This window comes from Kitasatospora sp. NPDC050463 (assembly GCF_040655255.1).
In the GTDB taxonomy this organism is placed as follows: domain Bacteria; phylum Actinomycetota; class Actinomycetes; order Streptomycetales; family Streptomycetaceae; genus Kitasatospora.
The window spans coordinates 113791-171461 of sequence record NZ_JBFAJO010000008.1 but is presented as its reverse complement, the minus strand read 5'-3'; the positions used below and the strand labels follow the sequence as shown (position 1 = coordinate 171461).

General features: G+C 75.0%; 24 protein-coding genes and 2 pseudogenes (2 of these 26 only partly in view). 18 read left to right on the top strand and 8 right to left on the bottom strand.

The genetic code is table 11. The features are described 5' to 3' along the window. Both AB0J08_RS07800 and AB0J08_RS07795 read right to left on the bottom strand, forming a co-directional pair. Positions 1–377: the 5' portion of an NAD(P)H-binding protein gene (locus tag AB0J08_RS07800; protein ID WP_360628582.1), read on the bottom strand. Its footprint begins 262 nt before the window's first position; only the first 377 of its 639 coding nucleotides appear in the window; its start codon is at positions 375–377; its stop codon lies beyond the left edge, outside the window. Positions 378–460: 83 nt separating this feature from the next. Further along, entirely contained in the window at positions 461–1390 is a 930-nt protein-coding gene (locus tag AB0J08_RS07795) for an EamA family transporter (RefSeq protein ID WP_360628579.1), read from the bottom strand. Between the two features lie 98 nt (positions 1391–1488). Here AB0J08_RS07795 and AB0J08_RS07790 point away from each other — a divergent pair, with 98 nt between their 5' ends. After that, on the top strand, positions 1489–1986 hold the full coding sequence (locus tag AB0J08_RS07790) for a MarR family transcriptional regulator (protein ID WP_360628576.1): 498 nt from the start codon (positions 1489–1491) through the stop codon (positions 1984–1986). Between the two features lie 33 nt (positions 1987–2019). Here AB0J08_RS07790 and AB0J08_RS07785 read toward each other — a convergent pair whose 3' ends face one another. Beyond that, positions 2020–3033, bottom strand: a complete 1014-nt coding sequence (locus AB0J08_RS07785) for a methyltransferase domain-containing protein (RefSeq protein ID WP_360628573.1) — start codon at positions 3031–3033, stop codon at positions 2020–2022. Between the two features lie 29 nt (positions 3034–3062). On the opposite strand from AB0J08_RS07785, the gene AB0J08_RS07780 reads away from it, so the two are divergent. Both AB0J08_RS07780 and AB0J08_RS07775 read left to right on the top strand, forming a co-directional pair. After that, a complete protein-coding gene (locus AB0J08_RS07780) occupies positions 3063–4559 on the top strand; it encodes a PLP-dependent aminotransferase family protein (RefSeq protein ID WP_360628570.1) in 1497 nt (498 codons plus the stop codon). A 219-nt stretch (positions 4560–4778) separates the two neighbouring features. Further along, positions 4779–5948, top strand: coding sequence for a glycoside hydrolase family 3 N-terminal domain-containing protein (locus tag AB0J08_RS07775; RefSeq protein WP_360628567.1), 1170 nt, complete (start codon positions 4779–4781; stop codon positions 5946–5948). A gap of 361 nt (positions 5949–6309) precedes the next feature. Here the strand turns inward: AB0J08_RS07775 and AB0J08_RS07770 are convergent, their stop codons facing one another. After that, a complete protein-coding gene (locus AB0J08_RS07770; RefSeq protein WP_360628564.1) occupies positions 6310–6801 on the bottom strand; it encodes a GNAT family N-acetyltransferase in 492 nt (163 codons plus the stop codon). Positions 6802–6827: 26 nt separating this feature from the next. Between AB0J08_RS07770 and AB0J08_RS07765 the strand changes: the two genes are divergently transcribed. The 4 genes from AB0J08_RS07765 to AB0J08_RS07750 all read left to right on the top strand — a co-directional run bounded on the left by AB0J08_RS07765 (position 6828) and on the right by AB0J08_RS07750 (position 8518). Next, a complete protein-coding gene (locus AB0J08_RS07765; RefSeq protein ID WP_360628561.1) occupies positions 6828–7052 on the top strand; it encodes a CGNR zinc finger domain-containing protein in 225 nt (74 codons plus the stop codon). Positions 7053–7260: 208 nt separating this feature from the next. After that, positions 7261–7716, top strand: a complete 456-nt coding sequence (locus tag AB0J08_RS07760) for a hypothetical protein (RefSeq protein ID WP_360628558.1) — start codon at positions 7261–7263, stop codon at positions 7714–7716. 224 nt (positions 7717–7940) lie between these two features. Next, the gene (locus AB0J08_RS07755; RefSeq protein ID WP_360628555.1) at positions 7941–8315 is read left to right on the top strand and encodes a metalloregulator ArsR/SmtB family transcription factor; all 375 of its coding nucleotides are present in this window, start codon (positions 7941–7943) and stop codon (positions 8313–8315) included. Between the two features lie 71 nt (positions 8316–8386). After that, positions 8387–8518, top strand: a complete 132-nt coding sequence (locus tag AB0J08_RS07750) for a DUF6126 family protein (RefSeq protein ID WP_360628552.1) — start codon at positions 8387–8389, stop codon at positions 8516–8518. Here AB0J08_RS07750 and AB0J08_RS07745 read toward each other — a convergent pair. After that, a complete protein-coding gene (locus tag AB0J08_RS07745; RefSeq protein ID WP_360628549.1) occupies positions 8496–11069 on the bottom strand; it encodes a cytochrome P450 in 2574 nt (857 codons plus the stop codon). The genes AB0J08_RS07750 and AB0J08_RS07745 overlap by 23 nt on opposite strands. 651 nt (positions 11070–11720) lie before the next feature. Here AB0J08_RS07745 and AB0J08_RS07740 point away from each other — a divergent pair. Continuing rightward, positions 11721–12143: a hypothetical protein gene (locus AB0J08_RS07740; RefSeq protein ID WP_360628546.1), complete on the top strand. Its 423-nt coding sequence runs from the start codon at positions 11721–11723 to the stop codon at positions 12141–12143. Between the two features lie 72 nt (positions 12144–12215). On the opposite strand, the gene AB0J08_RS07735 is transcribed toward AB0J08_RS07740, so the two are convergent. Both AB0J08_RS07735 and AB0J08_RS07730 read right to left on the bottom strand, forming a co-directional pair. After that, positions 12216–12635 (bottom strand): hypothetical protein, encoded by a 420-nt coding sequence (locus tag AB0J08_RS07735; RefSeq protein ID WP_360628543.1) that lies wholly within the window; start codon positions 12633–12635, stop codon positions 12216–12218. Between the two features lie 880 nt (positions 12636–13515). Next, positions 13516–13785, bottom strand: a pseudogene (locus AB0J08_RS07730) (hypothetical protein); the annotation flags it as partial. Positions 13786–14299: 514 nt separating this feature from the next. Between AB0J08_RS07730 and AB0J08_RS07725 the strand changes: the two are divergent. The 4 genes and pseudogenes from AB0J08_RS07725 to AB0J08_RS07710 all read left to right on the top strand — a co-directional run. Further along, positions 14300–16588, top strand: a complete 2289-nt coding sequence (locus tag AB0J08_RS07725) for an RICIN domain-containing protein (protein WP_360628540.1) — start codon at positions 14300–14302, stop codon at positions 16586–16588. Between the two features lie 102 nt (positions 16589–16690). Next, complete coding sequence (locus AB0J08_RS07720; protein WP_360628537.1) at positions 16691–17386, top strand: hypothetical protein; 696 nt, start codon at positions 16691–16693, stop codon at positions 17384–17386. Positions 17387–17538: 152 nt separating this feature from the next. Beyond that, the gene (galE, locus tag AB0J08_RS07715; RefSeq protein ID WP_360628534.1) at positions 17539–18555 is read left to right on the top strand and encodes a UDP-glucose 4-epimerase GalE; all 1017 of its coding nucleotides are present in this window, start codon (positions 17539–17541) and stop codon (positions 18553–18555) included. 258 nt (positions 18556–18813) lie between these two features. Continuing rightward, positions 18814–19248 (top strand): annotated as a pseudogene (locus AB0J08_RS07710) (endonuclease/exonuclease/phosphatase family protein); the annotation flags it as partial. A gap of 326 nt (positions 19249–19574) precedes the next feature. On the opposite strand, the gene AB0J08_RS07705 reads toward AB0J08_RS07710, so the two are convergent. Beyond that, positions 19575–19790 carry a hypothetical protein gene (locus AB0J08_RS07705; protein WP_360628531.1) on the bottom strand — a complete coding sequence of 72 codons (216 nt, stop codon included), beginning with the start codon at positions 19788–19790 and terminating at the stop codon, positions 19575–19577. Between the two features lie 701 nt (positions 19791–20491). On the opposite strand from AB0J08_RS07705, the gene AB0J08_RS07700 reads away from it, so the two are divergent. From AB0J08_RS07700 to AB0J08_RS07675, 6 genes are all read left to right on the top strand, one after another. Then, complete coding sequence (locus AB0J08_RS07700) at positions 20492–21712, top strand: LuxR C-terminal-related transcriptional regulator (RefSeq protein ID WP_360628528.1); 1221 nt, start codon at positions 20492–20494, stop codon at positions 21710–21712. A gap of 245 nt (positions 21713–21957) precedes the next feature. Further along, positions 21958–22590 (top strand): NAD(P)H-dependent oxidoreductase, encoded by a 633-nt coding sequence (locus tag AB0J08_RS07695; RefSeq protein ID WP_360628525.1) that lies wholly within the window; start codon positions 21958–21960, stop codon positions 22588–22590. A gap of 192 nt (positions 22591–22782) precedes the next feature. Then, positions 22783–23976 (top strand): cytochrome P450, encoded by a 1194-nt coding sequence (locus AB0J08_RS07690; RefSeq protein WP_360628522.1) that lies wholly within the window; start codon positions 22783–22785, stop codon positions 23974–23976. A gap of 32 nt (positions 23977–24008) precedes the next feature. Beyond that, a complete protein-coding gene (locus AB0J08_RS07685) occupies positions 24009–41093 on the top strand; it encodes a type I polyketide synthase (RefSeq protein ID WP_360628519.1) in 17085 nt (5694 codons plus the stop codon). A 116-nt stretch (positions 41094–41209) separates the two neighbouring features. Next, a complete protein-coding gene (locus tag AB0J08_RS07680) occupies positions 41210–57274 on the top strand; it encodes a type I polyketide synthase (protein ID WP_360628516.1) in 16065 nt (5354 codons plus the stop codon). Between the two features lie 46 nt (positions 57275–57320). Further along, positions 57321–57671, top strand: partial view of a type I polyketide synthase gene (locus AB0J08_RS07675; protein ID WP_360628513.1) — the start only. 15648 nt of this gene lie beyond the right edge of the window; 351 of the gene's 15999 nt are visible here — the first part of the coding sequence; the start codon lies at positions 57321–57323; its stop codon lies beyond the right edge, outside the window.

Here is a 57671-nt window from a genome sequence, read left to right as displayed (position 1 = left end):
GCCGGGAAGTCGGGGTCGTCGATGACGGTGGCGCCGTTGCCGCCGGGCAGGATGAGGCTGCCCGCGCCGCCGACGACGAGCAGCCGCACGTCCGTTCCGGCCAGGCCGGCCAGCAGGCCCTTGGTGGCCACCGCCAGTTCGGACTCGCTGCCGAGGGGCGGGCGGGTGGCACTGATCACGACGGACTGGCCGGCGGCGAGGCGGGCGACGTCCTCGGGGTTGCGGGCGTCGCCGGTGGCGATCACGGCGGCGGCCGGGAGCCTGTGCGGCCGGGACGGGTCGCGCAGGACGGCGGTGACCTCGTGGCCACGGGCGAGGGCCTCGGTCACGACCCGGCTGCCGACGTTGCCGGTCGCGCCGAAGACGGTGATGCGCATGGAACTCTCCAGTTTCTCGGATGGTGCTGACGACATGTGGCTTCTGCGGTGCGGGGGTACGGGGGTGCGAGGGGGCGGAGCGGTCAGGTCCGTACGGCGGACTGCTCGGCCGCGGCCACGGCCTCGGGCCCGGTGACCGGCGCCGGGGGTGTCGCGGGGCGGGGCCGCTGGGTCTGGGCGGCGACCAGCGAGCCGAGCACGATCACCGCGCCGAGCCCCTGGACGGGTGAGAGGTCCTGTCCGAGGACGAGCCAGCCGAGGGCGGTGGCCACCACCGGGCTGAGCAGTCCGAGGAAGGTGACGGAGGTCGGCGGCAGCGCACGGATGCCCCGGAACCAGAGCGCGTACGCCACGGCCGCGCCGATCAGGCCGAGGTAGCCGTAGCCGAGCAGGTTGTCGCCGGTGAGGTGGGAGGGCGGCGCGCCCTCCACGATCAGGGCGACGGGCACCAGCAGCAGACCGCCCGCGGTGAGCTGCCACCCGGTGGTGGCGAGCAGCGGGGCCGGCGAGGTCCAGCGCTTGGAGAGGACGACGCCGGTGGCCATCACGACCGCGCCGCCGAGCGCGGCCGCGACCCCGACGGCGTCGAGCTGGGCGTTGGCGCGCAGGACGAGCAGGCTGACGCCGACGATCCCGGCGATGCCGGAGAGGAGGGTGCGCAGCGAGAGCCGGTCGCCGAGCAACCCGGCCGAGAGCCCGGCGGCTATCAGCGGCTGGACAGCGCCGACGGTGGCCGCGACCCCGCCCGGCAGGCGGTAGGCGGCGATGAAGAGCAGGGCGAAGAACGCGCCGATGTTGAGCGCGCCCAGCACCAGTGAGCGCCACCACCAACTGCCCTTGGGCAGCCGGCGGGTGACGGCGATGAGCAGCAGTCCGGCGGGCAGGGCGCGGATCACCCCGGCGAGCAGCGGGCGGCCGGGCGGGAGCAGTTCGGTGGTGACGAGGTAGGTCGAGCCCCAGATGGCGGGGGCCAGGGCGGTCAGCAGCACGATTCCGAGTCGATTCCTTAGCACTAAGCCAATGTATCTCAGTACTAAGGCATCTAGAAAGGGTCGACGACACTCGGCCGTGTGATGTACCTCACTGCTAAGGCATCGCATAGGCTGGAGAGGTGGCAGATCACGTGGACCGGCTGGTGAAGCAGTGGGGCGCGGAGCGTCCCGACCTCGACGTTTCCCCGATGGAGGTGATCGGTCGGCTCAAACGGCTCACCCGCCTGGTGGAGGCCGAGCTCAAGCGGAACTTCGCCGCGCACGACCTGGACGCCCCGTCCTTCGACGTCCTCGCCACCCTGCGCCGCAGCGGTCCGCCCTACCGCCTCACTCCCACCGGGCTGATGCAGTCCGCGATGGTCACCTCCGGCGCCATCAGCCAGCGGCTCGACCGGCTGGAGGCCCGCGGCCTGGTCACCCGCACGGCCAGCGACTCCGACGGCCGCAGCCGGGAGGTCGCCCTCACCCCCGAGGGCTACGCCCTGGTCGACCGTGCGCTCCCCGACCACCTGGTGACCGAGCGCCGACTGCTGGCCGGCCTCGACGAGCCGCAGACGGAGGCCCTGGTCGACGCGCTGCGCACGCTCCTCGCCGCCCTCGGGGACAGTGCGGAGTAGCCCTGTCCGGCCCGTGGCGCCCGGGCCGTCCGGTCACGGGTTGACGCCCACCGCCTTGAAGAAGGTGTAGTGGAAGGTTCCGCCCTCCTCTCCCGCGCGGCGCAGGTCGGCGATGCCCCGGTCGAACGCGGCCGCCGTGGTGAGCCCGGCTGCGAGTGCGTCGGCGCGCACGGACTCGACCATCGCGATGAAGGTCCGCCGGGTGAACCCCTCGACCAACGCCGGGCGGCTGCCGTCCACGGAGACGGTGAGCGGGCGGACGGCGACGTCCCGGAAGCCCGCGCCCGCCAGCAGGGGGTGCAGGCGCCGGCCGAGCAGGGCGTCGCCGCCCGCGGCGGCCTGTAGGTGGACCAGCTGGCCCACGGTCGCCCGGCCGGCGGCGCTGTCCGGGTGGAAGAGGGTCGAACCGTGGTCCCCTTCGATCACCGTGATCGTGCCGCCCGGGCGCAGCACCCGCCGCAGCGCGGTCAGTGCGGCCGACGGGTCCGCCAGGTGCTCCAGTACGAAGCAGACGAAGAGATGGTCGAAGGAGGCGTCGGCGAAGGGCAGTTCGTGCAGGTCCCCGTGGTGCCACGTCACCCGCGCGTCGGGCGCCTGCGCGGCCACCCGGGCGCGGGCCTGGTCGAGCGAGTCGGCCGAGAGGTCGGCGGCCGTCAGCTCCGCCCCGGGGCTGGAGGCCAGCAGGTGGACGGTCTGCGCGCCGACGCCGCAGCCCGCCTCCAGGACCCGGCTGCCCGCCGGATAGGCCGTCCCGGCGTGCAGCAGCTCCGCGAGGGTGTCCGCCTGGTTGCCCAGCCGCCGGGCCTCGGCCGGCGAGTAGCCGTGCACGTAGCCGTGGTCGGAGGCGTTGTCGTCGTGCGCGTTGTCGGTGGCGTCGTGCGCACTCCCGGTGGTGGGGTACGCGCTCCCGGTGGTGCGGTGCGAGCTCCCGGCGGCGTGCGGGGGCCGGGTGCTCGCCGGTGCGGTGGTGGGCACTGCCGTCTCCGTGGCTTCGGCGGACTCGCCGGTGGCGGGAGCTTCCGTGGTCTTCGAGCTCGTCGTGGTCATGGCCCCAGCCTGGCCCGCACAATGGACCGGTGAACAGGTCCAAAGAGACGTCAACTCAGAGGTCCGTAACCGCCGGTGCGGACTTCCTGCAGCTCGCCGCCACTGACGCCCCGCCCGGCCGCCTCGCCCACTGGCTGGCCGACCGCCTGCGGGAGGCCGTCGCGGACGGTCGCCTCCCGGCGGGCAGCCGGCTGCCCGCCACCCGGGTACTGGCCGAGGAGTTGCGGATCTCCCGAGGGGTCGTCACCGAGGCCTACCGGCGCCTCATCGAGGAGGGCCGGCTCGCCGGGCGGGGGCGCGGCGGCACGGTGGTGCTCGACACACCCGTCCCGTCGCCGCCGTCCGGACCGTCCGCACCGCCCGTGCCGCCGGCCTCGGAACCCGCCCTGTTCGAGGCCGCCCCCGTGCCCGCCTCCTTCGACGCGCTGCGCGCCGCCCCCGCCCGGATCGACCTCTCGCCCGGCGTCCCCGACCTCGGCGCCTTCCCCCGCGCCGCCTGGCTCCGCGCCGAGCGCGCCGTCCTCGACGGGCTCGCCGCCCACGAGTTCGGCTACGGCGACCCCCGAGGCAACGCCGCGCTACGCCAGGCCGTCGCCCGGTGGTTGGCCCGCAACCGGGGCATCCGCGCCGACCCCGACGAGGTGCTGATCGTCGCCGGCGCCGCCCAGGCCCTCGCGCTGCTCGGCCAGGTGTTCGGCCGGGCAGACCTCACCGAGGTCGCCGTCGAGGACCCGGGTTCGCTCGGCACCCGGCAGCACCTCGGCCACTGGCTCCGCGCCACGCCGCCCGTCCCGGTCGACGCCGAGGGCATCCGGGTGGACGCCCTGCGCGCCACCGGTGCCCCGGCGGTGCTGCTCACCCCCGCTCACCAGTTCCCGTCCGGTGTGGTGCTGGGCGGCCGGCGCCGCCGCGAACTGCTGCACTGGGCCGGCGAGGGCGGGCTGGTGATCGAGGACGACTACGACGCCGAGCACCGCTACGACCGGCCGCCCGTACCGGCCCTGCGTGCCGTCCTCCCCGAGCAGGTCTGCTACATGGGCAGCGTCTCCAAGCTGCTGGCCCCCGCACTGCGGACGGGCTGGCTGCTCGTCCCACCCCGCTACCGCGAGGACGTCCTCGCGGCCAAGCGCTTCGCCGACCTCGGCAACGCCGTGCTGCCACAGCTCGTGCTGGCCCGGCTGATGGACTCCGGCGAGTTGGAGCGGCACCTGCGCCTGCTGCGCCCACGCCACCGGCGCCGCCGGGACGCGATGATCGCCGCGATCGGCGCGCACCTCCCGGGGGCCGTCGTGCACGGCGCGGCTGCCGGACTGCACCTGATGGTCACCTTCCCGGCCGGCCTCGGCTGCACCGACGCCGAACTCGCCACCGCGGCGCTCGCGCACGGCGTCAAGGTGCAGCCGCTCTCCTGGCACGCCCAGCAACCCCACCCGCCCGGGCTCGTCCTGGGCTACGCGGCCGGCACACCGGGCGAGATCGCGGACGGCGTCGCCGTCCTGGGCCGGCTGCTGCGGCCGTCGGGGTGAGCGGCTGGGCGGCCGGTCTCGTCCAGGGCCTCGTCCCCGTGGTCGGTCCGGTGGCGATGCGGCCTGGGCCGACCGGGGATCGACCGCGGACCGGGCGAGGACCTGCGCGTCGCGCCGGGTCGGGGTAGCGTGGCGCATCGGACGCGGCCGTCACCCGGTCGCGCCCGTCCGTCACCCGTCCGACGCCCGCCCGCTCGCACCCCGTTCTCGGGAGGCCCGATGCCGTCGCTCCGGCGGAGCGCCCACCTGGTACTTCCGGCGCTGCTGCTGACCGCGTCGGCCCTCGCGCCGGCCTGCTCGGCGCAGACCTCCCACCGGCCGCCGTCCGTGACGGAGAGGACGATGCCCATGGTCACCGTCCCCGACCCGCTCGACGGCCTGGACTCCCGGGTGCTCGCCGGCCGGCGGATCGTGTACTCCTACCCGGGCCCGGTCCCGTCACCCGCCGTGCTCCGGGCGATCCGCGAGGGCCGGGCGGCCGGCGTGATCCTGTTCGCCGAGAACGCTCCCGACCAGGCCCAGCTCCATGCGGCGGTCGCCCAGTTGCGGCAGGCGGCCGCCGAGGCGCCGGACCCTCGCCCGTTGCTGCTGATGACCGACCAGGAGGGCGGCCTGGTGCGCCGCCTGCCCGGCCCACCCGAACTCTCCGCCCGCCGCACCGGACTGGCGGCCGATCCGATCGCCGAGGCCGCCCGGTCGGGTGCCGACGCCGGCCGCACCCTCGCGGACGCCGGCCTGAACGTCAACCTCGCCCCCGTCCTCGACGTCTACGACGCCCCGGACAACTTCATCGACCATCACGAGCGTTCCTACGGCCAGGAGCCGGCGTTCGTGGCCCGGTTGGGCAGCGCCTTCCTCACCGCCCAGCAAGGCCTCGGCGTCGCCGCCACCGCGAAGCACTTCCCCGGCCTCGGCTCCGCCGCAGGCGGGCTGAACACGGACGAACGCGCCGTCACCCTCCCCGTCCCGCTCGCCGAGCTCCGTGCCCGCGGCGAGGAGCCCTACCGGGCCGCCATCGCCGCCGGTGTCCGCCTGGTCATGGCCTCCTGGGCCGTCTACCCCGCCCTCGACCCGGACCGCCCCGCCGGCTTCTCCCCGGCCGTGGTCCAGGGCGAACTCCGCGACCGGCTCGGCTTCCGGGGCGTCACCGTCACCGACGCCCTGGAAGCCGGCGCTCTCACCCCCTACGGCGATGCCGGCGCCCGGGCCGTGGCCGCCGCCGGGGCGGGCATGGACCTGCTGCTCTGCTCCGGCCGCGACGCCGAGCAGGGCGAGGCCGCCGCCGCGGCCCTCGCGACCGCGCTCGACACCGGCGGTCTCGACCGCGCGGCCTTCGTCGGCGCCGTCCACCGGATCGACGACCTCCGCGCCACGCTGAGCGGGAGTTGAGAGCCGGCGCGCGGGTCCGTGGCGACCACACCGGCGCCGAAGACCCGGCGCTCGTCGAGGCGGAATCCAGCCGTTCCCGGCCACGGGCAACCCCGGCAGTGGTACCAACGGGGCGGCGGAGAGCAGCAGTCAGAGCGGAGTGGGGCTCAGATTCAGCTCCCGGTGCGGAGGACGACGCCCAGCGACCCGATGCGCTGTACGAAGAAGCAGGTGGCGGCCTGGGTGAAGGTGGCGGTGCCGAGCACCTCCCACCGGTACCGCCTTGCGGCCGGGACCGGCGCCCCGGGAACGGCGGTGGCCGGACGGACCGGTGCCCGGGGCACCCCGGGTGCTCCGGTACTCCGGGTCGACGGTGGGCCCGTCACGGGCGCAGGTACAGTGCCGGATCGGGGTGGTCGACGAAGCCGAGTTCGCGGTAGAGCGGCTCGCCCTCGGGGGAGGCGTAGAGGTCCACCCGGGCCACCTCGCGCTCGCGGAACCAGTCGAGCAGGCCCCGCATGATCGCGCGGCTGTGGCCGCGCCGCCGGTACTCGGGGGCGGTGACCACACCGATGACCAACCCGACCCGGCCGTTGCGCAGATGGGGCCCGGGCAGCCGCTGCTCGACGGAGCCGATGCCGCAGGCGGCGAGGCCGTCCTCGCCGTCCACGACCAGGACCCGCAGGGTGTCCGAGGCCAGTCGGTCCGTCAGGGCCGCGGTGAGCGCGGTCCGCCACCCGTCGTTGGCGGCCGCCGGCTGGAAGTACTCCCCGCCGAGGGTCTCGAACAGGAGGGCCCGGAGACGGACCAGCTCCGTGATGTCGTGCTCCAATGCCTGTCGTACGTCGGGACGGTGTCGCGTGTGATGACTCATGCCGACCAGAGTGATGTCATGGTCTTATGCACCTCAACCCTTACGGCGAGGACGCCGTGAAGCTGGCCGCCGCTCTCGCCAACCACCGCCCGGAGAGCACCGGGGCCGAGTGCACCACGATCTTCGCCGACACCACCCGCACCGGGCGTCAGCGCTCCTGTTCCCAGCGCTGCGCCAACCGTGACGCGGTCCGTCGGCACCGCGCGACCCAGGCCGCCGGCCGCCCCCGGCGAGCGGGTGTCCGGCAGTAAGCAGCGGACAGCAGGAAGTTGGCGGGCACCACCTCGGGCGTCGGGCCGAGGCAGAGATCGCGCCATCGAAGATCGATTTCTGGTCTGTTCATCTTTTCCGGGGCAGATCGTCGCCCAGGCGTTCGAATCACCTGTCAGGGTAGAGGCATGCCACATGTGAAATGTCACATGTGAGGTACGACGATGTCTTGACGAAACGGAGAGTCCGATGAACCGATTCGCTCTGCTCGCTGCGGGGGTCGCCGGCGCGGCGACGCTGCTGGCCGTCCCGGCCCAGGCCGGTGCCGCCACCACGACCACCACCACGACCACCACCACCTGCGGCGCCTCCGGGCTGCAGGCGGGCCTGATGACCAAGGTCTGCGCCGAGGTCACCGGTGACAGCGTGCAGCTGTACGGGCAGGTCAGCCTGGCCGGTCCGCCGAGCCCGGGCGGTCCGGCCCCGGAGACCAAGGAGCTGCTGACCGGGCTCTCGGGCCAGGTCGTGGGCGGCGCTTCGCTCGGCTCGTCGAACGGGCGCACCCTGTTCACCGCCAGCACCGTGCAGGTCCGTGGCGTCGGTGGCACGGTGCCCTGCGGGTCCACCGTCCACGGCAGCTTCAGCGTGGCGTACTACCCGTGGAACCCGGCTCCGGTGACCGTGGACGTCGTCGTCGCCTGTTAGTCGCCGCGTTCTGGAGCGGTCGGGCCCGGGGGTGGTACGAACCCCCGGGCCCGACCCGTGTCCGGAGCCCGGTGGTGGTGTCCGGGACGATGACGACTTGAAGAATTCTTCATCTGCCATGATGATGCTTCCCGGCCCCGGCGGCCGACGGGACCACCCGCACCGTGCCGGGCGAGCACGGCCGCGCGGGGCGGCACCACCGAGCACCAGGGAGCGATCGGACGATGGCGGTCCCGCTGTACCAGGCCAAGGCGGAGTTCTTCCGCACCCTCGGGCACCCCGTCCGGATCCGGGTGCTGGAACTGCTCCAGGACGGGCCGCGACCGGTGCGCGAGCTGCTGGCCGCGATCGAGATCGAGCCGTCCAACCTCTCCCAGCAGCTCGCGGTGCTGCGTCGCACCCGGCTGGTCACGGCCACCCGCGAGGGCAACACCGTGGTGTACGCGCTGAGCACGCCGGACGTCGCCGAACTGCTGCGCGCCGCCCGGCGCATCCTCACCGACCTGATCACCGACCAGGGCGCGCTGCTCACGGAGCTGCGGGGGCCGGGCGCCCCCGACGGCCCCGGCCCCCGCGCCGAGCGGGTGAAGGGCGGATGAGCGCCGGCCGGCCGGCCGCCGCCCGGCAGTCCGATCACCCACCCGCCCCCCGACCGAAGGAGCACCCGGCCATGGCCAGCGGCACCAGCGACGAGAAGAGCAGGCGCAAGGCCATGCTGATCCGCGCGGGCATCTACATCTTCGCCACGCACCTGTTCGCCGGGTTCGTGCTCCTACTGTTCACCCTCGGCGACCGTCACTGAGGTAGCGGTGGCTGGTGCTGGTCCACGCGTAGACGCCGTCGACCAGCTCCCGGGTGCCGTCCAGGTACCAGCCGCCGGACGGGTGGCGACGCAGCAGGTGGCGGCGGAGCGCCGCGCTCTCCTCCCGCAGGCGCGCGACCCGGGCACGGACCGACAGCACCGCCTGGCGGCGGGTGCAGCCGCGCACGCGCTGGAGGGTCAGCACGGTGTTGAAGGCGGCGGCCGGCTGGCGCTCCTCCCGCTCCAGCGAGTACAGGTCGTTGATCAGCGTCGCGGTGTCGGCCGTGTGCGCGCGCAGGCGGTGGAGTTCGGGCTCGGCGTGCAGCCGGGCGGGCGCGTCGGCGTCGTGGACCCGTTCCAGTATGTTCATGAACGGGTAGAGGCAACTGGCATGGCGGCGCAGCCGCATCGCCGCGGCCAGGTCCGGGGAGGTGCCCCGGGACCGGTGGGCCGACTCGGCGAGGAAGGTGTCCAGGCAGGCCCGCCACTCGGCGGCGCTCCGCGCGCGCCAGGCCGGCGACATGCCGTCCTGCTGGCGCAGCCACAACTCCCGCCAGGTGTGGAGGAGTCGGTCGTCGTCGGGGGCGGCTGCGGGGTCGGCGCCGGTGAGGACGGCGAGCAGCGGGTCGACGACGGCGCGGGCCCGCTCCGGGTGGCGGCCGGGCGGCCCGTCGAAGCGGTCGTCGAGGATGGTGAACCAGCCCAGGACGTCGACGAGCAGGTCGAGTTCGGCGCCGCGGGCCCGGGGGTAGGCGTGGCCGATCAGCTCGGGGAGCGCGTAGGCCTGGTAACGCGGCAGGTCGGACGGGGTGAGCAGGCCGTGGCCGACCACCCAGGCGGCGTGCCGGGCGGTGGCCGCGCGCAGTTCGCCCGGCCGGCGCAGGCCGGTGGGGCCGGGCGGCCGGGCGGACGGGTCGGTGGGGGGAGCCGGCCGGGGGAGGGTCGTGATCCGGACACCCGGGAGCCGGGTGGTGGCACTGCCCGAGGTCGCCGCGCCGGCGCGCCGGCCCGGCCGTTCGAATCGCGCCTGGCGGCCCGGACGGTCCTGGCGGTCGGCGGGCCGCTCGGCCGGGTGGCGCGGTGGGCCGTCGCCGCGCGGGGCGAGGCGGACACGCAGGCCCTGGGCCTGGACGGTGGTCCAGACCACCTCGCGAGCCCGGGTCCCCGTCACCGCCGTCGGCCGCCAGCGGCGCAGGATCGCGGCGGCGGCCACGATCAGCTCCGCCCAGGCGAACGCCTCGCCGATGCACTTGTGCTTGCCCGCGCCGAACGGCAGGAACGCCTGCCGCCCGAGGGTCGCCGCCGCGCCGCCCTCGCGCCAGCGGCCCGGGTGGAATCGCAGCGGCTCCGGGTGGAGCAGCGGGTCGCGGTGCAGCGCGGTGAGGCTGTACAGCAGCTCGGTGCCGGCCGGGATGCGGTACCGGCCGAGTTCGACCGGTACGCGCGCCGTCCGCATCAGGAAGGCGTTCGGCGCGTGCAGCCGGACCACCTCCTGGGTGACGCTGCGGGTGTACGTGAGCCGGGCGAGTGCCTCGGGGGTGGGGACGGTGCCCGCCGGGAGGTGCTCGTCCAGCTCCGCCAGGACGCGGGCCTCCACCCGCGGGTGGCGCAGCAGCTCGTCGATCAGCCAGGTGAGCGTGGTGGAGACGGTCTCGGTGCCCGCGCCGAACATGGTGATCGCTTCGGAGCGCACGTCCGCCTCGGTGAGCGGCCGGCCGGTGGCGGGGTCGACGGCGGCGCGCAGCAGCGTGGGCAGGGTGCGGTCCGGGGCGCCGGAGGCCCGGCCGCCGCCTGCGGAACCGCCGAACGGACAGCCGCCCTCGGGTGAACCCCCGGACCGGGCACCGCCGTTGACGGCCTGGTCGACGACCTGGTTCAGCACCCGGACGGCGGCGTCGAAGCGCCGGTTGACCGGCAGCGGAAGCCGGGCGAGCGCCGGGTGCGGGTACAGCGACTGGACGATCTGGCCCTTCACCATGTCGGGCAGCGCCCGGTGGAAGGCGAGCGTGGCGTCCTCGCTCAGCCGGGCGTCGAACAGCGTGCGGGTGACGATCTCCAGCGCGAGGTGGTTCATCTCCTTGGCGACGTCCAGGACTTGGCCCGCCCGCCAGCTGCCGGCCCGCACCTCCGCGACCTGGTGCATCACCGCGAGGTACTCGCCCGTGCGCTCCGGGCCGAAGGCGGGCTGGATGATCCGGCGGCGGTCGCGGTGCGCCTGCCCCTCGGACATCAGCAGGCCGTCGCCGAACGCCGTCTTCAGGGTGTCCTGGACGGCGCCGCGCGGGCAGTCGTGCGCGAGCGCGACCAGCAGGGTGTGCACCAGGCCGGCGTCGGTGACGACGCAGACGGTGCGCGGCCCGAGCCGGATCCGCACCACGCCGCCGTGCCGGGAGAGCGAGCCGAGGAAGCCGAGCGGGTCCCGCAGCAGCGCGGGGGCGTGGCCGAGGCCGGGCAGGGCGCCGGGCGCGAGCGGGGGAGGGCCCGAGGGGGTTCTCCGTGGGGTGTTTCTGGAGGGAACGGTGGTTCTACGCGTCTCGGTCGTCAGGACCATGACATCACCTCTCACCGATGGACCGGCGCGGCGGCACCGCCGGAGTCGTCGCCGCGACCGGGGGGACCGAGGGCTCCGCCGGCGCGGACCCCCGCGCGCACCACTGCGAGAAGGCACACGCCATGGGAAACGCGCCGGTCCGGTGGGGCGTTGCGCCGTACCCCGGCGGATCACTCCATCGGTGGAGCGCACGGGGGACCGGCGTGAGCCTTCGCGGGCGCGGGCGCGCGGAACCGGACCGATCCGGCCGTCCGGGCCCGCGAGGGGTGGTACCCCGCCTTGCCTCCCGGACAAGGTCTTTCGGCCCTCGGCCGGAAGGGTCCGGCCGGTCCAGCATGGTCCGGACCCGAGGAGGACCCTGATGACCCGTCCGCGCCACCGCCCGGCCTCCGACGTGCGGGTGGAGATACGCGGCGAACCGCCCCGCGCGGACGCACCTGCCGGCCGTTCGTCTGCCACGCCGACCCCGTCGATGCGCGCGGCCGGTTGCCCCACCGCCGTTACGACGGTCGCTACGGCTTGATCACGCCGGTAGCGGAGGCCCGTGGAGGGGCAGGTATGGAACAGCGCCGCACCGCACCGCACGAGTGACGAGCAGACGAGCACCCGACCGACCGGCACACCCCCTAGCGCAAGACGGGAACTGGGACCATGGACTGTGAAGAAGTCATGCTGACCGTCCGGATCTCCGCGGCCGAGCGGGCCCTGCTGCGCGAACTGGCGCGCGGCCACGGCAGTGACGTGTCGGAGGTCGCGGTGGACGGCCTGCTGGACGTCATCCCCGCCCTGGACGGCGACGCGGGCGTGCTGGGCCTGCTCCGCGTCCTCGCCCGGCCCGCGCCCTGCGCCGTCACCCTCTGGCTGCCCGTGCCGGTCGCGGACCTCCTCCCACTGGTCGGTGAGCGGGTCACCCGTGCCGCCGGGCTGCGGGTCGCCCCCGCCAGCATCGCGCTCGCCGCCGGGCTGCGCCTCTGGCTGGCGGGCGACCCGGACCGGTTGGCGGCCTCCCTCGCCACCATGCACGCGCAGGGCGCCCGGCGGTACGGCGCCGGGAGCCTGGACGTCGCGGCCTGAGCGGCCCCAGGCCCCGGGCCCCGGGTGCGGGGAGGCCCTCGGTACGAGCCGGCCCCCGGTACGGGCCGGTCCTCAGTACGGGCCGGTCAGTTCGGCCAGCTGCGGGAACCGGGCGATCGCCGCGGTGACGGTCGGCGGGGCCGACCGGCGGGGGCGCAGGGTGGCGAGGGCCACGGCGGGCGCGGTCAGTCGGGCGGCGGGTGCGGCGAGGGAGAAGACGTCGAAGTAGGCCGCCGAGACGGCGGGGTCGGTGAGGGCCGCGCGCAGCAGCCGCTCGGTGTACCAGCGGGCGAACCGGGTGGCGGGCCGACGGGCGGGCGGTCCGTTCGACCGGACACCCGGGTAGCCGCGGTCCTGGTCCTCGGCCATGCTCCAGGGGGCGTCGACGGCCCGGGCGATCCGCTGCTGGACGGCGGCGCTGACGTGCGAGTGGAGGCCCTCGGCGTCGAGGGCGGTCCGGATGGCGACGGCGCACTGGGCGGCGACCGCCATGCCGTGCCCGTACACCGGGTTGAGGGCGGCCAGCGCGTCGCCGGTGGCGGCGAAGCCCGCCGGGGTGCCGTTCCCGTAGCAGCGGCGGCGGTTCAGGGTGCCATGGCAGGTGCGGATCGGACCGATGGGACGGGCGGTGCGGGCGAGGTCGTGGACGACCGGGTGGGGGAGGCCCTTCAGGAAGGTGTGGAACTCGGCGTCGGCGCGGGACGGTTCGCCCGCCCGGGTGCCGGACAGGGTGATGATCCAGCGGTCGTTCTCGATGGGGACGACGGTGGCGCCCCGTCCGGGCGTGCGTCGGCCCCGGGGCGGGCACGATACTCACCACCGGGAAGCCCTGGTTGCCGCACGGCGCGTCGAACAGGCGGGCGGCGTAGGTGAGTCCGGCGTCCACGGTGACCTCGCGCGGACCTGCGGAGCCCAGCGCGCGAAGCCAGCGCGGGGCCTGGGAACGGCGGCCGGTCGCGTCCACCACCAGGTCGGCCGGGAGGCTCTCGCGCGAGCCGTCCGGGTTCTCGACCAGCGCCCCGCGGACCTGGGCCGCGTCGCCGGTCAGACCGAGGACGGAGGTGCCCTCGCGGATCGTGACGGCGGTGCGGCCGCGCAGCCGCAGCCGGACGGTGTGGTCGAGCAGGTGCCGGCTGCAGGCGATCAGGTAGGCGGAGGACTCGAAGGCCTGGAGCCAGCCCGGGCTCAGGCGCATCAGCAGACCGGAGGGGATCGACCGGCGGTGCGCTCCGGCGGCGAGCAACGCGTCGACGGTGCCCGGGAGGAGGGCGTCCAGGGCGTCGGCGCCCCCGCCGAGCAGGATGTGGCTGAAGTCGCCCTGTGGCAGCAGCCCCCGGCGTGGAAGCGGGCCGTCGGGGAGGGGGTCCTGTTCGACGACGGTGACGTGGCGGGCGTGCGGGGCGAGGGCCGCGGCGGCCAGGAGCCCCGCCAGGCCGCCGCCGAGCACGACGGCGGTGCTCACCGCGCCCTGGCGGCGCGGTCGGGGGCTCGGTCGTGGGTCGGGTGCGGCCGCACCGGGCCCGGCGGTAGGCGGACGGGGCCGCCGTGCTGGGACGGGGAGCGGTGGGTGGTCGGCGGGTCGCGCGGGGAACGCCACCGGGTGGCTCACGAGCGGGCACGCGCCGGGCGGCCGGGTGATCATCGAGGTGCCTCCGTGCGGTGGCGGGCGGTGGTGACCGTCCGGGGACGAGCGCGTGGGTGGAGCGGATCGGCCCGCGACGGAACAACCGGACCGGGGGCGCCGCCTCCGAGTTGCCCATTCTGCTCAGCGGGCGCGAATGTTCAAAGGGCAACCATCGTTCTTTCCCTCGCACGGGTGACCACGGGGCCCGGACGGTCACCGGCCAGGGCAGCGGCCGGACCGGTGCGACCGTCGGACCGGTCCGGTCCGGGTCTTTCGTGTACCGGCGACCGATCGGCCGGGCTGGTCCGACTGCCGCTCCGCGTCGGTCCGTTCCGCGCGTCGGACGGTCGGTCCGGCGGCGGTGCCGAGCCGTTCACCGGTCGTCCGAGGCGGTGTCGCAGATGTGCGCGAATTTCGAAAGGAGGTTTCTGTTATCCCGTCCGGTCGGGTCCGCTCTCCCAGGTGTCGGAAGGTCCGGCCGCCGCGTCGTGCGGCGGGCGGGCCGTCGTACCGAGGAGAGGAGACGAACGCGATGGGACACCGGAGCAGCGAGCACCGGAGTACGGACCGCCGGCGCCGGCGCGGCGGGTCAGGACGCCGGACGGCGCTCCTGGCCGCGGCGGTGGTGGCCGGGCTGGTCGCGGGCGCGCTGGGGATCCAGACCGCGCTCGAACCGGCAGCGGACCGCACCGCGGCGGCGGCGGTGGGCAGTTCGGCCGACCGGGCGGAGGCGGGCACGGCCGGACTGGTCACCGAGGACGGCGGGCCGGGGGAGACCGGTACCGCCGAGGGGGCGACCAGGGCGCCCGCCCCGCAGCAGGAGAAGAAGGCCGCGCCGCTGCGCGAGATACCCAAGGACCAGCCGGAGCGCGGCCTGGTCTACGCCGGTCTGACCCTGCCGGCCGGCGACCGCTGCGCCGGCTCGCTGGAGGTGCCCGGCGGGGAGCTGTGCAGCCACGGCCCGGACGCGCCGCCCAAGGACGTGGACATCCGCAAGGACGTCCCGCCGGTGGCCGCCGCGGCCGCCCAGGCGCCGGTGCTCACCCCGGCGCCGGACGCCCAGCCACCCTCCGTCGCCGATCTGTTGAAGGGTGCGGCGCCGGTCCTGGACGCGGGGCAGAAGGCCCTCCTGGGTGACGCCGGAGCCGCCGCCGGCGCGCCGGCCCCCCAGCCGGCCGCGGCGGCCGGTGGCCCCGCAGTCGTCTGCGAGGGGGACGGCACTGCCGGCAACCGGGTCCAGGTGGTGTACGTCCACGCCCCCGGCAACGACCGGTTCGCCCAGTACCTGGCGTCGTTCAAGAAGTGGGCCGCGGACGTCGACGTCATCTACAACGCCAGTGCCCAGGAGACCGGCGGCGTGCGGCACGTCCGCTTCGTCACCGAACCCGACTGCACCGCCTCGGTGTTGAACGTGCAGGTCTCGGACTCCGAGATCCAGGACTTCAACGCGAGCAACCGCGCCCTGGCCGCGCAGGGGTTCAACCGCAAGGACCGCAAGTACATGATGTTCACCGATGCCAAGGTCTACTGCGGCATCGGCACCTTCGCGGGCGACGAGCGGCCCGGACAGGACAACCAGAGCAACTTCGGCCCCTCGTACGGCCGGACCGACTCCGGTTGCTGGGGCGGTCACACGGCGGCCCACGAACTCGGCCACAACCTGGGCGCGGTGAGCAACAGCGCGCCCAACTCGAGCAAGGGTGGCCACTGCGTCGACGAGTGGGACCTGATGTGCTACTCGGACACCCCGTACTACCCGGCGATGAAGACGGTCTGTCCGGACAACGCCAGTGACGCCCGGCTCGACTGCCGCCACGACGACTACTACAACACCGCTCCCGCGGCCGGAAGTTACCTGGCCACGCACTGGAACGTCGCCAACAACCGCTTCCTGATCGCGGGCGGCGGCACCGGCCCGAACCCCAACCCGAGCCCCACGGCCACCGCGACGGCCTCGCCGACCCGCACCGCCACGCCGAGCCCGACCGCTACGCCGAGCCCGACCGCCACGCCGACCGGGACGCCGACGCCGACCGGGAGCCCGACGGCGACCACGACCCCGTCGCCCACCGGCTCGCCGACCCGGACCGCCTCGCCCACGCCCTCCCCGACCGCCACCCCCACCGCCGGAACCACCGGTCCTGATGTGACGGCCAGTCAGATCACCCAGAACTCGGCCATGTTGAGCTGGCCGGCCGTCCAGTCGGCGGCCGGATACGACGTGCTGCTGAACGGCCAGACCATCGGCACCGTCCGCTCCACCGTCGTCGGCCTCGTCCGGCTGGCGCCCGCCACGTCGTACAGCGTCGCCGTCGCCGTCCGGGACGGCGCGGGCGCCGTCTCCAAGCCCGGCCGCGCCGCGACCATCCGCACCCTCGCCGACGGTGGCCAGCCGCAGCCCGGCAGCCGCTACACGCTGGTGAACGGGCTGACCGGCCAGGCCGCCGACCTCTGGGGCAGCTCGCTGAACGACGGCACGGTGGCCATCGCCTACCAGCGCACCGGCTACGCCAACCAGAAGTGGAGCTTCGAGGACGCCGGTTCGGGTGCCGTGCGGATCAAGTCCGCCCGCTCGGACAAGTGCCTCCAGCTCGGCGGTGACCCGGTGGCCGGCCAGTACCTCGCGCAGCAGCCCTGCTCCGGCGCGGCCGCGCAGAAGTGGCGGCTCACCCCGTCCGGCGGCGGGTACACCCTGAGCGCCGACGGTTCGACCCTGGTCCTGGGTGTCAGCAACCGCTGGTACTACGGTGGCTGGCTGCTCGAACTGCAGAAGCCCAACGGCCAGGCCTACCAGTCCTGGACCCTGCAGAAGACCAGCTGACGGCGGTCGCTCCCGCCTGATCCGTTCGTGCCACCCGTCCGGGTGCGGCCGTCGCCCAGCTGCGGCGGCCGCACCCGGCCACCCCCCCGAGGAAGCCCCACCATGCGCACCCGATCGTTCGCCGCCGCCCTCGCCATCGCCGGGGCGGTCGTCCTCGTACCCGCCGTGGTGCCCGCCGCCGCCCACGGCGACACCGTCCACCTGGAGGTCACCGGCCAGGACAACGGGCACATCACCACCGTCGCCACCTGGGAGAACGACCACGACCCCGTCACCGAGGAGTTCGCCGGGACGCTCGCCGCGACCTCCGCCGACGGTCGCTCGGCCGGCCCCTGGCGCCTGGTCGCCGTCCCCGGCCACCCGGGGTCGTACACCACCCGGGAGACGCTGCCGGCCGGCCACTGGCGGATCACCGTCGACTGCGCGTTCCCCTCCCTCGGGCACGGCGAGCGCGAACTCGACGTCGAGGCGGCGGCCATCTCCGACCCGCCCCTGCCCACGCCCACCGGCGCGCCGACGGCCGGGCCGACGGCGGAGCCCACCGCCGGGCCGACGGCCGGGCCCACCGCGGGGCCCACCGGCACCTCCGGGCCCGTACCCGCGGCGACGTCCGCGTCGTCCGGGCCGACGTCCCCGGCCGTGTCCGGCTCCGCCGGACCGGTCGTCAGCTCGGCGGGGAGCACCGCCGAGGACACCGGCTCGTCGACGGCCACCTGGGCGGCCGTCGCCACCGCCGTCGTCGCCGTCGTCCTGGTCGCCGCCGGCTTCGGGCTCCGCCGCCGGGCCCGTCGCCGCTGACCCGCCGTCGCCGGCCCGCCGCCGCCGACCCGCCGCCGCCGACCCGCCGGCCGGTGGATCCGCGGCTCGGTGGAACCACGGCTTCCGCATCGCCGTCCCCACTGTTGCCGGACGCCACCGGGGCGTGCGACGAGGAAAGGGAGCGTTCGCGTATGAAGAAGGTCCTGATCACCGGTGGTGCGGGATACATCGGCAGCACCGTCGCCTCCGCGCTGCTCGACCAGGGCATCACGCCCGTCGTCCTGGACGACCTCTCCAAGGGCCGGCCGGAGTTCGTCGAGGGCCGCGTCTTCTACCGGGGGGACATCGCCGACGCCGCCCTGCTGGACCGCATCTTCGCCGAACACCCCGACATCGGCGCCACCCTGCACTGCGCGGCGCGGATCGTGGTGCCCGAGTCGGTCGCCAGGCCGCTGTTCTACTACCGGGAGAACGTCGCCAAGACCGTCGAGCTGCTGGAGGGCCTCCAGCGCAACGGCTGTACCCGGGTCGTCTTCAGCAGTTCCGGCTCCATCTACGCGCCCACCCCGGACGCCCGGGTCGACGAGAGCTGCCCGGTCGCCGCGAACAGCCCCTACGCGCGGACCAAGCAGCTGATGGAACAGGTCCTCCAGGACTGGACCAGGGGCGACGGCGCCGAGGCCGTCCGCGTCATCGCACTGCGCTACTTCAACCCGGTCGGCGCCGACCCCGAGCTGCGCACCGGGCTGCAGGACCTCAACCCCACCCACGCGCTCGGCAAGCTGATCGAGGCCCATGCCGCCGGCGTGCCGTTCACCGTCACCGGTGTGGACTGGGCGACCCGGGACGGCTCCGGCATCCGGGACTACATCCACGTGCAGGACGTCGCCGAGGCCCATGTCGCGGCGCTCACCCGGTTCGACGAGGTCGTCGAGCCCGCGGCCGACGACCGCTTCCGGGTGATCAACATCGGCACCGGCGAGGGCACCACCGTCCGCGAGCTGATCGCGGCCTTCGAGGCGGCCGTCGGTGCCGAACTCGACGTCCGGGAGGCGGACCCCCGCCCCGGCGACGTGATCGGCTGCTACGCCGCCGTCGACACCGCCCGCGAACTGCTCGGCTGGACGGCACGGCGCACGATCGAGGAAGCCGTCGCCGACGCCCTCGCCTGGCGCGCCAAGTGGACGGCCCACCTCGCCGCGGCCTGATCCCGCTTCAAGAACTCCCGCCCACGGGCCCGCGCGTCTCCCCGCGCGGGCCCGTCGTGCGGACCGGGCCCACCGCGCCGACCGGGCGCGCGGGCCCGTCGTGCTGCTGCGGTCACCGGGCCGCCGGGCCCCCACGCGCCCGGCGGCCGGCCCGGCCGGAACCGGAGAGCGGCCCGCCACGTCTTCCCGCGGAGCCGACGGGCGGTCACGTACCGCGCTGTACTCCCGGTTGCCGCTCGCGCCGCTCGGCGACTCGGCCCCCCGGCAGCGGCCCGGGCCCAGGTGGCGGCCGAGGTGTCGGTCGGCGGCCGGGCGGTTCGGCTGACGGCCGTGCACACCTACTACCCGCTGGGTGACGCCCGGCGCTGGTCCGCGGACTTCGAGGGTCTGCGGGCGGCGGCCGAGGGCAACACCCGCAATGCCGTCCTCCTGGGCGACTTCAACGCGACCCTCGATCACGCGCCGATGCGCGACCTGCTCGCGACCGGTCTGACGGGCACGCACGCGGAGGTGGGCCGGGGCGGTTCACCCACCTGGCCGGACGACAACGCGGACTTCCCCCACCTGCCGCCGGTGATCCAGATCGACCACGTCCTTCATGGGGAAGCCTTGACCGCGGTCGCGGTGTCCGAGCGCCGGGTTCCGGGTACGGATCACGGTGCGGTGGTGGCCGAACTCGCCGTGACGGGCTGAGCCGTTCGGCCGCTGCGGGCTGCCCCGCGCCGGCCGTCGACCCGGCTCCGACTGGCCGGCCGCCCGTCGGGTACCTCGTGGGACGCGGTGTCACGGTGGTCACTTCGATCACCGAAATGATCACGATCATCACCCGATCGTGTTCGGCATGACGTAGAGTCTGAGTCGGCATGGACAGGCCAGGAGAGGGTGCGTCCGAGTGCGTCCTACCGGCGGGGGCCGGGGGGCGAGGGCCCGCAGGGCGGGCACGGTCGGGCCCGTCCTGGGTGTCGCACAGCGGGTGAGGCTGCGGGCCGAGGGGGGTGAGATGCGTCGTGCGGGTCGAGTCACGCGTCGCGGTGGGTCGCGACACGTCTGAACGGGTGCGGCGGCGAGACGGACTGTTCCACGATGTGGCCAGTCCTTTCCAACGCCTCGTTGTTCTGGGCATGCTCGTGGGAGACCGCCGGCGAGGTGTCGTCCTCGCCGGTCACCGTGGTCGGGGTCGCCGTCTCGGCCCCGGTCGCTCCGCGGCGTTCCAGGACGCCCACGGGGAAAGCCACTTACGGATCGGATGGTGCTTGCTGCCCGACTTCTCGCGGGTGACCGGCGACGGCTCGGTCGTCGTGTCCTCGTTCCCCCGTCTCCCCCCGCGGATCTCGTCCGACGGTCGGGAAACTGTTCAGAGCCCTGTCGACGCCGTGGTCGCACCCGTCACATCGTGACCGGGTCGGGCTCTTCCGGCTCGTCGGCCGTGTACCGCCGCGTACTCGGCGGCCGGCGCTCCTTCTCGCAGTGGTCAATCTCGCGTCAGCGCCCCGGGTGGCACCGGCAGGTCCTCTCCGGAGCCGAACACCGGCTCCAGAGAGGGAGGTCGCCGACCGACGGCCCGACATGTCGGTTTTCCGGAACCGGTTCGTCCGTCCTCCGGGCGGCGCGCCGGTCGTCGGCTGCCGGAGTCGGAAGGCGGTGGACCCCCATGATCCGCCGGCGGGCACCGGACCGCCGCCTGTCCCTGACCGACCAGGCACAACCGGCACGATCGTGTTGCAGGCCCCCACATTCCCATGTCGAATCGAGTGGCACCCCACGATGCCCGTCGAGCAACCGGGCAGTTCAGGGCGTCACCGATTCCGAGTCGGAGGATACAGTGTCAATTCGGACTTCCACGACGCCCGGTCCTTCCCTGCAGTTATCCGACGAGGTCGTCCAGTTGGCGGCGCGTTCCGCACAGTCGTGGCTCGACGGCCGGCTCGCCAGGAGCATGGAGCTTGCCGCCGCCGCCACGAGTCGGGCGCGGGTCGGAGCGCCGGGCGTATGCACACTGAAGGCGAGAATCTGGCACGCGACGCTGCTGACCCGCGTCCGCGGTCTGGGGGCGGCCACCAACATGCTCGCCGACGACACGTCACCTGTCCACGGTTCGAACCAAGTTGAAAAGCGAGCTGCCCTTCTGCTGTGCGAGGCGGAGCTCGACCTGGCCAAGGGCGACCTCGACGGGGCGGTCGCTTCGGCGGAGGCCGGTCTCCGACTGGCCCAGCAGGCCGGCAACCGGGCGCTGACCCCGAGCGGGTTCCTCGTGATGGCGGTCAGTACGACCAGGCGGCTGGACCTCACCACGGCCCTCCAGTACGCGAACCGGCTGCGGGACCACGCGCTGCTCGGACACGCGAACCTGATGGCCGGGCAGTGCGCCTGGGCCGTCGCGCAGGTGCTGGAGGCCCGGGACGGGACGGAGAGCATCGCCCACCTCCTGAAGGGCCTGGTGCACGACGGTGCGCTGGCGCGGGAGTTGCTGGTGTCGCAGCCGGCGGCGGCCGCCTGGCTGGTCCGGGCCGCCCAGCGGCTGGGGGACGACGAGATCGCCGTCCGGACGGTCACCCAGGTCAATGAACTCGCCGTGCGCAACCCCAGTTTCCGCACCGTCCAGGCGGCCTCCGCGCACGCCATCGGGCTGTTCGAGCGGAACGCGACGGCCCTGGAGCGGGCGTCCGGCCTGCACCTGGACCGGTGGGCGCAGGCCTCCGCACTGGAGGACGCGAGCGCGGTGCGGTTCGCCCGCCGCTCCGAGCAGGACCGGGCCGTCGAACTGCTGAAGCGGGCGGCGGACGACTACCTGGCCGTCGGTGCGTCCCGGGACGTGCTGCGGGTGCGGAGCAAGCTGAGGGAGCTCGAAGGCAACAGCGGGCAGTTCTCGCGGCGCCCGAGCCGGACCAGGATGAAGGTCAGTCAGCTGACCGACACCGAGTACGCGGTGGCCGAGCTGGTGAGTCAGGGCCTCACCAACGGCAGGGTCGGCCGACAGCTCTTCATGTCGCCGCACACCGTGGCCTTCCATCTCAAGAAGATCTTCCGCAAGCTCGACGTCGCCTCCCGGGTCGAGCTGGCCGGTACCTGGAACCGGCTCGTGGAGGAGCGGACGACCGAATTGGGCGCCGAGTCCGCATTCGTGACCGAGACTCCGGCGGGGCGGCTGGCCGTGTGAGGCCCGTGCGCCGGAGCGGACGGTTCGTGGACGTTCGTGGAACCTGTCCTTCCGGTAGGACTTCCGCGATGCATCGCCCGGACCGTCGGCGCCGGCGCGCGGGCCCGCCGTGCGGTCCCCCGCGGCCGGTGGCCATCCGCGCTACCAGACTGAGGGATGCCCTTCCGGGGCGCTTCTCCTTAGACTCGAAGAGAGTTGGAAAAGCAGTTCTCGGTGAATCGCTCAGGACAATCCAGGGGCCTTTTGTGTCTTCTCTTCTCCACATTGATTCGAGCATCCGCGCAACCGGCTCCACGACGAGGCAGTTGTCGTCGTATTTCGCCACCCAGTGGCGCCAGAACCACCCCGGCGACGGCTACACCTACCGGGACCTCGCCGCCCAGCCGGTCCCGCACATCACCCACGCGGTGCGCGAATCCCTCCTGGACCCCAGCCGCGACCACGGGCTGACGCCGGAGGAGAAGGCGCTCACCGAGGCGGTGGTGGCCGAGGTCCGCGAGGCGAGCACCATCGTGATCGGCGCGCCGATGTACAACTACGCCATCCCGTCGACGATCAAGTCGTGGATCGACCTCCTGGTCAGCCCGGCCCACATGGTGCCCCCGGGCGCCGAGTCGGGCCCGCTGAGCGGCAAGACGGTCATCGTGGTCACCGCCCGCGGCGGCTCGTACGCGCCGGGGACCCCGCGGGAGGGCTGGGACCACCAGGAGCCGTACCTGCGCGCCGTACTGAGCTCGATCGGTCTCGCGGACGACCTGAAGTTCGTGCACGCCGAGCTGACCCTCGCGGCGATCGTGCCGGCCATGGCGGCGCTCAAGCCGCTGGGCGAGCAGTCCCTGGCGAACGCCAACGAGACGCTCAAGAAGCTGGCTCTCTGATTCCACTGCTGCCATTCGTGGCCGGCGGGCAGGTCGCGGCGGGCTCTTGCCGAATTCGCCCGGGCGATTCGCCGGCTCCGCACACCTGCGCGGGGCCGGTGAATCACCTCGGAACCGGCTCCGCACCGAAGTGGCGGGGCCGCCGTTCTCGCGCGCAGGGACATTTTCGACCCGAAACGGAGAAGGTGCGTCATGAGCGAGGCGATCTCTTATGAGGAAGCCTGGTCGCGGGCTGACAAGTTCGACCCGCCGGCGATTTTCGACGAGCTGCGGAAGGAGCGCCCGCTGGCGCGGATGGTGTATCCCGACGGGCACGTCGGGTGGATCGCCACCAGCCACGAGCTCGCCCGGCAGGTCCTGAGCGATCCGAAATTCAGCCACAACCTGGAGATCGGGCACTTCCCGGTCACCAAGTACGGTGGCCCGGTACCGCAGTTCCCGGCCATGCCGGGGATGTTCATCCACATGGACCCGCCGGAGCAGACCCGGTTCCGCCGCCTGCTGACGCGTGAGTTCACCGGCCGCCGGATCAACCAGCTGACGCCGCAGGTCGAGGCCGTGGCCGCGGAGCAGATCAAGGTCATGCGCGAGCACGGCAACTCCGCCGACCTGCTGGAGACCTTCGCCAACCCGCTGGTCCTGCGGGTGCTGTCGGACCTGATCGGCCTGCCCTACAGCGAGCGGGACCGCTACGCCGAGGCGCCGGCGGTCATGAACAACCCGTTCGGCGACGCGCAGGAGTCGATGGCGGCGTTCGCCCAGGTGGGCGCCTTCATCCACGAGACCATCGCGCGCAAGAAGGCGGAGCCCGGGGACGACATCCTGAGCCGGCTCATCGCCTCCGGGGAGCTGACGGACGAGGAACTGGGCAACATCACCGCCCTGCTGCTGTTCGCCGGTTACGAGACCACCGAGGGCGCGCTGACGGTCGGTGTGTTCGCGCTGCTGCACCACACCGAGCAGTTGGCCGCCCTGCGGGCCGACCCCTCGAAGATCGACGACGCGGTGGAGGAGATCCTCCGCTACATCACCGTCAACCAGTACGAGATCTTCCGGACCGCCCTGGAGGACCTCGAACTCGGCGGCCACGCCGTGAAGAAGGGCGAGACGGTCACCGTCTCGCTGCCGGCCGCCAACCGGGACCCGGCGAAGTTCGGCTGCCCCGCCGAACTCGACCTCGGCCGGGACACCTCGGGCCACGTGGCGTTCGGCTACGGCGTCCACCAGTGCATCGGGCAGAACCTGGCCCGCCTGCAGCTGCGGGTCGGCCTGCGCGCCCTGCTGGAGGCCTTCCCCGACCTGCGCCTGGCGGTGCCGGCGGACGACGTCCCGCTGCGGACCCACGGGTCCGTCTTCGCCGTGAAGTCTCTGCCCGTTTCCTGGTAACTCCCTGCTCTCCGGAAGGAGTTCGCGGTAAGGTGCGCCCCGATCTGATCACCCCGCTCCCGGTCATCCTCCGGGAGAACGCGGTCCGTCTCACGGACAAGATCGCTTTCGAGGACGACCGGCACGCGGTCACCTACGGAGAGCTGGAAGCACGGACGCGGAGGCTGGCCGGTCACCTGGCGGGCCTCGGCGTCCGGCGCGGGGACCGGGTGGCCCTCTGCCTCGGCAACTCCGTCGCCATGGTGGAGGGCTATCTGGCCGTCGTACGGGCGGGCGGGATCGGTGTGCCGGTCAACCCGCGGGCCACGGCGGCCGAGACGGAGTACCTGCTGACCGACAGTGGCGCGGTCCTCGCCCTGACCGACACCGGTAACGCAGAAACGTTCCTGCGGCTACTGCCGACCCCGGCCCCCGGCCCCCGCGTCCTGGTGACCGGCCCGGCGACGGCCCCGGCGGGCACCCTCTCGTTCGACGAACTCGCCGTCACCGAGCCCACCGTCGAGGCCCCCGACGACCTCGGCCTGGACGAGGTGGCCTGGATGTTCTACACCTCGGGCACCACCGGCCGGCCCAAGGGCGTGCTGTCCACCCAGCGCAACTGCCTCTGGTCCGTAGCCTCCTGCTACGTGCCCGTGCCGGGCCTGTCCGAGCACGACCGCGTGCTGTGGCCGCTGCCGCTCTTCCACAGCCTCTCGCACATCGCCTGCGTGCTGTCCGTCCCGGTGGCCGGTGCCACCGCCCGGATCATGGACGGAAGTTCCGCGGACGACATCCTGACCGCACTCCGCGAGGACCGCTCCACCTTCCTGGCCGGCGTCCCCACCACCTACCACCACCTGGTCAGCACCGCCCGGCGGACCGGCCTGTCACTGCCCGACCTGCGGATCGGACTCGTCGGCGGCGCCGTCACCGGCTCCGAGCTGCGCCGGTCCTTCGAGGAGGGCTTCGGGGTACCGCTGGTCGACGCCTACGGAAGCACCGAGACCTGCGGGGCGATCACCATCAACCCCCCGGACGCCGCGCGCGTCGACGGCTCCTGCGGGCTGCCCGTGCCGGGCGTCGGGGTACGGATCGTCGACCCGCGCACCGGCCGGGACGTCGCGGCCGGCGAGGAGGGCGAGGTCTGGGTCAGCGGACCGAACGTCATGGTCGGCTACCACAACAGCCCGGAGGCCACCGCTGCGGCGGTCCAGGACGGCTGGTTCCACACCGGCGATCTGGCCCGGCGCGACGAGGCCGGCTACTTCACCATCTGCGGCCGCCTCAAGGACCTGGTCATCCGCGGCGGCGAGAACATCCACCCCGACGAGGTCGAAGCCGTCCTGCGCACCGTCGAGGGCGTGGCCGACGCCGGAGTGGCAGGGGTGGCGCACGACACCCTCGGCGAGGTGCCCGTCGCCTGGGTCGTCCCGGAGCCGGCCGGCCTCGACACCGCCGCGCTGATCGACCGCTGCCGCGACCGGCTGTCCGCCTACAAGCTGCCGGAACGGGTCTACGAGGTCGCCGGCATCCCCCGCACGGCCTCCGGGAAGATCGTCCGGCGCCTGCTGGCGGAGCAGCCCGCCCGGCTGCGCTACGCCGCCGACGGACACCACGACGCCCTGCTGGCACCGGTCTGGGTACCGGCGCCGACCACGCCCCCGGCCGCCCCCGAGGCCGCCGGCCCCACCACGCCCGGCTGGGCGGTGGTCGGCCCCGCCGGTGCCCTCGTCACCGGCCTGCGGGCCGCCGGCCTGGACGTCCGGCACCACCCCGACCTCGCGTCCCTGGACGCCGCCGTGGCGGCCGGCGAGCCGGCTCCCGGCGTGACGGTGCTCGCCCCGCCCGCCACCGGCGCCGACGGCCCGCTGCCGGCCCTCCGGCCGGTCCCGGCCGGGGCCCGGCTGATCGTCCTCACCCGCGGCGCGGTCGCCGCCACCGCCGGGGACGGCGCGCCGGACCTCGCGGGCGTGCCGCTCTGGGCCGTCGCGCGGTCGGCCCAGGCCGACCGCGACCGCTCCGAGGCCGTGACCGTCCTCGACCTCGAAGCGGGCTCCGACCTCGAAGCCGGTTCGGCTTCTGAAGCGGGCTCGGGCCACGCCGGCGTCCTGCTCGCCGCCGTCGCCTCCGGCGAACCCCAACTCGCGGTGCGGGCCGGGGAGCTGCTGGTGCCCAGGCTGGTCCGGGTCCCGCTCGCCGACCGTCCGCTTGCCGACCGTCCGCTCGGCGCCGGTCCGGCCGGCCTCGGCGCGACCGTGGTGGTCACCGGGGCCGACACGGCGGCCGGCGCCGCACTGGTGAGCCACCTGGCCACCGCGCACCGGGTGGAGCGGCTGCTGCTGGTCGACACCCCGGCGGCGGGCGGCCGCCCCGAGCCGGCCGCCGAGCCGACCGGAACCGACCTCGCCGACGGGGTGGAGTTCACCCGGGTGAGCGCCGACGCATCCGACCCGGCCGCCCTACGGACCGCCCTGCGGACCGCGCTGGCCGGCCTCGGCCGCCCGGTGACCGCCGTCGTGCACGCCGCCGCCGACCCCGCGCTCGCCCTGGCCCTGGACGAGCTCACGGCCGACACCGAGCTGGCCGCCTTCGTCACCGTCACCGGCACGGCCGCCGTGCTGGGCTCGCCCGGAGCCCCGGACACGGCCGTCGCCGAGGCGCTGACCGAGGCGCTGGCGCACACCCGCCGGCTGCGCGGCCGCACCGGCTCGACGCTGGCCTGGAGCACCGGGTCCCCGGCGACCGGCGGCCAGGCCCATCACCTGCGCGACGGGCTCGCCGCGTTCGACCTGCTGATCGAGAGCGGAGCCCCGGCGCTGGTGGCGCTGCGGACCGGTCCGATCGCCCCGGAGAGCCCGGTTCCGGCGGTCCTTCGCGCCCTCGCCGCGACGCCGCCCCCGGCGGCCCGACCCGACGAGGCCGTCACCGCAACGCTGCGCGAGCGCCTGTCCGGCCTGGACGAGCGCGCGCAGCTCGCCCTGCTCGAAGAGCTGGTCCGCACCCAGGCCGCCGCCGTGCTGAGCAGGCCGGGCGCCGGGCCGATCCCGGCCGGCCGGGCCTTCCGCGACCTGGGCCTCACCTCGCTCGCCGTCGTCGAGCTGCGCAACCGCCTGACCGAGCGCACCGGGTTGCGCCTGCCCGCCACCGTCAGCTTCGACCACCCGACGCCGGAGGCGCTGGCGGCCCACCTGCGGGCCCGCACCCTCGGCCTCCGGGAGGCCCCGGAGACGGCCGGTCACGCGGTGCCCGGCGACCCGGACGAGCTGATCGCCGTCGTCGGCATGGCGTGCCGGCTGCCCGGCGGCGTCACCGGCCCGGAGGATCTGTGGGAGCTGGTCCGCGAGGGCCGGGAGGCGCTGTCCGGCTTCCCGGAGGACCGTGGCTGGGACCTGGACGGGCTGTTCTCCGGGGATCCGGAGCAGGCCGGCACCTCCACCGCCGACCGGGGCGGCTTCCTGCACGAGGCCGGGCTGTTCGACGCGGGGTTCTTCGGGATCTCGCCGCGTGAGGCGCTGGCGATGGACCCGCAGCAGCGGCTGCTGCTGGAGGCCTCCTGGGAGGCCATGGAGCGGGCCGGTATCGACCCGGCCGGGCTGAAGGGTGCGGACGTCGGGGTGTTCTCCGGCGTGATGGGCCAGAGCTACGGCGCGGGTGGCGGGGCGCCGGCGGAGCTGGAGGGCTTCGTCGCCACCGGTACGGCGTCGAGCGTGGCGTCGGGCCGGGTGTCGTACGTGTTCGGGTTCGAGGGCCCGGCGGTGACGGTGGACACGGCGTGTTCCTCGTCGCTGGTGGCGATGCACCTGGCGGCGCAGGCGCTGCGGCGCGGGGAGTGCTCGCTGGCGCTGGCCGGAGGTGCGACGGTCATGGCGACGCCGGACACCTTCGTGGAGTTCTCGCGGCAGCGGGCCCTGGCGGCCGACGGCCGGTGCAAGTCGTACGCGGACGCGGCCGACGGCACGGGCTGGGCCGAGGGCGCGGGTGTGGTGGTGCTGGAGCGGCTCTCCGAGGCGCGGCGCAACGGGCATCAGGTCCTGGCCGTGCTGCGCGGCAGCGCGGTGAACCAGGACGGCGCGTCCAACGGACTGACGGCACCGAACGGGCTGTCCCAGCAGCGGGTGATCCGCAAGGCGCTGGCGAACGCGGGTCTGACCACCGCCGATGTGGACGTGGTGGAGGGGCACGGCACCGGGACGGTGCTGGGTGACCCGATCGAGGCGCAGGCGCTGTTGGCCACCTACGGTCAGGACCGGCCCGCGGACCGGCCGTTGCGGCTCGGGTCGTTGAAGTCGAACATCGGTCACACCCAGGCGGCGGCCGGTGTGTCGGGTGTGATCAAGATGGTGCAGGCGCTGCGGCACGGTGTCATGCCGCCCACGCTGCACGTGGACGCGCCGTCCTCGCAGGTGGACTGGTCGGTCGGCGCGGTGGAGCTGCTGACCGAGGTGCGGGAGTGGCCGGAGACCGGCCGCCCCCGCCGGGCCGCGGTCTCCTCCTTCGGTGTCAGCGGCACCAACGCGCACCTGATCCTGGAGCAGGCGCCGGACGAGGAGCCGGTCGCGGTCGAGGCCGCCCCCGAGGGGGTGGTGCCGCTGGTGGTGTCGGCCAGGAGCGCCGCTTCGCTGGCGGGCCAGGCCGGGCGGCTGACGGCCCTCGCGGAGACGGGCGACACGGCGGCGCTAGCCGGTGCGCTGGTCTCCCGTCGGGCACTCATGGACGAGCGCGCGGTGGTGGTGGCGGGTTCGCCGGAGGAGGCGTTGGCGGGGCTGGGTGCGCTGGCGCGCGGCGAGTCCGCTCCCGGGCTGGTGACGGGCAGCGTGTCCGGCATGTCCCGGACGGTGCTGGTCTTCCCGGGCCAGGGTTCGCAGTGGGCCGGTATGGGCCGTGAACTGCTGGACTCCTCGCCGGTGTTCGCCGAGCGGGTCGCGGAGTGTGCGGTCGCCCTGGGCCCGTGGGTGGACTGGTCGCTGGAGGAGGTTCTGCGCGGCGAGGCCCCGGCGGAGCTGCTGGACCGGGTGGACGTGCTGCAGCCGGCGAGCTTCGCGGTGATGGTCGGTCTGGCCGCCGTGTGGGCGTCGGTGGGTGTGGTGCCGGACGCGGTGGTCGGTCATTCGCAGGGTGAGATCGCGGCGGCCTGTGTGGCCGGTGCGTTGTCGCTGGAGGATGCGGCGCGGATCGTGGCGGTGCGCAGCCAGGTGATCGCCGGCAGCCTCGCGGGGCGTGGTGGGATGGCCTCGGTGGCGCTCTCCGAGACCGACGCCGCCGAGCGACTGGAACGTTGGGCGGACCGCGTCGAGGTGGCGGCGGTCAACGGCCCGTCCTCCGTGGTCGTGGCCGGTGACGCGGAGGCCCTCGACGAGGCGCTGGAGGTCCTGGCTGCCGAGGGCGTGCGGGTGCGCCGGGTCGCGGTGGACTACGCCTCCCACACCCGCCATGTCGAGGCGATCGAGGACACCCTCGCCGAGGCCTTCGCCGACATTCGCAGCCGGGCCCCGCAGATCCCGTTCTACTCGACGGTCGTCAGCGGGTGGGTGCGTGACGCCGGGGTGCTGGACGGCGGGTACTGGTACCGCAATCTGCGGGGCCAGGTCCGCTTCGGGCCGGCCATTGCCGCGCTGTTGGGCGAGGGCCACACCGTCTTCATCGAGTCCAGCGCCCACCCGGTGCTCGTCCAGCCGATCAACGAGATCGTCGACGAGGCGCAGGTCGACGCCCTGGTCACCGGCTCGCTGCGCCGCGAGGAGGGCGGGCCGCGCCGGCTGCTGACCTCGATGGCCGAACTCTTCGTCCGCGGCGTGGCCGTGGACTGGACGGGTGTCCTGCCCGCCGGTGCCGCCACCGCCCGCGTCGAGCTGCCGACCTACGCCTTCGACCACCGGCACTACTGGCTCCGGGCGGCCCCGGCCACCGACGCGGCCTCGCTCGGCCAGGCCACCGCCGACCACCCGCTGATCGGCGCGATCGTCGGGGTGCCCGGTTCGGGCGGCTTCATGACCACCTCCCGGTGGTCGCTCGGCGCACACTCCTGGCTTGCCGAGCACGTGGCGGGCGACGCCGTCCTGGTGCCGAACGCGGCCCTGGTCGAGCTGGCCGTCCGGTTCGGCGACGAGGTCGCCACCCCGACCGTCGAGGAACTGACCGTCGAGCGGCCCGTGGTGCTCCCGCTGCGCGGCGGCCGGTCCGTTCAGATGATCGTCGGGGAGGCCGACGACGCTCGGCGGCGCACCGTCGAGGTGTACTCCCGAGCGGACGACGCGCCGCTGGACGCGGAGTGGACGCGCCACGCCCACGGCACGCTGTCGCCCGCCCCGGCGGACGCGCAGGCCACCCGGCCCGCCGACGGCCCCGCGACCGAGGTCTCCCTGGACGACCCGGCCGGCCCCGCCGACCGCTACGGCCTGCACCCGGCGCTGCTGGACGCGGCCGTCCGCACGATCCTCCCGGCGGGCATGCTCGCGGCCGAGTGGCGCGGGGTGACCCTGCTGGCCTCGGGCGCCTCCGAGCTGCAGGTCCGCACCTCCGGGACGCCGGACGACGGGGCCCGCCTGGAGCTGAGCGATCCGGCCGGCGGGCCGGTGCTGATCGCCGAAGCGGTGCTCGCCCGGCCCTTCTCGCCCGAACAGGACGGCATCGCCCGGGAGTCGACCCAGGACGCGCTGTTCCGCCTGGACTGGTCCGAACTGCCCCTGCCCGCCGTGGACCGGGCTGCCGCCACCACCACGGCCACGGTCACGACCGCCGGGGACATCGACGCCCTGGCCGCGTCGGACGGCCCGGCCCCGGACGTCCTGCGGTACGCGGTGGAGCACCCGGCCGGCGACCCCCGGGCGGCCGTGGCCGCCGCGCTGGCCGTCCTCCAGGCCTGGCTCTCCGCACCCGCCCTGGCGCAGTCCCGGCTGGTCGTGGCCGTCTCCGGGGACGGGGTCGACCTCGCCACCGCCGCCGTGTCCGGCCTGCTTCGCTCGGCCCAGTCCGAGCACCCGGACCGCATCGTGCTGGTCGAACTCGACGACACCGCAGAGGCGTTGCTACCGGCCGTGCTGGCCGCCGGCGAACCGCGGGTCCGGGTGCGGGCCGGCGTGGCCGAGGTGCCCCGACTGGTGCGCGCCACCGCCCCGGAGCGCTCCGCCGGGGCGGCCGACCGTACCGGGGCGCCCGGCCGGGCCCGGGAGCGCGACCCCGCCGGTACCGTCCTGGTCACCGGCGGGACGGGGACGCTCGGCGCCCTGGTCGCCCGGCAGTTGGTCACCGCGCACGCCGTCCGGCACCTGCTCCTCGTCAGCCGCCGTGGCCCCGCCGCCGAGGGTGCGGAGGCGCTGCGCGAGGAGCTCACCGCGCTCGGCGCCACCGTCACCGTCGCCGCTTGCGACACGGCCGACCGCGCCCAGGTCGCGGCCCTCCTCGCGGCGGTGCCGGCCGAACACCCGCTGACCGCCGTCGTCCACACCGCCGGCGTCCTGGACGACGGCGTGGTCACGGCGCTCACCCCGGAGCGGGTCGACACCGTGCTGCGGCCGAAGCTGGACGCCGCCCTCCACCTGCACGAGCTGACCCGCGAGTCGGACCTCGCGGCCTTCGTGCTGTTCTCCTCCGCCGCCGGCGTCCTGGGCAACCCCGGGCAGGGCAACTACGCGGCGGCCAACGCCTGCCTGGACGCGCTGGCCCAGCACCGCCGCCAGCTCGGCCTGCCCGCCGTCTCGCTCGCCTGGGGCTACTGGAGCCAGGCCAGCGGCATGACCCGCCACCTCGGCACCGCGGACCTGCACCGCACCCGGCGACTGGGGATGGTCGGCCTGTCCGACGCCGAGGGCATGGCGCTGCTGGACGCCGCGCTGCGCGCCGACGCCGGGACGCCGGCGGCCCTGGTGGCCGCGAGGTTCGACCTGCCCGCCCTGCGCGCGGCGGCCCGCAGCGGCCCCGTCGCGCCACTGCTGCGCGGCCTGGCACCCGCCGGGCGGCGGACCGCCCGGGCCGCCACCGGCACGGACACCGCCTCGCTGCGCGAGCGCCTCGACCGCCTGGGCGCGGCCGAGCAGAGCGAGGAGCTGGTGGCCCTGGTGCGCCGGCACGCCGCCCAGGTGCTCGGCCACGCCGCCCCCGACGCCGTCCGAGCCGACCGCGCCTTCAAGGAGGCCGGCTTCGACTCGCTGACCGCCGTGGAGCTGCGGAACCGGCTGGCGGCCGCGAGCGGTCTCGCGCTCTCCTCGACCATCGTCTTCGACTACCCGAAGCCGGTGGCCCTCGCCGAGCACCTGCGCGCCAGGCTCTTCGGCACCACCGCCCCGGACGGTGCGGCCGCCGCCCCGCACTCCGCGCCCGCCGACCCCGACGAGCCGATCGCGATCGTGGCGATGTCCTGCCGCCTCCCGGGCGGGGTGCAGAGCCCCGAGGACCTCTGGCGGCTGGTGGCCGACGGCGTCGACGCCGTCACCGAGTTCCCCGAGGACCGCGGCTGGGACATCGAGCGGCACTACGACGCCGACCCGGACAGCGCGGGCAAGACCTACGTGCGCCACGCCGCCTTCCTCGACGACGCCGCCGGGTTCGACGCCGCCTTCTTCGGCATCTCCCCGAACGAGGCGCTGGCGATGGACCCGCAGCAGCGGCTGCTGCTGGAGACCTCCTGGGAGGCCTTCGAGCGCGCCGCGATCGACCCCACCGGGCTGAGCGGGCAGGACATCGGCGTCTTCGTCGGCGTCAACAGCCACGACTACACCGTGCGGATGCACCAGGCGGCCGGGGTCGAGGGCTTCCGCCTCACCGGTGGCTCCGGCAGCGTCCTCTCGGGCCGCGTCGCCTACCAGTTCGGCTTCGAGGGACCGGCCGTCACGGTCGACACCGCCTGCTCCTCCTCGCTGGTCGCCCTGCACCTGGCCGCCCAGGCGCTGCGCCGCGGCGAGTGCACCATGGCGCTGGCCGGCGGCGTGATGGTGATGGGCAACCTGGAGACCTTCGTCGAGTTCTCCCGGCAGCGCGGGCTGGCCCCGGACGGCCGCTGCAAGGCCTTCGCGGACGGCGCCGACGGCACCGGCTGGGCCGAGGGCGTGGGCGTGCTGCTCGTCGAGCGGCTCTCCGAGGCGCGCCGGCGGGGGCACCAGGTCCTGGCGGTGATCAGCGGCAGCGCGGTGAACCAGGACGGCGCCTCGAACGGCCTGACCGCGCCGAACGGGCTGTCGCAGCAGCGGGTGATCCGCAAGGCGCTGGCGAACGCCGGCCTGTCGCCGGTCGAGGTGGACGCGGTGGAGGCGCACGGCACGGGCACCGTGCTGGGCGACCCGATCGAGGCGCAGGCGCTGTTGGCCACCTACGGTCAGGACCGGCCCGCCGACCGGCCGCTCTGGCTCGGCTCGGTCAAGTCGAACATCGGCCACACCCAGGCCGCGGCCGGGGTGGCCGGTGTGATCAAGATGGTGATGGCCATCCGGAACGGCGTCCTGCCCCGGACCCTGCACGTGGACCGGCCCTCGACCCATGTGGACTGGTCGGTGGGCGCCGTCGAGTTGCTGACGCAGGCCCGGGAGTGGCCGGAGACCGGCCGCCCGCGCCGCGCGGGAGTGTCCTCCTTCGGCATCGGCGGCACCAACGCGCACGTCCTGGTGCAGGAGGCGCCCGCCGAGGCAGCGGTCGCGGCGGAGGCCGCGCCGCCGGACGAGGCCGACGCCGGCACGGCGCTGCCCGTGCCCGTGCCCGTACCGGTGCCCGTGTCGGCCCGGACGGCGGCCGCCCTGCGCGGCCAGGCCGGGCGGCTCGCCCGCTTCGTCGACGACCGGGCCGACCTCCCGCTCGCCGGGACGGCCCACGCGCTCGCCACCACCCGCGCCCGGCTCGACCACCGCGCCGTGGTGCTGGCGGGCGACCGCCGGCAGCTGTCCGACGCCCTGCGCGCCCTCGAACACGGCGCGCCCGGCGCCGGGACCGTCGTCGGCAACGCCGCCGACGCGCACGGCAAGCTGGCCTTCCTCTTCACCGGCCAGGGCAGCCAGTGGGCCGGCATGGGCCGCCGGCTCGCCGAGGCGTTCCCCGTCTTCCGGGACGCCTTCGCCGCCGCCTGCGCCGCCGTCGAGCGGCACCTGGACGGCCACCTGGCTCGACCGCTGCACGAGGTCGTCTTCGCCGACCCCGGCACGGCCGACGGTGCGCTGCTCGACGAGACGATGTACACCCAGGCCGGTCTCTTCGCGCTGGAGACGGCGCTGTTCCGGCTCTTCACCTCGTGGGGCGTGCGGCCGGACCTCCTGGCCGGCCACTCGATCGGTGAGATCACCGCCGCCCACGCCGCCGGCATCCTGGACCTCGCCTCGGCGGGTGAACTGGTCGCCGCCCGTGGGCGGTTGATGCAGGCCCTGCCCACCGGCGGCGCGATGGTCGCCGTCCAGGCCACCGAGGCCGAGGTCGCGCCGCTGCTGGCCGGCGCGGCGGGCGTGGTCGGCATCGCGGCGGTCAACGGCCCCGACGCGCTGGTGCTCTCCGGCGCCGAGGACGCGGTGCTCGCCGTCGCCGCCGAGCTGGCCCGCGGCGGCCACAAGACCCGGCGGCTCGCCGTCAGCCACGCCTTCCACTCGCCCCTGATGGCGCCCATGCTGGCGGAGTTCGAGGCCGTCGCGGCCCGGCTGCGGTACCGGCCGGGCACCGTCCCCGTCGTCTCCACCCTCACCGGTGAGCTCGCCGAGGACGACCACGTCGGCACCCCCGCGTACTGGGTCGACCAGGTGCGCGGCGCCGTCCGGTTCGGCGACGCGGTCGGGGCGCTGCGCGACCAGGGCGCCGTGACCTTCCTCGAACTGGGGCCGGGCGGAGTGCTGACCGCCATGGCACTCGGCACGCTCGGCGCGCAGGCGCGGGGCTGCCTCGCCACCCTGCGCACCGACACCCCCGAGGACACCGCCGTCCTCGCCGCACTCGCCGAACTGCACGTGCGCGGCGTGGACGTGGACTGGCCCGCCGTCCTCGGCCGCCGGGTCGCAGAGGTCGGGACGGCCACGGCGGTCGGGACGGTCACGGCGGTCGGGGCCGAACTGCCCACCTACGCCTTCCAGCACGAGCGGTACTGGGTCGAGAGCGGCGCCGCCGTGGACGCCGAGGCGCTCGGCGCCCGCAGCACCGGCCACCCGCTGCTCGGCACGGTCGTCGAGGTACCCGGGGACGGCGGCGGCAGCGGCGTCGTGCTCACCGGGCGGCTCACCCGGCGCAGCCGCGGCCTGCTGGTCGACCCGGCCGGCGCCGGTGACACCGCGGTGCCGGCGGCCGTCCTGCTGGACCTGCTCGTCCGGGTCGGCAGCGAGGCCGCCAGCGGAGCCGTCCGGCGGATCACCGTCGAGACGCCGTTGACCCTGCCCGCGCACGGGCACCTCCAGGTGCGGGTGTCGGTGGAGGCCCCGGGCCCGGACGGCCTGCGCCGCGCCGGTGTGCACTCCCGGCCGGCCGGCCGGGAGCAGGACCCGTGGACCTGCCACGCCCGCGCCCTGCTGGCGCCCGGCCTGCCGCAGCCCGCCTTCGACCTGCGCAGCTGGCCCTCCGCCGACGACGCAGACGACGCCGAGGACACCGCCGGGCCCGCCGCCAAGGTGGCCGGCGTCCGCCGGCTCTGGCAGCGGGACGGCCGGCTCCTCGCCGACATCGAGCTGCCCGCCGAACGGGCCGACGAGGCCGGGGCGTTCACGCTCCACCCGGCGCTCATCGACACCGCACTGAAGGTGCTGGCCGCCCACACCGGCGGTGACGCCGCCGGTGACCGCGAGCCGACCGCCTGCGCCGACCTCGCGGTGTACGCGGAGGGCGCCGCCGCGCTGCGGCTGCGGATCACCCCGGCCGATGGTGGGGGCCACCTGGTGGAGCTGGCCGACGCGGCGGGCGAACCGGTCGCCGCCTTCGGGCCGTTGACGCTGGGGGGCACCGCCGCTCCCGCCGAGGCGCCAGGGTCCGACCCAGCCCCGGCCGGCGCCCCGCTGGCCCGGCGCGTGGTGCGGCGCGGTACGGCGGCCGGCGGCTCGATGGCCGAGCGTCTCGCCGGCCTCGCCACCGCGGAACAGCACCGCCTGCTGAGGGACCTGGTGCGGGAGAGCGCCGCCGTCGTCCTCGGCCATCAGGGCGCCGAGTCCTTCGACGGTGACCAGCCCTTCCGCGAGCTCGGCTTCGACTCCCTCAGCGCCGTCAAGCTGCGCAACCGGCTGCACGACTTCACCGGTCTGTCGCTGCCCACCAGTCTGGTCTTCGACTATCCGACCCCGTCGGTGCTGGCCGGCCACCTGCGCGCCGAACTGCTCGGTGAGCGGCCGACGGGCGCCCCGGCGCCCACCGCGGCCGCGACGGATCCGGACGAGCCGATCGCCATCATCGCCATGAGCACCCGGCTGCCCGGCGGGGTGAACAGCCCCGAGGAGCTCTGGACGCTGGTCGCGGAGGGGCGCGACGGGCTCTCGGCCTTCCCCGGCGACCGGGACTGGGACGTCGACAAGCTGTACCACCCGGACCCGGCGCACCCCGGCACCAGCTACACCCGGGTCGGCGGATTCCTGCACGACGCGGCCCAGTTCGACGCCGGACTCTTCGGCATCTCGCCGCGTGAGGCGCTCGCGATGGACCCGCAGCAGCGGCTGCTGCTGGAGACGTCCTGGGAGGCGCTGGAGCGGGCCGGTATCGACCCGCTCTCCACCCGGGGCCGCGACATCGGCGTCTTCACCGGCATCGTCCACCACGACTACGTGACCCGGCTGCGGCAGGTGCCCGACGACGTGCAGGGCTACGTCATGACCGGTACGTCGTCCAGCGTGGCCTCGGGCCGGGTGTCCTACGTGTTCGGGTTCGAGGGCCCGGCGGTGACGGTGGACACGGCGTGCTCGTCCTCGCTGGTGGCGATGCACCTGGCCGCCCAGGCGCTGCGGCGTGGGGAGTGCTCGATGGCGCTGGCCGGCGGCGCGACCGTGATGTCCAGCCCGGACGCGTTCCTGGAGTTCTCGCGGCAGCGCGGCCTCTCCGCCGACGGCCGCTGCAAGGCCTACTCCGCGACGGCCGACGGCACGGGCTGGGCGGAGGGCGTGGGCGTGGTGGTGCTGGAGCGTCTGTCCGAGGCGCGGCGCAACGGGCACCGCGTGCTGGCCGTGCTGCGCGGCAGCGCGGTGAACCAGGACGGCGCGTCCAACGGCCTGACCGCGCCGAACGGCCCGTCGCAGCAGCGGGTGATCCGCCGGGCGCTGGAGAACGCGGGCCTCACCGCGGCCGAGGTGGACGTCGTAGAGGGCCACGGCACCGGCACCTCGCTGGGCGACCCGATCGAGGTCCAGGCACTGCTGGCCACCTACGGTCAGGACCGGCCCGCCGACCGGCCGTTGCGGCTCGGGTCGCTGAAGTCCAACATCGGCCACACCCAGGCGGCGGCGGGCGTCTCCGGCGTGATCAAGATGGTGGAGGCGATGCGGCACGGCGTGATGCCCGCGACGCTCCATGTGACCGAGCCGACGCCGCAGGTGGACTGGGCGGCGGGGGCGGTGGAACTGCTGACCGAGGCCCGGGAGTGGCCGCGCGACGGCCACCCTCGCCGTGCCGCGGTCTCCTCCTTCGGCGCGAGCGGGACGAACGCCCACGTGATCCTGGAGGAGGGGCCAGAGGAGGATCCGGTCGCTGTCGAGGCCGCGCCCGACGCCGTGGTGCCGCTGGTGGTGTCGGCCAAGAGCGCCGCTTCGCTGGCCGGCCAGGCCGGGCGGCTGGTCTCCTTCGTCGAGGCGTCGGAGGCGGCCCTCGCCGCTGTGGCGGGGGCGCTGGTCTCGCGGCGGGCGGTGCTCGCCGAGCGTGCGGTGGTGGTGGCCGGTTCGCGGTCCGAGGCGTTGGCGGGGTTGGGTGCGCTGGCGCGGGGCGAGTCCCTTCCGGGGCTGGTGACGGGCAGTGTGTCGAGTCCTGGCCGGACGGTGCTGGTGTTCCCGGGTCAGGGTTCGCAGTGGGTCGGCATGGGCCGTGAACTGCTGGACTCCTCACCGGTGTTCGCCGAGCGGGTCGCGGAGTGCGGCCGAGCCCTGAGCCCGTGGGTGGACTGGTCGCTGGAGGACGTCCTGCGCGGTCAGGCGCCGGCGGAGCTGCTGGAGCGGGTGGACGTGCTCCAGCCGGCGAGCTTCGCCGTGATGGTCGGTCTGGCCGCCGTCTGGGCCTCGGCGGGCCTGGTTCCGGACGCCGTGCTGGGCCATTCGCAGGGTGAGATCGCGGCGGCCTGTGTGGCCGGTGCGTTGTCGCTGGAGGACGCGGCGCGGATCGTGGCGGTGCGCAGCCAGGTGATCGCCGGCAGCCTCGCGGGGCGTGGCGGGATGGCGTCGGTCGCGCTCTCCGAGGCCGAGGCCCTGACGAGGCTGGAGCGTTGGGCGGACCGCGTCGAGGTGGCGGCCGTCAACAGCCCGACCTCGGTGGTCGTCGCCGGTGACGCGGAGGCCCTGACCGAGGCCCTGGACGTCCTCGCGGCGGACGGGGTGCGGGTACGCCGGGTCGCGGTGGACTACGCCTCCCACACCCGCCATGTCGAGGCGATCGAGGAGACGCTGGGCAAGGCCTTCGCCGACATCCGCAGCCAGGCCCCGCAGATCCCCTTCTACTCCACCGTCACGAGCGGGTGGGTCGACGAGGCCGGCGTGCTGGACGGCGGGTACTGGTACCGCAACCTGCGGGGCCAGGTCCGCTTCGGGCCGGCCGTCGCGACGCTGCTGGGCGAGGGCCACACCGTCTTCGTCGAGTCCAGCGCCCACCCGGTCCTGGTCCAGCCGATCAACGAGATCTTCGACACCGCCGCGGACGACAGCGTCCGGCTGCGCTCCGTCGTCGGCGGTACGCTGCGCCGCGAGGAGGGCGGCCTGCGCCGGCTGCTGGCCTCGATGGCCGAACTCCACGTCCGGGGCGTGGCCGTGGACTGGACCGGCGTGCTGCCCGCCGATGCCGGCGCAGCCCAGGTGGACCTGCCGACCTACGCCTTCGACCGCCGGCACTTCTGGCTGCAGGAGGGCGAGACGCCCGACGACCTCGCCTCGGCGGCCGACGGCGCGGACTCCGACTTCTGGGCCGCCGTCGAGCAGACGGACGCCGACTCGCTCGCCCACCTGCTCGACCTGGCCTCGGCCGACCAGCGCGACGCGCTGCGGTCGGTCGTACCGGTCCTCGCGGACTGGCGCGGTCGGCGGCGCCGCCGGTCGAGCGCGGAGAAGCTGCGCTACAACGTCACCTGGCGGCCGCTGGAACGCGAAGCCGCCGGTGTACCGGGCGGCCGGTGGCTGGTGGTCGTCCCCGCCGGGCGCCCGGCGGACGCACCCGCCGACGACCTGACGGCGGCGCTGGCCGGGCAGGGGCTCGACCTCGTCACGCTGGAGGTCGAGGCCGCCGGAGCCACCCGCGCCCGCCTCGCGGAGCGCCTGACCACCGTGCTGGCCGAGCACGACGTGACCGGCGTGCTCTCCCTGCTCGCGCTCGACCCCGGGACCGCCGCGCCGGACGTGAGCGCCACCGTGGCGACCCTCGCGCTGATCCAGGCCCTCGGCGACGCCGGGGCCGGCCGGCCGCTCTGGTGCCTCACCCGGGGCGCGGTCAACATCGGCATCCAGGACACCCTCACCGCACCGGCCCAGGCCGCGCTGTGGGGCCTGGGCCGGGCCGCCGCCCTGGAGTTCCCCGACCGGTGGGGCGGCCTGATCGACCTGCCCGCGGCGAACGACGCCCGGACGGCCCAGTACCTGCTCGGGGCGCTGAACGGCGCCGCCGGAGACGACCAGCTCGCCGTCCGCCGCTCGGGCGTCTACAGCCGCCGGCTGGTCCGCAAGCCCGCGCCGGAGCCCGCCGCCGGCGGCGGCTGGCAGCCGAGCGGCACCGTGCTGGTGACCGGAGGCGCCGAAGGGCTCGGCCGGCACGCCGCGCTCTGGCTGGCGCGCTCCGGCGCCCGCCGGCTGATCGTCACCACCGGGCCCCGGACCCCCGAGGACGTGCTGGCCGGACTGCGGGAGGAACTCGCCGCGCTGGGCACGGACACCGCCGTGGTGTCCTGCGCCGACGCCGACCGGGACGAACTCGCCCGGCTGGTCGCCGAAACGCCCGCGGAACAGCCGCTCACCGCCGTGCTGCACGCGGCCGACCTGCCCTGGACCGGCACCGTCACCGACACCGGCGCGGCGGACCTCGCCGAGGTGTTCGCCGCCAAGGTGGACACGGCCTTCTGGCTCGACGAACTGCTCACGGACACCCCGCTCGACGCGTTCGTCGTCTTCTCCTCGATCGCCGGCGTCTGGGGCGGCGGCGGGCAGGGCCTCTCCGGCGCGGCCAACACCGCGCTCGACGCCCTGGTCGAGTGGCGCCGGGGGCGCGGCCTGCGGGCCACCTCGATCGCCTGGGGCGCCCTCGACCAGGTCGGCGCGGGCATGGACGAGGCGACTCTCACCCAGCTTCGCCGCCGGGGTGTGCTGCCGATGGCCCCGCAGGTCGCGATGACCGCTTTCGAGCAGGCGGTGGAGGCCCAGGAGAAGTTCGTCACGGTGGCCGACATGGACTGGGAGGCCTTCATCCCGGCGTTCACCTCCGTCCGGGCCAGCCCCCTGTTCGCCGACCTCCCCGAGGCCGACGCCGCCCTGCGGGCCTCCCAGCCGGACGCCGGGAACAGCGACACCACGTCCTCGCTGGTGGACTCGCTGCGGGCGGTGGCGGAGGCCGAGCAGAGCCGGATCCTGCTGAAGCTCGTCTGCGGCCACGCCGCGACCGTCCTGGGTCACAGCGGTGCCGAGAGCATCGGCCCGCTGCAGGCCTTCCAGGAGGTCGGCTTCGACTCGCTGGCCGCCGTCAACCTCCGCAACAGCCTCCATGTGGCCACCGGGCTACGGCTGCCCGCGACCCTGATCTTCGACTACCCCACCCCGGACGCCCTCGTCGGCTACCTGCGCTCCGAACTCCTGCGGGACACCGGCGACGACCTCGACGGGCGGGAGGACGACCTGCGGCGCGCGCTCGCGGACGTCCCGTTCGCCCGCTTCAAGGAGGCGGGCCTCCTGGACACCCTGCTCGCCCTCGTCGAGACCGAGGACGCCGCCGCACCCGACGCGGCGGCCGAACCGGCCGCGGACGACGACGACCTGATCGACGCCATGGACGTTGCCGACCTCGTGCAGCGCGCCCTGGGCAGGACGAACTGACCCGGACGACCGGATGACCCGGACGACCCGGATGACTCGGACAACTCGGACGACCCTGATGACCCGGTACGACCAGCTGACCACTGACAGCGGACTGACACGGAGGACGTAGGAACATGACGACGCCGGACGAGCAGATCGTCAACGCACTTCGTGCCTCGCTGAAGGAGAACGCGCGGCTTCAGCAGGAGAACCAGAAGCTCCTCGAAGCCCCCGCCGAGCCCATCGCCATCGTGTCGATGGCCTGCCGCTACGCGGGCGGGATCCGTACTCCCGAGGACCTCTGGCGGGTCGTCACCGACGGCACCGACGTGTACACCGCCTTCCCCGAGGACCGCGGCTGGGACCTCGAAGGCCTCTACCACCCGGACCCGGACAACCCCGGCACCACCTACGTGCGCGAGGGCGCCTTCCTGCACGACGCGGGCCAGTTCGACGCCGGCTTCTTCGGCATCTCGCCGCGCGAGGCGCTCGCCATGGACCCGCAGCAGCGGCAGCTGCTGGAGGTGTCCTGGGAGGCGCTGGAGCGGGCCGGCATCGCCCCGCACTCCGTCCGGGGCACCGACATCGGCGTGTTCGCCGGCATCGTGCACCAGGACTACGCCCCGGACCTCAGCGGCTACGAGGGCTTCCTCAGCCTGGAGCGGGCCCTGGGCACGGCCGGCGGCGTCGCCTCCGGCCGGGTCGCCTACTCCCTCGGGCTGGAGGGCCCGGCGGTCACCGTCGACACCATGTGCTCCTCGTCGCTGGTCGCCATCCACCTGGCCGCCCAGGCGCTGCGCCGCGGCGAGTGCTCGATGGCGCTGGCCGGCGGCGCGACCGTGATGTCGACCCCGGGCGGGTTCGTGGGCTTCGCCCGCCAGCGCGGCCTGGCCTTCGACGGCCGCTGCAAGTCCTACGCGGCCTGCGCCGACGGCTCCAGCTGGGCCGAGGGCGCCGGCGTCGTCCTGCTGGAGAAGCTCTCCCGGGCGCGGGAGCTGGGCCACCGCGTCCTGGCGGTCATCCGGGGCTCCGCGCTCAACCAGGACGGCGCGTCCAACGGTCTGACCGCACCCAACGGCCCGGCGCAGCAGCGGGTCATCCGCAAGGCCCTGGACAGCGCCAACCTCTCCACGGCCGACATCGACATGGTCGAGGGCCACGGCACCGGGACCGTCCTCGGCGACCCGATCGAGGCGCAGGCGCTGCTCGCCACCTACGGCCAGGACCGTTCCGCCGACCGCCCGCTGCGGCTGGGCTCGGTCAAGTCGGTGATCGGCCACACCCAGGCGGCGTCCGGTGTCGCCGGTGTGATCAACATGGTGCAGGCGCTGCGGCACGGCGTGATGCCGGCCACCCGCCACGTCGACGCACCCACCCCGCAGGTGGACTGGTCGGCGGGCGCCGTCGAGCTGCTGACGCAGGCCCGGGAGTGGCCGGAGACCGACCGGCCGCGCCGGGCCGGGGTGTCCTCCTTCGGCGCGAGCGGCACCAACGCGCACCTGATCCTGGAGCAGGTGCCCGAGGAGGAGCCGGTCGCTCCCGGGGACGTGCCCGACGCGGTGGTGCCCCTGGTGGTGTCGGCCGCCTCGACCGGTTCGCTGACCGGCCAGGCCGAGCGGCTGGTCTCCTTCCTCGACGCCTCGGAGGCGGTCTCCCTCGCCGGTGTGGCGGGGGCACTGGCCACCGGGCGGGCGGTGCTCGGCGAGCGCGCGGTGGTGGTGGCGGGTTCGAAGGACGAGGCGCTGGCCGGGCTGGCCGCGCTGGCCCGGGGCGAGTCCGCCGCCGGGCTGGTGACGGGCACCTCGGGCGGGGCGGGCAAGCTCGTCCTGGTCTTCCCCGGGCAGGGCTCGCAGTGGGTCGGCATGGGCCGTGAACTGCTGGACTCCTCACCGGTGTTCGCCGAGCGGGTCGCGGAGTGTGCGGCCGCCCTGGAGCGCTGGGTGGACTGGTCGCTGGAGGACGTGCTGCGCGGCGAGGCCCCGGCGGAGCTGCTGGAGCGCGTGGACGTGCTCCAGCCGGCGAGCTTCGCGGTGATGGTCGGTCTGGCCGCCGTCTGGGCCTCGGCGGGCGTGCTGCCGGACGCGGTGGTCGGCCACTCGCAGGGCGAGATCGCGGCGGCCTGCGTGGCCGGTGCGCTGTCGCTGGAGGACGCCGCCCGGATCGTCGCGGTGCGCAGCCAGGTGATCGCCGGCAGCCTCGCGGGGCGCGGCGGAATGGCCTCGGTGGCCCTCTCCGAGACCGACGCCGCCGAGCGACTGGAGCGCTGGGCGGACCGCGTCGAGGTGGCGGCCGTCAACGGCCCGTCCTCCGTCGTGGTCGCCGGTGACGCCGAGGCCCTCGACGAGGTCCTCGACGCCCTGGAGGACCAGGGTGTGCGGGTGCGCCGGATCGCGGTGGACTACGCCTCCCACTCCCGGCACGTCGAGGCGATCCAGGAGACCCTCACCGAGGCCTTCGCGGACATCCGCGGTCAGGCCCCGCAGATCCCGTTCTACTCCACCGTCACCGGCGGGTGGGTCGGCGAGGCCGGGGTGCTGGACGGCGGCTACTGGTACCGCAACCTGCGCGGCCAGGTCCGCTTCGGCCCGGCCGTCGCCGCGCTGCTGGGCGAGGGCCACACCGTCTTCGTCGAGTCCAGCGCCCACCCGGTGCTCGTCCAGCCGATCAGCGAGATCGTGGACGCCGCCGACGCGACGGCCGTGGTGACCGGCTCGCTGCGCCGCGAGGAGGGCGGGCCGCGCCGGCTGCTGACCTCGATGGCCGAACTCTTCGTCCGGGGCGTCGCGGTGGACTGGACCGGCCTGCTGCCCGCCGGGGCCGCCGACGCCGTGGTCGACCTGCCGACCTACGCCTTCGACCACCAGCACTACTGGCTCCAGCTGACCGGCTCGGCCACCGACGCCGCCTCGCTGGGCCTCACCGGCACCGACCACCCGCTGCTCGGCGCCGTGGTGCGGCTGCCGCAGTCGGACGGTCTGGTGTTCACCTCACGCCTGTCGCTGCGCACCCACCCCTGGCTCGCCGACCACGCCATGCAGGGCGTGGTGATCGTCCCCGGCACCGTCTACGTCGACCTGGCGGTGCGCGCGGGTGACGAGTTCGGCTGCGGCATCCTCGAAGAGCTGGTCATCGAGGCCCCGCTGGTGCTGCCCGAGCAGGGCGGCGTCCGGGTGCAGGTGGCCGTCGGCGGCCCCGGCCCGACCGGTTCCCGCACGGTGGACGTCTACTCCCTGCGCGAGGACGCCGCCGGTGAGGACGGCGACGGCGAGTGGACCAGGCACGCCACCGGTCTGCTGTCGGCCACCGCCCCGAGCGGCAGCACCACGCCCGCCGTGGACTTCGCCGCCTGGCCCCCGGCCGGCGCCGAGCCCGTGGAGATCGAGGACTTCTACACCGACCTGGTCGTCCGCGGCTACTCCTACGGCCCGGCGTTCCAGGGCCTGCGGGCGGTCTGGCGGCGCGGCGACGAGCTCTTCGCCGAGGCCGTGCTGCCCGCGGAACAGCGGGAGCACGCCGACAAGTTCGGCATCCACCCCGCCCTGCTGGACGCCGCCCTGCACACCAACGCGTTCAGCAACCCGGAGGACGGCCGCAACGTGCTGCCGTTCGCCTGGAACGGGCTGGTCCTGCACGCCCTGGGCGCCTCCGCGCTGCGGGTGCGGGTCGCCCCCCGGGGTACCGACGCGCTGTCCTTCCAGGCCGCCGACGAGGCCGGCGAGCTGGTCCTGACGATGGACTCGCTGGTCTCCCTGCCGGTCTCCGCCGAGCAGTTGGGCAGTGCGGCGGGCCAGGACGGCCGGGACTCGCTGTTCCGGGTGGAGTGGACCGCGCTGCCCGCACCCGAGGGCGCCACGTCCGCGCCGGTCTGGGCCCCGCTGTCCGGCCCGGACGACGTGGCCGCGCTCGCCGCCCGCGAGAGCGTCCCGGCGGTCGCCGTCCTCGACGCGAGCAGTGACGACACCGCCGCCGACCCGCTGGAACTCACCTGCCGGGTGCTGGCCGCGATCCAGGCCTGGACCGCCACCCCGGGCCTGGCGGACGCCCGGCTGGTGGTGGCGACCCGGGGCGCGGTGCCCGCCGGCGGCGACGCCGCGGTGACCGACCCGGCCGGCGCCGCCGTCTGGGGCCTGGTCCGGGCGGCTCAGGCGGAGAACCCCGACCGGATCGTCCTGGTGGACCTCGACCCCGCCGCCGCCACCGGCGCGGGCCCCGTCCTCGGGGCGGTGCTGGCCTCCGGCGAGCCGCAGGTCGCCGTCCGCGGCACCGTCCTGTCCGCCTCCCGCCTGGTGCGCGCCGAGACCGCCCCGGCGGTCGACCCGGCCGAGCAGGCCGACGGGGCCGACGCGCCGGTGGCCTTCGACCCCGAGGGCACCGTCCTGGTCACCGGCGGCACCGGCTCGCTGGGCGCGGTGGTGGCCCGCCACCTGGTCACCCGGCACGGCGTGCGGCACCTCGTGCTGGCCAGCCGCCGCGGCCCCGACGCCGAGGGGGCCGACGACCTGGCCGCCGAGCTGGCCGAGCTCGGGGCCTCCGTGTCGGTCGTCGCGAGCGACGTCGCCGACCGTGAGGCGGTGGCGGCGCTGCTGACCGCCGTCCCGGCCGCACACCCGCTGACCGGTCTCGTGCACCTGGCGGGCATCCTGGACGACGGTGTGATCGGCGCGCTGACGCCCGAGCGGATCGCCGGCGTCTTCGCGCCCAAGGTGACGGCGGTGCGCCACCTGGATGAGCTGACCCGCGAACTCGCCCCGGAGCTCCGGGCGTTCGTGGTGTTCTCGTCCGCCGCCGCGCTGCTCGGCTCGGCCGGCCAGGGCAGCTACGCCGCCGCCAACGCCTACCTCGACGCCCTGATGACCCGTCGTCGGGCCACCGGCCTGCCCGGTGTGTCGCTGGCCTGGGGCCTGTGGGAGCAGAGCACCGGCCTGACCGCGCACCTGAGCGAGGTCGACCAGGCCCGGATGAGCCGCGGCGGTGTCCTGGCGCTGACCCCGGCCGAGGGCCTGGCCCACTTCGACACCGGCCTGCACGCCGAGCAGGCGCTGCTGGTCCCGATCAAGCTCGACCTGCGGGCACTGCGGTCCGATACCGCTTCCGGCGGCGCCGTCCCTCACATGCTGCGCAGCCTGGTGCGGGGCGGTCGCCGGCTGGCGCGGGCCGCCGCCGGTGACGGCAGCGGGCTGGTCCGCCGCCTCGCCGGGAAGTCCGAGGCCGAGCAGGAGAGCATCCTGCTGGGCATCGTCCAGGCGGAGGCCACCGCCGTGCTCGGCTTCAACGGCCAGGAACTGGCCCAGGGCACCCGCGGTTTCAGCGACATCGGCTTCGACTCGCTCACCGCGGTCGAGCTCCGCAACCGGCTGAGCGCCGCGACCGGGGTCAAGCTGCCCGCCACCCTGATCTTCGACTACCCCACGCCGGTGGCGCTCGCCCGCTTCCTGCGCGAGGAGCTCGGTGACACCGCGGCCGGTGCCGCCGCCGCCCCCACGGTGGTCGCGGCCGACCCGGACGAGCCGATCGCCATCGTCGGCATGGCCTGCCGGCTGCCCGGCGGCGTCGTCGACCCCGAGGGCCTGTGGCGCCTGGTGCACGAGGGCCGCGACGGCATGGTGGGCTTCCCGGACAACCGCGGCTGGAACCTCGACGGCCTCTTCGACGATGACGCGGCGAAGCCCGGCACCTCCTACGTGCACCGGGGCGGCTTCCTGCACGACGCCGGGGAGTTCGACGCCGAGTTCTTCGGGATCTCGCCGCGCGAGGCACTGGCGATGGACCCGCAGCAGCGCCTGCTACTGGAGGCCTCGTGGGAGGCCCTGGAGCGCGCCGGCATCAACCCCGGCACGGCGCGCGGCGGCAACATCGGCGTCTTCTCCGGTGTCTCCATCCACGACTACGTCGAGTCCCTCACCAGCATGCCCGCCGAGCTCGAAGGCTTCGTGACCACCGCGACCGCGGGCAGCGTGGCGTCGGGCCGGGTGTCCTACGTGTTCGGGTTCGAGGGCCCGGCGGTGACGGTCGACACGGCGTGCTCCTCCTCGCTGGTGGCGATCCACCTGGCCGCGCAGGCGCTGCGGTCGGGCGAGTGCTCGCTGGCTCTGGCCGGCGGCGTCGCCGTGATGGGCTCGCCGGTCGGCGTCCTCGGCATGTCGCGCCAGCGCGGCCTCGCGGCCGACGGCCGGGTCAAGGCGTTCTCGGCGGGCGCCGACGGCACCATCCTGTCCGAGGGCGTGGGCATCGTGGTGCTGGAGCGGCTCTCCGAGGCGCGGCGCAACGGGCACCAGGTGCTGGCCGTGCTGCGCGGCAGCGCGGTGAACCAGGACGGCGCGTCCAACGGTCTGACCGCGCCGAACGGCCCCTCGCAGCAGCGGGTGATCCGCAAGGCCCTGGCCAACGCGGGCCTGGACGCCTCGGACATCGACGTGGTGGAGGCGCACGGCACCGGGACGGCGCTGGGCGACCCGATCGAGGCGCAGGCGCTGCTGGCCACCTACGGCCGCGACCGTGACCCGGAGCGTCCGCTCTGGCTCGGCTCGCTGAAGTCCAACATCGGCCACACGCAGGCCGCGGCCGGTGTCGCGGCCGTCATCAAGATGGTGCAGGCGATGCGGCACGGTGTGCTGCCCTCCACGCTGCACGTGACCGAGCCGACGCCGCAGGTGGACTGGACCGCCGGCGCGGTGGAGCTGCTGACCGAGCCACGCGACTGGGCCGGCGGCGGCCGACCGCGTCGCGCCGGGGTCTCCTCCTTCGGGATCAGCGGCACCAACGCGCACCTGATCCTGGAGGAGTCCACCGAGGTGCCGGCGGTCGAGCCGGCGGCGGGCGAGGTGCCGCCGGGCGACGCGGTGGTGCCGCTGGTGGTGTCGGCGGCGTCGACCGGTTCGCTGGCCGGTCAGGCCGAGCGGCTGGTCTCCTTCCTGGACACCGCGGATGCGGTGTCGCTGCCCGCGACGGCGAACGCGCTGGTGTCCCGGCGCGCGCTGCTGTCCGAGCGCGCGGTGGTGGTGGCCGGTTCGCGGTCCGAGGCGTTGGCGGGGCTGGGTGCGCTGGCGCGGGGCGAGTCCGCGCCGGGGCTGGTGACCGGCGGCTCGCTCGGCTCGGCCGGCGCGGGCCGGACGGTGCTGGTCTTCCCGGGCCAGGGTTCGCAGTGGGCCGGTATGGGTCGTGAACTGCTGGACTCCTCGCCGGTGTTCGCGGAGCGGGTGGCGGCGTGTGCGGCCGCCCTGGGCCCGTGGGTGGACTGGTCGCTGGAGGAGGTTCTGCGCGGCGACGCCCCGGCGGAGCTGCTGGAGCGGGTGGACGTGCTCCAGCCGGCGAGCTTCGCGGTGATGGTCGGTCTGGCCGCCGTGTGGGCGTCCGTGGGTGTGGTGCCGGACGCCGTGCTGGGTCACTCGCAGGGTGAGATCGCGGCGGCCTGTGTGGCCGGTGCGCTCTCGCTGGAGGACGCCGCCCGGATCGTGGCCGTGCGCAGCCAGGTGATCGCCGGCCGGCTGGCCGGGCGTGGCGGGATGGCGTCGGTGGCGCTCTCCGAGAGCGAGGCCGTGACGAGGCTGGAGCGTTGGGCGGACCGGGTCGAGGTGGCGGCCGTCAACGGTCCGACCTCGGTGGTCGTCGCCGGTGACGCGGAGGCCCTCGACGAGGCGCTGGAGGTCCTGGCGGTGGACGGGGTGCGGGTGCGCCGGGTCGCGGTGGACTACGCCTCCCACACCCGCCATGTCGAGGCGATCGAGGACACGCTGGGTGAGGCGTTCGCGGACATCCGCAGCCAGGCCCCGCTGGTGCCGTTCTACTCGACGGTCACGGGTGGGTGGGTCGACGAGGCGGGTGTGCTGGACGGCGGGTACTGGTACCGCAACCTGCGGGGCCAGGTCCGCTTCGGGCCGGCCATTGCCGCGCTGCTGGGCGAGGGCCACACCGTCTTCGTCGAGTCCAGCGCCCACCCGGTGCTCGTCCAGCCGATCAACGAGATCGTCGACGAGGCCGCGGCAGATGCCCTGGTCACCGGCTCGCTGCGCCGGGACGAGGGCGGCCTGCGCCGGCTGCTGACCTCGATGGCCGAACTCCACGTCCGCGGCGTGGCCGTGGACTGGACCGGCATGCTGCCCGCCGATGCCGGCGCAGCCCAGGTGGACCTGCCGACCTACGCCTTCGACCACCGGCACTACTGGCTCCAGACCGCCCCGGCCACCGACGCGGCCTCGCTCGGCCAGGCCACCGTCGACCACCCGCTGATCGGCGCCGTCGTCCGGCTGCCGCAGTCGGACGGGCTGGCCTTCACCTCGCGCCTGTCGCTGCGCACCCACCCCTGGCTGGCCGACCACGTCGTCGGCGGCGCCGTCCCCGTCCCCGGCGCCGCGCTGGTGGAACTGGCGGTGCGGGCCGGTGACGAGGTCGGCTGCGGCACGCTCGACGAGCTGGTGATCGAGGCCCCGCTGGTGCTGCCCGAACAGGGTGGCGTCCGGGTCCAGGTCACCGTCGGCGGCCCCGACGGGAACGGCGCCCGCAGCGTCGACATCTACGCCACCCGCGAGGACGCCGACGAGGACACCGGCGCCGACGCGTGGACCCGGCACGCCACCGGCCGGCTCTCCCCGGCGACGGCGGCCCGCACCGAGGCGCACGGCGACCTCGTCGTCTGGCCGCCCACCGGCGCCCGGCAGGCGGGCGCCGACGAGCTCTACGACGACCTGCTCCGCCTCGGCTACGCCTTCGGCCCGGCCTTCCAGGGCGTCCGAGGGCTCTGGCGGCGCGGCGAGGAGGTCTTCGCCGAGGTCGTCCTGCCCGAGGATCAGCACGCCGACGCCGGCCGGTTCGGCATCCACCCGGCGCTCCTGGACGCCGCCCTCCAGTCCGGCCTGCGGCACGCCGCCGTGGCGGACGAGGCCGCGGGCGGCCAGCGGCTGTGGCAGCCGTCCGAGTGGACCGGCCTCACGCTCCACGCCATCGGCGCTTCGGTGCTGCGGGTGCGGCTCGCGCGGTCCGGCCAGGGCGGGCTGTCGCTGGATGCCGCCGACGAGACCGGCGGCCCGGTCCTGACGCTGGACGCGCTCTCCTTCCTGCCGGTCTCCGCCGAGCAGCTCTCGGCCGCGGCCGCGGACGCCGGCCCCGACTCCCTCTTCCGGGTGGAGTGGGCCGAGCTGCCCGCGGCGCCCGCCGGCGGTGGGTCGCTGCCGCCGTGGGTGCCGCTGTTCCACGCGGACGAGGTGCAGATCCTCGCCGACAACGTCACCACCCCGGTGGTCGCGCTGGTGGAGGCGATCGGCCGGGGCGGGGACGCCCTGGCGCTGACCAACCGGATCCTGGAGCTCGTCCGGACCTGGCTGGCCGCACCGAGCCTGGAGGACTCCCGGCTGGTGCTGGTCACCCACGGTGCGGTGCCCGCCGGCGGCGACGCCGCGGTGACCGACCCGGCCGGCTCGGCCGTCTGGGGCCTGATCCGCGCGGCCCAGGCGGAGAACCCCGACCGGATCGTCCTGCTGGACACCGACACCGCCACCGACGTCACCTCCGCCGCGGTCGTCGAACCGCTGCTCGCCGCCCTGCTGGCGACCGGTGAGCCGCAGGTCGCCGTGCGTGGCGGCGCACTGTCCGCGCCGCGGCTGGTCCGCGCCGCCGGCGGCGACACGACCGGAACCGACCCGGCCTTCCGCCCCGGCGGCACCGTCCTGGTCACCGGCGGCACCGGTTCGCTGGGCGCCCTGGTGGCCCGGCATCTGGTCACCGAGCACGGTGTCCGGCACCTCGTGCTGGTCAGCCGGCGCGGTGTGCAGGCGCAGGGCGCGCCCGAGCTGGCGGCCGAACTGGCCGGGCTCGGCGCGGCGGTGACGGTGGAGTCCTGCGACGTCGCCGACCGCGAGGCGGTGGCGGCGCTGCTGGCCGCCGTGCCGGTCGAGCACCCGCTGACCGGCGTCGTGCACACCGCGGGTGTGCTGGACGACGGGGTGATCGGCGCGCTGACGCCCGAGCGGATCGCCGGCGTCTTCGCGCCCAAGGCGACGGCGGTGCGCCACCTGGACGAGCTGACCCGCGACCTCGACCTGACCACGTTCGCGGTGTTCTCCTCCGCCGCCGGCCTGTTCGGCTCGGCCGGTCAGGGCAACTACGCGGCGGCCAACGCCTACCTCGACGGCCTGATGGCCCGTCGTCGGGCCGACGGCCTGTCCGGGGTGTCGCTGGCCTGGGGCCTGTGGGAGCAGAGCACCGGCCTGACCGCGCACCTGAGCGAGGTCGACCAGGCCCGGATGAGCCGCGGCGGTGTCCTGGCGCTGACCCCGGCCGAGGGCCTGGCCCTGTTCGACGCGGCCCTGCACGCCGACCGGGCCCTGGTGGTGCCGATCAAGCTCGACCTGCGGGCGGCCCGCGCCGACGCGGCGTCCGGCGGCGCCGTCCAGCCGCTGATGCGGGGTCTGGTCCGGACCGGCCGGCAGGCCGTGCGGGCCGCCGCCGCACAGCGCGGCGGCGGGCTGGCGGACCGGCTGGCCGGACTGTCGGCCGCCGAGCAGGAGACCCTGCTGCTGGACCTCGTCCGCAGCCAGGTGGCGACCGTCCTCGGCCACGCCGGGGCGGACAACGTCAAGGCGGAGAAGGCGTTCAAGGACGCCGGCTTCGACTCGCTCACCTCCGTCGAACTGCGCAACCGGGTGCGCGAGGCCACCGGCCTCAACCTGCCCACCACCGTCGTCTTCGACTACCCGACCCCGCTCGCCCTGGCCCGCCACCTGCACGGCGCGTTCGGCCACGTGGCCGCCGCGGCGGGCTCGGCGGCGCCGACCGTCCTGGTCGCCGACCCGGACGAGCCGATCGCGATCGTCGGCATGGCCTGCCGGCTGCCCGGCGGTGTGGCGAGCCCGGAGGACCTGTGGCGGCTGGTCGCCGACGGCCGGGAAGCCCTCTCGCCGTTCCCGGAGGACCGCGGCTGGGACCTGGACGGCCTGTTCGACGCCGACCCCGGCCGGGTCGGCACCTCGTACGTCGACCGGGGCGGATTCCTGCACGAGGCCGGGCTGTTCGACGCGGGCTTCTTCGGGATCTCGCCGCGTGAGGCGCTCGCGATGGACCCGCAGCAGCGGCTGCTGCTGGAGGCGTCCTGGGAGGCCCTGGAGCGCGCGGGCATCGACCCGGCGGCGCTGAAGGGCACGGACGTCGGCGTCTTCTCCGGCGTGATGAGTCAGGGCTACGGATTCGGCGGGGAGATCCCGGCGGAGCTGAGCGGCTTCACCGCGACGGGCTCCGCCGGCAGTGTGGCCTCCGGCCGGGTCTCCTACGTGTTCGGCTTCGAGGGCCCGGCGGTCACCGTGGACACCGCCTGCTCGTCGTCCCTGGTGGCGATCCACCTGGCGGCGCAGGCGCTGCGGCAGGGCGAGTGCTCGATGGCGCTCGCCGGCGGCGCGACCGTGCTGGCCAACCCGCACACCTTCGTGGAGTTCTCCCGCCAGCAGGCGCTCTCGCCCGACGGCCGCTGCAAGGCCTTCTCCTCGACGGCGGACGGCACCGGCTGGGCCGAGGGTGCGGGCGTGGTGGTGCTGGAGCGGCTGTCGGAGGCGCGCCGCAAGGGCCACCCGGTGCTCGCGGTGGTGCGCGGCAGTGCGGTGAACCAGGACGGCGCGTCCAACGGTCTGACGGCGCCCAACGGCCCCTCGCAGCAGCGGGTGATCCGCAAGGCCCTCGCCAACGCGGGCCTGTCCACCGTCGAGGTGGACGCGGTCGAGGCGCACGGCACGGGCACGGTGCTCGGTGACCCGATCGAGGCGCAGGCGCTGCTGGCCACCTACGGCCAGGACCGCGAGCCGGGGCGTCCGCTCTGGCTCGGGTCCGTCAAGTCCAACCTGGGCCACGCGCAGGCGGCGGCCGGTGTCGCCGGTGTGATCAAGATGGTGGAGGCGCTGCGGCACGCGGTGCTGCCGCCCACCCTGCACGTCGAGGCGCCCTCGACCGAGGTGGACTGGGAGACCGGCGCGGTCGAGCTGCTGACCGAGGCGCGGGCGTGGCCGGAGACCGGCCGGCCGCGTCGCGGCGGGGTGTCCGCCTTCGGTGTCAGTGGGACCAACGCCCACCTGATCCTGGAGCAGGCGCCCGAGGAGGAGCCGGAGCCCGTCGCGGTCCGGGCCGTGCCTGCGGGTGTGGTGCCGCTGGTGCTGTCGGCGAAGAGCGCCGGTTCGCTGGCCGGCCAGGCCGAGCGGCTGGCGGCCTTCGTCGAGGCGTCGGGGCCGGGGGTTGCGGACGTCGCCGCCGCGCTGGTGGCGCAGCGGGCGCTGCTGTCCGAGCGGGCGGTGGTGCTGGCCGGGTCCGCCGACGAGGCGGTGTCCGGCCTGGCTGTGCCGGCGCGGGGCGGGAGCAGCCCGGTGGTGGTGACCGGGACGGTGTCCGACACGGCCCGGACGGTGCTGGTCTTCCCGGGGCAGGGTTCGCAACGGATCGGGATGGGTCGGGAGTTGGCCGAGCGGTACCCGGTGTTCGCCGAGGCGTTCGACGCGGCGTGTGCCGCGCTGGACGCGCAGCTGGCGGGCTGGGTGGAGCACTCGGTCAAGGACGTGGTGTTCGGTACGGCGGGTGAGGGTCTGCTGGACCGGACGGTGTTCACCCAGGCGGGTCTGTTCGCCGTCGAGACGGCGTTGTTCCGGCTGGTGGAGTCCTGGGGGGTGCGGCCGGACGCGGTGCTGGGTCACTCGATCGGTGAGCTCACGGCCGCGCATGTGGCGGGGGTGTTGTCCCTCGCGGATGCGGCGGCGGTCGTGGCCGCGCGTGGCCGGTTGATGCAGGCGCTGCCGGAGGGTGGCGCGATGGTGGCGGTGGCCGCCACGGAGGCCGAGGTCGCCGAACTCCTGGGTGACGGGGTGGATTTGGCGGCGGTGAACGGTCCGTCGTCGGTGGTGCTCTCCGGTGAGGAGGCGGCCGTGCTGAAGGCGGCCGAGGGTCTGAAGGCGCAGGGCCGCAAGGTCAAGCGGCTCACGGTCTCGCACGCCTTCCACTCGGCACTGATGGAGCCGATGCTGGCGGAGTTCGCGGCCGTGCTGGCGGATGTGGAGTGGAGCGAGCCGAAGCTGCCGGTGATCTCGAACGTCACCGGCCGAGCTGCTGAACCCGGTCAACTGGTCGATCCCGCCTACTGGGTGGAGCACGTCCGCCGTCCCGTCCGGTTCGCCGAGGGCATCGCCGCGGCGGCCGAGGTCGGTGGCGCACTGTTCGTCGAGCTCGGCCCGGGTGCCGCGCTCAGCGGCGTGGTGGCGGAGTCCGCCGGCGAGGACGCGGTCTGTGTCGCGGCGCTGCGCGACGGCCGCCCCGAGGCGCACACCCTGCTCGCCTCGGTCGCCGAACTCTTCGTCCGGGGCGTCGAGGTGGACTGGGCCAAGACCCTGCCCGCCGGCCTCCCGGCCGCGCACCTGGAGCTGCCGACCTACGCCTTCGACCACCGGCACTACTGGCTGCGGACCACCCCGGCCACCGACGCCGTCTCGCTCGGCCAGGTCACCGCCGACCACCCGCTGCTCGGCGCGGTGGTGGAGGTGCCCGAAACCGGCGGGGTGCTCTGCACCTCGCGGCTGTCCCTGCGCACCCACGCCTGGTTGGCCGACCACGCCGTCGGCGGTGTCGTGCTGGTGCCCGGCACCGGTCTGGTGGAGCTGGCCGTGCGGGCCGGCGACGTGGTGGCCGCCGGCGCGCTCGACGAACTGGTCATCGAGGCACCGCTGGTGGTGCCCGAGCACGGCGGGGTCCGGGTCCAGGTCGCCGTCGGCGGCCCCGACGAGAGCGGCACGCGCACCGTCGCCGTCTACTCGGCCCGCGAGGACGCGGCCGGCGAGATCGGCCCGGACGCCTGGACCAGGCACGCGGCCGGCACCCTGGCGGCGGCCGCGGCCGATCCCACGCAGACACCCGGATTCGACACCACCGTCTGGCCGCCGGCCGGCGCGGAGCTCGTGGACCTCGACGTCGCCGGCTTCTACGACGACCTCGCCCGCCACGGCTACGCCTACGGCCCGGCGTTCCAGGGCCTGCGGGCGGTCTGGCGGCGCGGCGAGGAACTCTTCGCCGAGGTCGTCCTGCCCGACGAGCGGCGCGACGAGGCCACCCGCTTCGGCATCCACCCGGCCCTGCTCGACGCGGTCCTGCACACCCAGGCGTTCGCCCAGCCCGACGACGGCCACAACGTGCTGCCGTTCGCCTGGAACGGGCTGGTGCTGCACGCCGCCGGTGCCGGGGCCCTCAAGGTCCGGATCGCACCGCAGGGTCCCGACAAGCTCGGGCTGACCGCGGTCGACGAGGCCGGCGGCGCCGTCCTGACGGTGGACTCGGTCACCTTCCGCCCGGTGGACGTCGAGCAGCTGGACACCGCCGCGGCGGCCGACGAGGGCCGCGACGCGCTGTTCCGCCTGGAGTGGAGCGCGCTGACCGCGGCACCGCGGGCGGCCGAAGCGGCGCCGTCCTGGGTGCCGGTCGCCACCGGCGAGGACGTGGCCGCCCTGGCCGGTGAGGCACCCGCCGTGGCCGTCCTGGAGGCCCACGGCCGCGGTGGCGCCGACGAGGTGCTCACCCTGACCGGAACGGCACTGGAGGTCGTCCAGGCCTGGCTGGCCGACGAGGCGTTCGAGGACTCGCGGCTCGTGGTCGTCACCCGGGGCGCGGTACCGGCAGGCAGCGACGCCGACGTCACCGACCTGGCCGGAGCGGCGGTGTGGGGCCTGCTGCGCACCGCCCAGGCCGAGAACCCGGACCGGATCGTGCTGCTCGACCTCGACCCGGACACCGAGGACTCGTTCACCACCGTGCTCGGCGCCGTCCTGGCCGCCGACGAGCCGCAGGTCGCGGTGCGTGGTGCGGCGCTGTCCGTGCCGCGCCTGATCCGGGCGCAGGCCGGACAGGCCGCCGAGGCACCGGAGGCGTTCCGCCAGGACGGCACCGTCCTGGTCACCGGTGGTACCGGATCGCTGGGCGCGCTGCTGGCCCGGCATCTGGTCACCGAGCACGGTGTCCGGCACCTGGTGCTGGTCAGCCGGCGCGGTGTGCAGGCGCAGGGCGCGCCCGAGCTGGCGGCCGAACTGGCCGGGCTCGGTGCGACGGTGACGGTGGAGTCCTGCGACGTGACCGACCGCGAGGCGGTGGCGGCGCTGCTGGCCGCGGTGCCGGCCGAGCACCCGCTGACCGGCGTCGTGCACACCGCCGGTGTGCTGGACGACGGGGTGATCGGCACGTTGACGCCCGAGCGGCTGGCGTACGTGTTCGGTCCGAAGGTGACCGCCGTGAGCCACCTGGACGAACTCACCCGCGACCTCGACCTGACGACGTTCGCGGTGTTCTCCTCCGCGTCCGGCCTGTTCGGCTCGGCCGGTCAGGGCAACTACGCGGCGGCCAACGCCTACCTCGACGCACTGGCGCACCGGCGCCGCGCGGCGGGCCTGCCCGGCACGTCCCTCGCCTGGGGCCTGTGGGAGCAGATCAGCGGCATGACCGCCCACCTGGGCGCCGCCGACCAGGCCCGGATGAGCCGCGGCGGAGTCCTGCCGATCGGCCCGGCCGAGGGCATGCAGCTGTTCGACGCGGCGCTGCGGACCGACGCGGCCCTGGTGGTGCCGATCAAGCTGGACCTGCGGTCGCTGCGGGCCGACGCGGCCGCCGGCCGCACGGCCCAGCCGCTGCTGCGCGGTCTGGTGCGCGCCGGACGGCAGTTGGCGCGCACGGCCGCCGGCGACAGCGGCGGGCTGACCCGCCGGCTCGCCGGCCTGGCACCGGCGGCGCAGGAGGCCCTGCTGCTGGACCTCGTCCGCAGCCAGGTGGCGACCGTCCTCGGTCACGCCGGGCCGGACCAGGTCGGCCCGGAGACGGCGTTCAAGGACGCCGGCTTCGACTCGCTGACCTCGGTCGAACTGCGCAACCGCCTCCGCGAGGCCACCGGCCTGAAGCTGGCCGCGACCGTGGTGTTCGACTACCCGGCACCGCTCGCGCTGGCCCGCTTCCTGCACGGTGAACTCGGCACCACCGACGACGCGCTGTCGATGGTGAACGCGAAGATCGAGGACATCGAGTCACTGATCGCCGGACTGCTGTCCGACGAGTCCAAGAAATCCAGCATCGTGCTCCGCCTCCAGGGGTTGGTGGCGAGGTTCAACGGAGTCGAGCAGGCCGAGGAGTCCACGGTGGCCGAGCAGTTGGAGTCCGCCTCGGCCGATGAGGTCCTCGACTTCATCAACGACGAGCTCGGAATCTCTTGAGCACCACGCCTTCACGGTCTGCCCAACCCCCGGTGAGGAATTGACGATGGCCACGGACGAGAAGATCCTCAAGTACCTCAAGCGTGTCACGGCCGAACTGCACGACCTGCGCAAGCAGGTCCAGCGGAACGCGGACGAGCCGGTCGCGATCGTGGGCATGGCCTGCCGGCTGCCCGGCGGCGTCACCGGCCCCGACAGCCTGTGGCAGCTGGTCAGCGAGGGCCGCGACGGCGTGTCGGCGTTCCCGGAGGACCGCGGCTGGGACTTGGACGCGCTGCTCGACGACGACCCGGACAAGGCCGGCACCTCCTACGTCGCGCAGGGCGGATTCCTGCGCGACGCCGGGAAGTTCGACGCCGAGTTCTTCGGGATCTCGCCGCGTGAGGCGCTCGCCATG

Excerpts from the sequence above, each read along its gene's own strand:
- AB0J08_RS07785 (WP_360628573.1), bottom strand. The coding sequence starts at position 3,033 with ATGACCACGACGAGCTCGAAGACCACGGAAGCTCCCGCCACCGGCGAG.
- AB0J08_RS07775 (WP_360628567.1), top strand. The coding sequence starts at position 4,779 with ATGCCGTCGCTCCGGCGGAGCGCCCACCTGGTACTTCCGGCGCTGCTG.
- AB0J08_RS07770 (WP_360628564.1), bottom strand. The coding sequence starts at position 6,801 with ATGAGTCATCACACGCGACACCGTCCCGACGTACGACAGGCATTGGAG.
- AB0J08_RS07765 (WP_360628561.1), top strand. The coding sequence starts at position 6,828 with ATGCACCTCAACCCTTACGGCGAGGACGCCGTGAAGCTGGCCGCCGCT.
- AB0J08_RS07760 (WP_360628558.1), top strand. The coding sequence starts at position 7,261 with ATGAACCGATTCGCTCTGCTCGCTGCGGGGGTCGCCGGCGCGGCGACG.
- AB0J08_RS07755 (WP_360628555.1), top strand. The coding sequence starts at position 7,941 with ATGGCGGTCCCGCTGTACCAGGCCAAGGCGGAGTTCTTCCGCACCCTC.
- AB0J08_RS07750 (WP_360628552.1), top strand. The coding sequence starts at position 8,387 with ATGGCCAGCGGCACCAGCGACGAGAAGAGCAGGCGCAAGGCCATGCTG.
- AB0J08_RS07745 (WP_360628549.1), bottom strand. The coding sequence starts at position 11,069 with ATGGTCCTGACGACCGAGACGCGTAGAACCACCGTTCCCTCCAGAAAC.
- AB0J08_RS07740 (WP_360628546.1), top strand. The coding sequence starts at position 11,721 with ATGGACTGTGAAGAAGTCATGCTGACCGTCCGGATCTCCGCGGCCGAG.
- AB0J08_RS07735 (WP_360628543.1), bottom strand. The coding sequence starts at position 12,635 with ATGGCGGTCGCCGCCCAGTGCGCCGTCGCCATCCGGACCGCCCTCGAC.
- AB0J08_RS07725 (WP_360628540.1), top strand. The coding sequence starts at position 14,300 with ATGGGACACCGGAGCAGCGAGCACCGGAGTACGGACCGCCGGCGCCGG.
- AB0J08_RS07720 (WP_360628537.1), top strand. The coding sequence starts at position 16,691 with ATGCGCACCCGATCGTTCGCCGCCGCCCTCGCCATCGCCGGGGCGGTC.
- galE (WP_360628534.1), top strand. The coding sequence starts at position 17,539 with ATGAAGAAGGTCCTGATCACCGGTGGTGCGGGATACATCGGCAGCACC.
- AB0J08_RS07700 (WP_360628528.1), top strand. The coding sequence starts at position 20,492 with ATGGAGCTTGCCGCCGCCGCCACGAGTCGGGCGCGGGTCGGAGCGCCG.
- AB0J08_RS07690 (WP_360628522.1), top strand. The coding sequence starts at position 22,783 with ATGAGCGAGGCGATCTCTTATGAGGAAGCCTGGTCGCGGGCTGACAAG.
- AB0J08_RS07680 (WP_360628516.1), top strand. The coding sequence starts at position 41,210 with ATGACGACGCCGGACGAGCAGATCGTCAACGCACTTCGTGCCTCGCTG.